We start from the raw sequence: 57,671 nt of genomic DNA, 5'->3' as shown, positions 1-57,671 counted from the left end.
GGCGGTCGGAGAGCTGGAAGCGGGCGTCGAACACCGCCTGGACGACGGTGTCGCCGCGCGCCTCGGTGCGTACGTGGTACGTGGTGCCGTTACGCGCGACGGTGGTGATCTCGGTGGTCCGGTTCGCCGCCACGGTGGCCAGCGTGTCGTGCAACGGGAAGCCCGGTGGCGGCGGGTTCGCGCCGGTGAGCACGGTGGCGCCGTCGTACCGGAAGATCCAACTGCATGCGGGCGGCCCGGCGATCGTCCCGTGTTCCGTGCCCCACGCCAGCTCACGCTGGATCTGCGCCTCCTGGCCGCGGACCAGGACCGCGTAGGAGATGCCGCCGGCCAGCAGGAGCAGGCCGCCGATGGTGAGGCCGACGAGCAGGCCGATCCGTAGCCGGGCCCGTCTGACGATCGCCTTCTCGACCGCCTCCATCAGAGGGTCCCGAGGCGGTAGCCGAGACCGTGCACGGTGCGTACCACCGCGCGGCCGAGCTTGCGCCGCAGGTAGTAGACGTACGTGTCCACTATCGACGCGCCGGCAGCCTCCTCGAAGACCTTACGGCGCAGCACGGCTCGCGGATGGACGGCGTTCGGCCGGGCCGCCAGCACCCGCAGCAGCTCGAACTCGCGGGTGGACAGCGCCACCCGGGTGCCGTCGGGCAGCACCGCCTCGCGCGGTCCCAGGTCGAGTCGCCCGGCGCCGATGCGCAGCACGTCGGTCGGCTCGGGCCGGCGCCGGCACAGCGCCCGGACCCGGGCGCTCAGTTCGTCGAGGTCGAACGGTTTGACCAGGTAGTCGTCGGCACCCGCGTCCAGCCCGGCGATCCGGTCGTCGACGGTGCCGAGGGCGGTGAGCATCAGGGTCCGGGCCGGGACCGCCCGGGCGCGCAGGCGGGTGACCAGGTCGAGGCCGTCGAGCGCCGGCAGCATCCGGTCGATGACCATCACGTCGTACGGGCGGGTCAGCCCGAGATGCAGCCCGCGCTGGCCGTCGAAGGCCTGGTCGACCAGGTAGCCTTCGTGGCCGAGCGTCTCGGTGAGCATCTCGGTCAGATCCGCGTCGTCCTCGACCAGCAACAGCCGGTTCGATGTTCCGCCCCGCATATGTTAACGATCTCATAGATGGTTGACGATGGAAGCGTCAGTACTTGCCTCTTCAACTATCTGAAACCGCCAGCGCGGGCGTCCGTACGCCGTCGGGCTGCCGCGCCTCCCGGCGCTCGATCCAGCTCAGCGCCGGCGTCGTCATCAGCGTGGTGACAAGCGCGACCAGCACCAGCACGGTGAACAGGGCGGGGCTCACGATGCCCGCCTCCAGCCCGACGTTCAGCGCGATGAGCTGCATCAGGCCACGGGCGTTCATCAGCGCGCCGACCCGCATCGCGACGCTCGACGGCTCACCCCGCAGCCGGGCCGCCGCCCAGCAGGCGCCGAACTTGCCGGCGATCGCCGCCGTCACGCAGGCCAGCGCGAACAACAGCACCGGCGGCGAGGCGAGCAGGCCGAACTCCGTACGCAGGCCCGAGTAGGTGAAGAACAACGGCAGGAAGAGCGTCGCGGCGACCGGTGTGAGCGTGTCCACCACCTTGTCGGTGTTGTCGGTGCGCGGCATCACCACGCCGACCGCGAACGCGCCGAAGACCGCGTACAGCCCGATCTCGTCGGTGTACCAGGCGACCAGGAACAGCAGGGCGACGGTGCCGAGCAGCCGGGCGCGGTCGTTGAGGGCCCGGTGGGTCATCAGCGTGGCGGCGGCCGTACGCCCGCCGAACCAGAGCACCAGCCCGAACAGGACCGCTCCGCCCGCGGTGACGATCGCCGGACCGGCCCGGCCGGACGCGACCGCCAGCACGGCGGCCAGCATGATCCAGGCGACCACGTCGTCGATCGCGCCGCTGGCCAGGGCGAGCGTGCCGTGCCGGGTGCCGGCGTGCCCTTTCTCGGTGATGATCCGGGCCAGCATCGGGAACGCGGTGATGGCCAGGGCGACGCCGACGAACGCGGCCGAGACCCCGAGTGACGTCCCGTCGGCCTGGATCGGCACAACGCCCGCCGTCACCAGCACCAGCAGCGCCCCCAGTAGCAGCGGCGCGGTGACCCCGGCCAGCGAGATCACGCCGGCGGTGCCGGCGAGCCCGGTGACCCGATGGCTGCTGAACGCGTACCCGGCCTGGAACATGAACAGCACCAGGCCGACCTGACCCACGATGTAGAGGACCGGGAGCAGGGGGGCCGGGAACAGGGCGTTCTGCACGTCCGGCAGGAGGAGCCCGAGCAGCGACGGGCCGAGCAGTACGCCGGCGAGCATCTCGCTGACCACGGCGGGCTGGCCCGCCTTGCCGAGCAGCCACGCGACCCCTTTGCAGAAGATCAGGATCACCGTGACCGCGATGAAGAACCGTGGCGCCAGCTCCGTTGGTGTCATCGGACAGCCCTCTCGAAGTAGTCGGTGCACAACCGCTGCCGGCGGGCGTCGACCACCATCCAGGTGCCGAACACCAGTTGCCGGATACTGCGGCCCACGTCGGCCCACCGGTCCCGCGACCGCATCGCGGCCAGCCGCAGCCGCCCCGGCGGGGGGCTCCCGACCGGTGTCAGATACGCCGGGCCCCGGCTGGGCAGCGACCGGGTGTGTGAGACGGAGGAGGTCAGCACGTAGCGGCGCAGCACCTCGCGGGTCGCGGCGCGCATCATCACCGGCGCGACGCCGCGGGCCGGGCAGGCGCGGTTCGCGGTGACCCCGTACGGGATGAAGTGCGCGTCGCCGCGCTTGAGCGTCAGCCACCGGTCCGGGTCGAACCGGTCGTCACCGGCGGCCCCACCGCGGTGGAACGCCAGGTAGTTGAAGAGCAGCACCGTTCCGGCCGGCAGCGACACGCCGGTGGGCAGCGTGATCGGCGCCGAGGTGATCCGGTGCGCGACGCCGAAGAGCGGGTGCACCCGCAGCGTCTCGTCGATCACCCGGTCCAGCGCGTCGTCACCGTCGAGTCCGCGCTGCACGTCGGGGTGCGTGGCGAGGGCGAGCAGCACGTGCGCCATCGCCTCGGACATCTGCACCACGGCGGTGTTGAAGAACGCGCCCTGGAGATACCAGGCCGTCTCCTGGGCGGTGAACGGCGGCGGCAGCGTCACCGGGCAGGTGCCCGCCTCGATCCGGTCGCGCAGATACCCGGTCAGCCGCTCGCGCCGCCGCATGTGCCGCAGTCCGGTGCACTTCAGCCCGCTGACCACGTCGTCGGCGTTGGCGACGATCAGCGCCCGCGCGTGCGGCGGGCACGCCTCGCCGAAGACGAGCTCGTAGTAGACCTCGGCCCAGACCGGCATCATCAGGTCGCGCAGCCGGACGTGGCTGGTCCGGTCGGCCGGCAACAGGTCGAGCACCCGCCGGGTGGCGGCGGTGGCGAGAGCGTCGCAGCGCTCGCGGCGTACCGCGACCACCCGCCGGGTCGTGGCGGCGACGGTGCGGTAGCGCTCCCCCGGCTCCAGATGTTCCTGGTGCATGTGCGGTCCGGGCGCCAGCCAGTACCAGAACAGGTCCGACAGCCCGGCCCCGCGGCTGCGTCCGTCCGCCGCCGGATCGGCGTACACCCGCTCGAAGTGCTCCATGCCGACGACGGGGCCCGGCACCGGAACGCCTTCGACACCGTTGACTCTGACGAACACCCACTCCCGCAGCCGGACCACGGTGCGGGGCAGCCAGTACGGCACGGTCCACCCGATCCCGGCCAGGACCAGCAGGACGATCAGGGCGCTCATCCGCACGCCACCGTGGCGACCAGGTCGTCGCGCAGGTCGGCCGGCCCGGTGACGCCGGCCAGCGTCAGCGTCCGGTCGAGGTCGGCGTGGAGCAGGTCGAGCACGTGGCGTACCCCGGCGGCGCCGCCCACCGCGAGCCCCCACAGCACCGGACGGCCGACCAGCACCGCGCTCGCGCCGAGCGCCAGCGCCACCAGGACGTCGGCGCCCCGGCGGACACCGCCGTCGAGCAGCACCGGCAGCCGCCCGCCGACGGCCTCGACCACCGCGGGCAGCGCGTCCAGGGTGGCCAGCGCGCCGTCGAGCTGCCGGCCCCCGTGGTTGGAGACCAGCAGACCGTCGAGACCGTACGAGACGGCCAGCGCCGCGTCCGCCGGATGCAGCACCCCCTTCAGCAGGATCGGCAGCGCGGTGATCTCGCGCAGCCGGGCGATCCGGGCCCAGTCCAGCCCGGCGTCCATCTCGATGTCCCGCACCCGGCCGGTCGCGTCGCGCATGTTCTCGCAGCTCAGCCCGGCCGGCAGGTCGACGAAGCCGTGCCGCAGGTCGCGTTCGCGCCGGCCGAACACGGGCGAGTCGACGGTGACGACCAGAGCGCTGCACCCGGCCGCCTCCGCCCGCCGTACCACCGATGCGGTGAAGTCGAGGTCCGGCTGCGGGTACAGCTGGAACCAGAGCGGCCCGCCGGCGGCGGCGATCTCCTCGACCGGGCGGGTGGCCGCCATGCTGACCACCATGATCGTGCCCGCCTCGGTGGCGGCGCGGGCGGTGGCCACCTCGCCCTCGGGGTGGGCCAGCCGGTGGAACGCGGTCGGCGCGATCAGCACCGGCATCGAGATCCGGCTGCCGAACAGGGAGACCCGCAGGTCGCGCCGGGCGGCGCCGCGCAGGACGCGGGGCACCAGGTAGCGCCGGGCGAAGGCCGCCTCGTTGGCGCGCACCGTACGTTCCTCGCCGGCTCCGCCGGAGAAGAAGTCCCAGTGCACCGGGTCCAGGCGGCCCCGCGCGTCGGCGGCCAGCTCGGCCAGGTTCAGCGCCGGACCGTCCAGCGCCGCGTCGAGCGGGCGCATCTCAGCTCTCGGCACTGCTCAGGCAGCTGTCGACGAACGCGACGAGCGGCGCGACATGGGTCTCCGGCCGGTCCCACCGGTTCTCCAGGTTCTCCGCCAGGTGGTGGGTGGCGACGACCCGGCCCGCCCGGTGATGGCGGACGACCGGATGCAGGTAGGCGGCGTCGTGGGCCTGGCCGGCGACGTCCTGGGCGACCCGGTTGACGGTGACGTCGAACGGGTCCACCTGGTCGTGCTCGGGACCGTACTCCAGGGTGACCACGAAGGCGTGCTCGTAGTCGTGGTCGGGGGTACGCAGGCCGGTGCCGGTGAAGTACTCGACGGGCACCTCCTCGTGGTAGCGCGCGTCGGACCCGGCGACGGTGACCACGTCGGCGAGGAAACCGAACTGCTGCCACAGCGCGGAGGTGCGGTTGACCCGCGCGACGACGGCGTCGGCGATCAGCTCCCCGGTGGCGTCCAGCTTCTCCGCCGGCCACGGCGTGTCCCCGTACCGCCGTTCCAGGATCCGGTGCAGCGCCCGGACGGCGTACCGGAAACCGTGGATGAAGCCGCTCGTCGAGCGTTTGAAGTCCCGCTCCTGGCTGATCGTGCCGGCGAAGTAGAGGCCGGGCACGTTCACCGACTCCCACTCCGCGGTCTGCGCCGGGAAGCGGTCCCGGATGGCGAGTTGCGGACGGCAGGTGTCGTCGAAGATGGACGCGTCGAAGGCGAACCCGGTGCAGGCGAGCACCCGGTCGTACCGCAGCTCCTTGACCACCTCGTCGGCGCGGGAGAACGAGAAGGTCACAGTGAAGCCGTCGCCGTCGCGTTCGATCCGCTTGACGTCGCCGTCGAGGATCGCGTTCGCCGACTTCAGCTGGTAGGTGTCCAGGAAGTTGTTGTTCACCGCGCGCAGGTGTCCCACGTAGTGCGTGCGCCAGGCCATCCGGATCGAACTCGGCCCGGCCACGTGGATCAGCGTGGTGGTCTCCATCAGGTTGTCCGCGGTCTCGAACGCGGAGTTCCCCTTGCCGATGATCAGCACCTTCTGGTCCAGGTAGTCGCGCGGGTCGACGGACATCTCCGCGTACTGCTCGGCGAGTTCCAGGCCCGGGATCTCCGGCCGGTACGGCTGCGAGACGCCGGTGGCGACGACGAGCCGTCGCGCCCGGAACACCTCCTCCCCCGCCCGGACCTCGAACACCCCGTCGACCTTGCCGACCGACGTCACGCGGCAGCCGTACCGGACACGCGCCCCCGTCTTCGCGGCGAAGTCGGCCAGGTAGCGGACCATCACGTCGGCGTCGGGGAAGTACCGCTCGGTGTAGCCGGTGAACCGCAGCGCCGGGTCGTCGCTGAGCAGCGAGTTCCAGTCCAGCCGCAGGTTCAGCTCCGGGTCGTCGGAGCCGGTGTGCGGCTTGTTGATGGAGATCAGTTGCCGGTGGCGGGGGAAGGTGGCGAAGAACGCCCCCGGTATCCCCGCCTGTTCCAGGACCAGATAGTCGCGCTTGCCGTCGGCCTCCAGCAGGGCCGCGAGCTGCAGGCCGGCCGGTCCGGCTCCGACGATCAGGTAGTCAAGCGTCATGTGCGTCCACCTCAGGAGAAGGAAACGGAGAAATCGGCGATCACATCGGCGGCGCGCCGCACGTCGGCGTCCAGCGGCCGGTCCGGGTCGATCGGCGGTACGACAGCGGCCACCGCGGCCAGCGCCTCGGCACAGCCGGGCGCGGTCGGCGCACGCGCGCCGACGTACGCCGCCTGGCGCAGTCCCACCGCGAGCGATCCGACGATCAGGTGCAGCAGCCGGGTCTGGTCCAGCGCCCGCAGCGCGGCCTGGGTGCCGAGCGGGACGACGTCCTGGTTGTGCAGGTTGGTCGGCACGCTCTGCATGCTCGCGGGCATGGTGTCCCGGCGGATCTCGGTGATCAGGGCGGTCGCCGCCAGTTGCACGCCCTGGAGCCCGTGCTGCTGTCCCGGGCCGGCGGCCAGCATCGGCGGCAGGCCGCCGTTGCGGTTCGGGTCGACGAGCAGATCCAGTTGCCGTTCGGCGAGGTTGCCGACCTGCGCCACGACCATCGACAGCACGTCGGCGGCGAACGCGGCCGGCTGCCCGAAGAAGTTGCCGCCGTGCACGACGAGGTCCTCGTCGGGAAAGAACAGCGGGTTGTCGGTCACGCTCGCGAGGTCGGCCCCGACGACGGCGTCGACGTAGCGCAGCGCGTCCTCGGCCGCGCCGAGCAGTTGCGGCGCGCACCTGATGCTGTACGGCTCCTGCAACGGGCGCGCCCCGGACGCGACGATCCCGGCGCCGACCCCCCGCATCCGCGCGCCCACGTCGACCGCGCCCGGATGGCCGTACGCGGCCAGCAGCCGGGCGTCGAGGAACTGCGTGTCGCTGCCCAGCAGATCGGCGAGCAGGCAGGTGAGCACCTGGACCGCCCGGTGCGCGCAGCGGGCCGCGTCCAGCGCCAGCGCCGTCGCCGCGGTGGTCAGCGACGTGCCGTTGACCAGGGCGAGCGCGTCCCGCCCGTCCAGCGGCAGCGGTTCCAGGCCGGCCCGCTGCAGCGCCTCGGCCGCCGGTAGCCGTACCCCGTCCAGGTAGGCGTGCCCACGGCCCCGTAACGCCTGGGCGGCGGCGCCCAGCGGGATCAGGTCACCGCTGGCGCCGACCGAACCCAGCCGGGGCACCGCGGGGACGAACGTGGTCGCGAGCATCGCCGCGAGCGCGTCGATGACGTGCGGCGAGACCCCCGACGCGCCCCGGGCCAGCGACGCGGCCCGCAGCAGCAGAGTCGCGCGGACCACCTCCGGGTCGAGTTCCGGGCCCTGCCCCGCGCCGAGGTGGGCGAGCGTGTTGTCGGCCTGGTCGCGCAGGTCGGCGCGGCCCGCGTACCCGACGAGAGCGCCGAAGCCGGTGGTCGCGCCGTACACCGCGCGGTCGTCGCCGAGCACCGCGGACAGGTAGGTACGGGCGGCCGTGACGCGCTCCCTGGCCTGTGCTCCGACCACGACCTTGACCGGGTCACGGGCGGCACGGAGGTCGGCGATCCGCAGTGGGACATCGAGGTCCACCTCTGTCGTCATGCGATCGCACCCTAGAGACGAATTCTCAGAACGCTCTGAGATCGAGTCGCTACGTTGCGGCGCATGACGGTCGACTATCTGATCATCGGAGCCGGACCGGCCGGGTTGCAGCTCGCTCACCTGCTGGAGCGCGACGGCCGCGACTACCTGGTCCTGGAGGCCGGCCCGGCGCCGGGCACGTTCTTCACCACCTACCCCCGGCACCGGCAACTCATCTCGATCAACAAGGTCTGGACCGGGTCCGACGATCCGGAGTTCAACCTGCGCGCGGACTGGAACTCGCTGCTCACCGACGATCCGGCGCTGCTGTTCAAGAACTACAGCCGCCGGTACTTCCCGGACGCGGCCGACCTGGTGCGCTACCTCGCCGACTTCGCACGCGGCCTCCGGGTCAGGTACGACACCCGGGTCACCCGGATCGCGCGCGACGGCGACCTGTTCACCGTCGACACCGGCGACGACACCCTCACCGCCCGCCGGGTGGTCGTCGCCACCGGCGTGTCCCAGCTGTACGTCCCGCCGATCGAGGGCGCCGCGCTCGCCGAGCGGTACGACACGGTCAGCGTCGACCCGGACGACTTCACGAACCAGCGCGTCCTCATCATCGGCAAGGGCAACTCGGCCTTCGAGACCGCTGACGCCCTGGTCGAGACGGCCGCTGTCATCCACGTCGCCGGCCCGCACTCGATCAAGCTGGCGTGGCAGTCGCACTACGTCGGGCACCTGCGAGCGGTGAACAACAACTTCCTCGACACGTACCAGCTCAAGTCGCAGAACGCGGTCCTCGACGGCGTCGTCGAGCGGATCGCCCGGCGCGACGACGGCGGCTACCGGATCGACTTCCGGTACGCCCGCACGGTCGAGGCGATCCGGCAGATCGACTACGACCGGGTCATCCTCTGCACCGGATTCCGGTTCGACGCGAGCATCTTCGACCCGTCCGCCCGGCCGCGGCTGGTCATCAACGACCGCTTCCCCGAGCAGACCCCGGCGTACGAGTCGGTGAACGTGCCCGGCCTCTACTTCGCCGGCACCCTCACCCAGCAGCGCGACTTCAAGCGCTCGACGAACGGGTTCATCCACGGCTTCCGGTACGGCGTGCGGGCCCTGCACCGCATCCTCGGCGCCCGCCACCACGACACCCCGTGGCCGGCCACGCCGCTGGAACCCACCCCGGAGGCGATCGCCGACGCGGTCATCGCCCGGATCAACCGCACCTCGGCGCTGTGGCAACAGTTCGCGGTCCTCGGCGACGTCGTCGTCGTCGACGGCGACACCGCGCGCTACCACGAGGAGGTGCCCGTCGCGTACGTGCACGACGGCGGCCTGGGCCCGGAGCCGTTCGCGTTCGTGGTCACCCTGGAGTACGGGCCGGACCACGACCAGGTCGACCCGTTCGACGTCACGGTGCCCCGGATCGCCGAGAACGACGCCGCGCACGCGCACGACGCCAGCTACCTGCACCCGGTCGTCCGGGTCCATCGCGGCGGCCGGGTCGTCGCGACGCACCACCTCGCGGAGAACCTCGAGAACCACTGGAATCTGCCGGACGTGCACCACCAGCCGCTCGTGCTCTTCGTCAAGGGCGTGCTCTCCGATGCCGGCTGAGGTCTGGCCGCAGCCCGTGCTGGACCTGCTCGCCACCGGTGACGACCGGCCGGTCTTCGAGGACGGCGACCGGAGGGTCACCACGGCCCAGATGTACCGGCTGGTCCGGCGCATCGCCGCCGGGCTCCGGGCCGCGGGGGCCGGCCCCGGCGTCGGGGTGGCCCTGCGGCTCGGCGTCACCGCGGAGGCGTTCGCGGCGATCATCGCGGCGTTCGCGGTCGGCGCCCGGGTATCCGGAATCCGCCCCGACCTGACACCGGCCCACCGCGCCTGGCAACTCGGCGAGAACACGCTGCTGGTCGACGACGCCCGGGTCGCCGAGTTGGCGGGCACCCCCGACGACGGAAGGCCGCTGATCGCCGCCGGTCGCCCGGACGACGTCGCCCGGATCGTCTGGACCAGCGGCAGCACCGGCAGCCCGAAGGGCTGCGCGCAGACGTACGCGGCGATGAGCGCCGCCTGGGCGCCGTACCCGGACCGGTGGCCCCCGGCGATCGCCGACCTCGCCACCCGGCTCCAGCGTTACCTGGTCTTCGGCTCGCTGAGCAGCCAGGTGATGCTGGAGTACGGCATCCTCACCCTGGCCGCGGGCGGCACCCTCGTCGCGGCCCGGCCCCCGGGCTTCCCCGGCATGATCGCCCGGCACCGGGCGACCGCCAGCGTCATCACCGTGGGCAAGCTGTACCAGCTCGTGCGCGACCAGCGCGCCGATCCGGTCGACCTGAGCAGCCTGCGGGCCCTGCTGGTGTCCGGCTCCCCACTCCCACCGGGCCGGCTGTCCGAGGCGCTCGACGTGCTCGGCCCCGTCGTCTTCCACGGCTACGGCCAGACCGAGACCGGGATGATCACGATGGTGACGCCGGCCGAGATGCTGGCGTCCCCGGCCGCGCTCGCCTCGGTCGGCCGCCCACCGGCGGTGACCGCGCTGTCCATCCGGGACGCCGACGGCCGGCCCGCCACCGAGGGGGAACTGTTCGTGCGGACACCGGCGCAGGCCACCGCCTACTGGGACGACCCGGACGAGACCGCCGACGTGTTCGTCGACGGCTGGGTGCGCACCCGCGACCTGGCCCGGCTGGACGGCGACGGCTACCTGCACCTGCTCGGCCGGATCCGGGACGTCATCATCGTGCACGCCAACCTGGTGTACGCCGGCCCGATCGAGCGGGTCCTCGCCGCCGATCCCACGGTCGCCGAGGCGTACGTCGTCGGCCGTCCCGACGACGTCACCGGGGAGGCGGTGCACGCGTACGTGGTGCCGGCCGCCGGTCACGACATCGATGCCGGGCGGCTGCGTGCTGTGGTGACGGAGTCGCTGGGCGACTCGTCGGCACCGAAGACGATCCAGGCCATCGAGCGGGTTCCGGTGGCGGCGAGCGGCAAGCCGGACAAGCGCGCCCTGGCCTACCCGACACCCACATGACCTTCACCGGTCGTCACCGTCGGCGCGCTCCTGCTCGGGTACGCGCTGATCGTGCCGTGGATCTACGCGGGAGTGCAGGCCTGAGGCCCGGAACGCAAACCATCTAGGTGACGCGGTAGGCGGTGTAGCGCACCCGGTCGGCCTCGCGGATCGCCGACGCCACGAAGACGCACTGCTCCGTTGACCAGGCCAGCTCTCTACTACCAACTGCTAGTAGTTCCCTTAGGATGGCGACCGCATCAGGTCGGAGCGATGGGCGCCGGCTCCACGCCTCCTCGACGAAGGGATCAGCGGTGCCTTTCCCGGGGCGTCATCGGTCACCGGCGCGCGGCGCGGCACGGTGGGTGCTGCTGGTGTGGCTGGCGTGCTGTCCCGCCGTGTTCGTGGTGCTCGGGTTCGCGTCGCCCGCCGCCGCGCACTTCAAGCTGCTCAAGGTCGTACCGGCGGACGGCACGCGCGTGGACGCCGCGGTCGCGGAGATCCGGCTGACGTTCAGCGCCCCCGGCACGCCCACCGCGGCCGGCTTCCGGCTCTCCCGCGAGGGTGCGGCCGTTCCGGTGACCACTCACACCCCCGACGGGGGCCGTACCTGGCTGGTCCACCCCTCCGCCGCGTTGACCGACGGGGAGTTCACGCTGCGCTGGAGCGTGGCCGCCCCGGACGCCCATCCCCTGACCGGCGATGTCACGTTCACCGTGGTCCCGGCCGACGCGCCACCGGGCGCGACGGCCACCCCCCGGCCCACGGCCGGTTCGCACGGGCACACCGGTCACGGTGGACCGGCCGTTCCGTCGGCGTCCCCACCGGCCCATTCCGCTGGGCACGCGGTGGGTCACACGGCTGACGCCGACCAGGGTTCGGTGCGGTTCGTCGGCACGGCGGGGCGGTGGCTGTCCTACGGGGCGATCCTGCTCGGTGTGGGTGGTCTGGTCTTCGCGCTGACCACACTGGTGGGTACGCGCAGCGACATCCGGCTGGTCCAGGTCTGGGTACGCGTCGCCGGGCTGACTGTGGCGGCCGGTGTGGTGCTCGAACTGGCGGCCCTGGCGGCCGTGTTCGGCGGGGGCGGTCTCACCTCGGCGGTCAGCGTACCGGCGCTGACCGCGCTCGGCCGTACGCCGGTGGCCGCCGGGCTGGGCCTGCGGTTCGCCGGTGCGGCCGGGTTACTCGTGGCCGGTTCCCTGGAGGCGGCGCTGATCCGGGGCCGGCACGCGGTCGGGCGGCACGCCGTGGCGACGGTCGCCGCGATCCCGACCGCCCCTCGTCCCCTGGTCGTGCCGCCCGCCGGTGACGTGAGCGGCGGCGAGGCGCAGCGGATACGCGCGCGAGCGGTCCGGCCGGTGCTCCTCGGTGTCACAGTGGCGCTGCTGCTCGGTTCGTTCCTGTTCGACGGGCACACCGTCACCGCGGGACCGCGGATGATCGTCGTGGCGGCGGACGTCGCGCACACGTTCGCCGCGGCGGTGTGGGTCGGCGGGGTTCTGCTCCTGGCGGCGTTGCTGTTCGGGCGTGCGCGTCTCGGTGTGCCGACGGGCGCCGCCGAGATGGCGGTGCGATTCTCCGTTCCGGCCAGCGCCGCCGTGGCGTTGACGGGTGTCGCAGGCGTCGCACTGACAGTGGCGATCCTGGACCGGCCCGGTCACCTGGTGAGCACCGGTTGGGGACGGGTGCTCCTGGTCAAGGTCGCGTTGGTGGCGGTCGTGGCCGTCGTCGGGCTCTACAACAGCAGGCGGGTGGTGCCCCGGCTGGACGACCCCACCCCGGACGGGATGCGTCGCCTGCGCCGCACGGTGCTGGCGGAGGCGGTGTTGATGGTGGCTGTCCTGCTGGCCACCGCGATCCTGGTCAACACCGGCACGTAGGCCGCGACGCCCGGGTGGTCCCGGGGTCTACAGGCAGAACAGGATGCCGGTGACCACACCGGCGCCCAGCGGGGCCGCCAGGGTGGTCGAGGCGAGCACGGCACGGGCGAGCAGGTTACGGCGGTGCGGGCGGCGCCCCTGGAGGCGCTGCAGCCGGATGGCCACATCGGCACCGGCCATCGACAGCGCGGACGGCGGGTGCGGCGCGCCGGCGAAGGTCAGCAGCGCGTCGCGGACGGCGGTCGGGCCGCACTCGCGGACGGCGGCGGCGTCGGCGCGCAGTTCGACGAGCAGGCGCACGGCCGCGGGCGCCTGGCGGGTCAGGGGCAGCCACGGTACGGCGGCGGCGAGCCCATCCACGGCGGCCACCAGGAGGTGGTGACGCTCCCGCAGGTGTGCCCGCTCATGGCTGAGCACCGCGGCGAGCTGCTCGGCCGGCAGGTCACCGGCGGCGCTGGCCAGCACCGTCAGCCCGCCGGATCCGCCGAGGCTGTAGGCCATCGGGGTCGGGTGAGGGATCCACAGCACCGCCGCCTCGCCGCGCTCCGGCGGGTCGCCGGCGAGCGTGAGCAGGTCGGCGTGGGCGCGGCGGGCACGGCGGGCGCGCAGCGCCCGGCGGGTGCAGGTCGCCGTGAACCGGGCGAGCAGGGCCAGCAGGAGCAGCGCGCCGGTCGCCCCGACGATCTCGTCGACGGCGGGCGGCCGGCTGGGTTGCGCCCAGTGCCAGCAGATGCGGGCGAGATCGTGCAGCGCCCACTGCCGGGTGCTGCCCGGCGCGAGGAGCATCACGGTGGCGAGGACGAAGGTGGCGAACACCGCGACGATCAGGCCGAGCCAGCCGAGCAGCATCGCGACGGGGTCGGCGACGTGCCGGAAGCACAGCCGCAACGCGGCGGGGCCACACCAGGCGACCATCGCCGCGCCGGTGACGAGGGCGAGCGCGAGGCTCACTTCCCGGACTCCCGCTCGTCCAGGACCTGCCGCAGGATGTGCAGCTCGCGGTCGGAGGCGGATCGGGCGAAGTGCAGGAGCACCAGGTCGGGGTGGGTGCTCGTCTCGACGACCCGGCGCAGTGTCCGCGCGATGATCTCCTCGCGGGTACCGGCGGCACGGTAGCGGTAGGCCTTGCCGTCCTTCTCCCGTACGGCCCAGCCCTTGCGGTGCAGGTTGTCCAGCACGGTCAGAACCGTCGTGTACGCCAGGACCCGGTCGGTGGTCACCGCGTCGAGGACGTCGCGCACGAGCACGGGCTCGGGCGCACGCCACAGGACGTCCATCACTGCCGATTCGAGTCGGCCCAGTTCCGCCACGCGCTCTCCCTTCGTGCCGGTCAGGGTACGTCAGGTGTCGTGGCGGTGCGGCCGGTCCCGACGCCAGGGCCGGCCGCACCCGGTCGCCTACAGGCGGTCGAGGATCTTCTGCAGGGTCTGCACCTCGGCGGCCTGATCCGAGGCGATCCTGGCGGCCAGCGCCTTGGCCTCGGGGTTGCTCCCGTCGGCCTGTTCGGTCCTGGCCATGTCGATGGCACCCTTGTGGTGGGCGATCATCATCTCGGCGAACATCTTGTCGAAGGCAGCGCCATTCGCCGCGGCGAGGTCCTTCATCTGCTGCTCGGACATCATGCCGGGCATCCCCGAGTCCATCCCCGGCATGCCGTGCCCGGGCGTGGCGCTCATGCCGGGCATGCTGTGGTCGCTGGGCAGGTCCGTGGGCTTGCCCCAGGCCGTGAGCCACCCCTTCATGGTGGCGATCTCCGGATCCTGCGCCGCCTTGATCTTGGCAGCCAGGGCCTTCAGTTCGGGGTCGTTCGCGCGCGTCGGGGCCAGGTCGGCCATCGTCACCGCCTGCTGGTGGTGCGGGATCATCATCTGGGCGAACATCACGTCCGCGTCGTTGACGGTGGCGTCGGCCGAGGGCGAGGCGCCCGCTGCGGAACTGCTGCCGGTGCCGTGCGTCATGCCGCCGGTGTCGTCCGCGCCGCCGCAGGCGGCGGTGCCGAGCAGGGCGGACAGGGCGACGCCCGCGAGGGCGGCGCGGCGCAGGATGGTCGGTTTCATCAGTACGTGGTCCTTGTCGTGAGGTGTTCCGGAACGGAGTCGTCGGGTCCGGGCGAGACGCCGGACCGTGCTCTCCTCACGTCCGCAGGACCGTTACGGCTCGCAGTCGCAGCCCGATGGTCGGGCGGGGTGGGCCCCGGTCCGGGCGGTTCATCCGGGACCAGGGGCCAGTCGGTGTGCCGGCGCCCCGGTGGCGTCGGCGCAACAGGGCCAGGACGCCGAGGACCAGGGCGCCACCCAGCACCGCCAGGCACACGGTGAACGCGTGCGCCCCGTCGCGATGCCCGGGCGAGCCGTCCGGTTCGTGTGCGACGCCGGGCGCGGCGGCGATCTCGTGGGCGGCACCGACGCCGTGGCCGGTGCTCCCGTGTGCGGCGCTCGCGTGGGCGGCGTCGGGTCCGGCCGGATGGCCGAAGGTGTGCATGCCGAACACCCCGAACGCCACGGCGACGAACAACGCCAGCCGCAGCAGGGGGTGAGTGCGTCCCATCCCACCCCCTCCGCAGGCTCGAGCATCTACTACAGGCGCATAGTAGATGGGATAGCACAAGGGCCGGGCACGGGGAGGGCGATCGCGCACAACCCGCCGCCCGGGACCACCTAGGTGACGCGGTAGGCGGTGTAGCGCACCCGGTCGGCCTCGCGGATCGCCGACGCCACGAAGATCGACTGCTCCAGCGCGGCCAGCGCGGGCACCGACGTCTCCAGTCGTACGCCCAGGCGGAAGTAGTACTCGGCGGGGTCGACCGCGTCGCCGCGCAACAACGCCGCGAGGACCTCCGGGCGGCCGCTGCGGACGCCGAACGTCCGGAGGTAGACGTGGCCGCCGTCGGCGGTGCGCGCCGAGTAGCGCGTGTCGATCTCGATCGCGCCGTCGGGGCGGACCAGCTGCCAGTCGGCGCCGCCGGGCAGGATGTCGGCGTCGAACAGGCCGGTGACCCGGCCGCCGACGACCGGCACCACGCGCCGGTGGCCCGCGCGGGTCACCCCGTGGTCCTCCAGCGCGCCGAGCCGCACCTCCACGTCGAACGCGGCCTCCAGTCCGGGCACCGCCGGGGCGCTGACCGCGGGTCGACGCGTACTCATGGGGTGTCCTTGGTGTCCGCGAGCGCGTCGCGCAGGCGCTCCAGCGCGGGCACCGCGGCGGCGAGGGCCGCGCGGTCCGCCGCCGACAGGGTGGCCGCGGCGCGGGCGACCAGGTCTCCGCTCGCGAGGTCGAAGCGGTCGAACAGGTCGAGGGCCTTCGGGGTGGCCAGGACGTCGACGTGGCGGTGGTTGCCGGGACGGGGGCGGCGCTCGACCAGGCCGTTGCCCTCCATCGTGGTGAGCAGGTTGCTGACCGTCGAGCGGCTCAGGCGGAGTCGTTCGGCCAGCTCACCGGGGCCGGACACGGTGCCGCGGGGCAGTGCCCGCACAATCTCGATCTGCGCGTCCGGGATCTCCGGCAGGTGCTCGGCGGCCCGGGCGGCGGCGAGCAGCGTGCGGCGCAGCGGTGAGATGACCGAGGCCAGGCGTGCCGCGTCCAGTTCGGCCGATTCGGGGCCGGTCACGGCAGGACACCGGAGAAGACCGTCGGCGTCAGGGAGGCGCGTTCGTTGAGATCGGCGGGCAGGAAGCCGGCCGCCTTCTTGTAGCCGGTGGCGATCTCGGTGAGCTCCTCCGGCGGGATGACGTCGTGGATGTGCGCGAACCCGTCCGGCGCGCGCTCGCGGGCGAGCACCATCACCTGCTCCGGGCCCTGCCGCCGGTTGCTCAGCACGAGCGCGGTGGTCGCCGGCCGCCGGTCCGCCTCGTAGGCGTCCAGCGCCGCCGGGACCGTCGTCGCGGTGGCGAGGTGGAAGGCGAGGGTACGCGCGTCCAGGATCGCCTGCGACGCCCCGTTGGAGCCGTTCGGGTACATCGGGTGTGCCGCGTCTCCGAGCAGTGTCGTGTTCCCGTGGGTCCACGTGTCGATGGGGTCGCGGTCCACCATGGGGTATTCGAGGATCTCGTCGGCGGCGGCCAGCAGTTCCGGCACGTCGAGCCACGGGAAACGCCAGTCCGCGAAGAGCGCGACGACGGGCGCGGGGTCGACGGTCCGGTTCCAGTCCGCGTTGGGCCCGGCGAAGCCGGGGCCGCGCCGCTCGGCCACGACGTTGATCACGCCGGGACCGATCGGGTACGCGACGAACTTCTGCTCCGCGTCCCCCGCCATGATCATGGTTCGCCCGTCCAGGAATCCGGGTGCCCGGGCCGTCCCCCGCCACAGTGTCAGCCCGTTCCAGATCGGCGGCCCTTCGTCGGGCTGATGTTGCCGGCGCAGCGCGGAGTGGATGCCGTCCGCGCCGACGATCAGGTCGGCCGCGACGCTCACCTCTCCCGCTGCCGCGGCGAAGCGTGCGACGCCGTCGTGGACGCCGACGAGCCGGTGCCCGGTGCGCACCACGTCGGCGCCCAGCCGTTCCCGCACCACGGCGAGCAGTTCCATCTGGAACCGGCCGCGGTGCACGGAAAGCTGCGGCCAGCGATATCCGGCGTCCAGTCCGCGCGGCTCGCTCCAGATCTGCTGACCGTGCCGGTTGTAGTAAGCCAGTGTGCCGGGTGCGGCGCCCAGCCTTTCCACGCGTTCTCCGAGGCCCAATTCGGTCAGCTCTCGGACGGCGTGCGGAAGCAGATTGATCCCGACGCCGAGTGGGCGCAGCGCGTCGGCGCGCTCATAGACGGCGATGTCACGGAAGCCGGCCCGGTGCAGGCTGAGCGCGGTGGTGAGGCCACCGATACCAGCGCCCACGATCACGATCGCCAAGTCGTCGCCCCCTCCGCCACCGCACAGTTTGGTCACAAAATCGTCGTTCGTCAAGACGCATTGTCATCGAGGTCTGACCACTTCGGGCGCAATGCGAGTGGCCTTATCAGAATTCTTGACAATCAATCAACTCTGCACGACGCTGATCGACGCGGTCGGATGGTTCATCTCTGTTCGCCGGCCCCACTCCTCCGGATGCACCAGCGCTTCGCACGGAAGGGCTCGTCCATGAAGAAGGTCACCGCCCTGGCTGTTCTCGCCAGCGTCGCGATCGCCCTGACCGGCTGCACCGACTCCGACGCCACCGATCCGTCCCCCGGGTCGAGCGGCGAGCTGCGCAAGGTCCGCGTGGCGGCGCTGCCCATCAGCGAGACCGCCGCGCTGTGGGGCGGCATCAAGGCGGGCATCTTCCGGGAGCAGGGGCTCGACGTGGAAGTGGTGCCCGCACAGGGCGGGGCCCAGGCCATCCCGGCCCTGATCAACGGCGACATCGACTTCGCCATCGGTCAGCCGTTCGGCCCGTTCCGGGCCGACCTGCAGAACCTCGGCGTGGTGATCATCGGCAACTACGCGTCGTCCTACGCCGACGGTGACGACATCAACGCCGTGCTGGCGTCGGCGAAATCCGGCATCACCCGGCCGTCCCAGCTCGCCGGGCGCAAGGTGTCGGTGAACAGCCTGGGCGCCGCCGGCGACGTCACGATCATGGCGGCGGTCGAGAAGGACGGCGGCGACCCCACCAAGGTCAAGTTCGTCGAGGTGGCCTTCCCGGACGCGCCCGCCCAGCTCGCCGCCGGCAACATCGACGCAGCCTGGGTGACCGAGCCGTTCATCACCCAGATGCGCAAGCGCGGCGACGTCCTCGTGGTCGCTCCGTACCAGGCCACCGTCCCCGGACTCACCACCCTGACGACGATCACGTCGAGCAAGCTGAAGGACTCCGACGCCACGCTCGTCGCGGACTTCTCGGCGGCGATGAAGAAGACGCTCGCCTGGGCCAAGGATCCGGCCAACGAGAAGGATCTGCGCCAGGCCATCAAGGACAACCTCGAACTGCCGGAGGCGGTGGCGGACTCCGTGCGGCTCCCGTCGTTCGGGTGGGAGCTCGACCGGGCCGGCCTGGAGCAACTGGCGACGCTCGCCCAGAAGTACCGCGTGCTCGACCGGCGCCCCGACTTCGACCGCCTCATCCAGCAGCAGCAGTAGCCGGCCGATGCGCAAGATCCTGCTGGGCGCCGTCGGCCTGCTGGGGTTCCTCGTCGTCTGGCAACTGATCCCGGCGCTGGGGCTGGTCGACCCGGACTACCTGCCGTACCCCACCGACGTGTTCGGACGGCTGGCCCAGGAGGTCCGCGACCTGGCGTTCTGGCGTCGGGTCCGGCTCACCATGACGTCGTGGGCGATCGGTCTGACGGTGGCGACGCTCGCGGCGGTCGCGCTGGGCACCGTGGTCGGGATGGTGCCGTTCCTGCGTCGCGCGACCCACACGACAGTCGAGTTCCTGCGACCGGTGCCGTCGGTCGCGCTGATCCCGCTGGCCGTGCTGATGTTCGGCCTGCAGATGCGCGCCGCTCTCGTCATCATCGTCTACGCGGCGTTCTGGCAGGTGTTCGTGCAGGTGATCTACGGCGTCGCCGACGTCGACAGCGTCGCCCGGGACACCGCGCGGAGTTTCGGCCTCACCCGCGCCGAGCGGCTGCGCTACCTCATCCTGCCGACCGCTCTGCCGTACCTGATGACCGGCCTGCGCCTCGGCGCGGCGGTCGCGCTCATCCTGGCCGTCACCGCCGAGATGGTGATCGGCAACCCCGGCCTCGGTCGGATGATCGAGCTGTCCCGCTCCGCCGGTGACGCCGTCGGCCTGTACGGCCTCGTCGTGGTCACCGGGATGCTCGGCCTGCTGGTGAACGTCGTGTTCCGCTTCGTCGAACGCCGCTCGCTGGCCTGGCACCAGTCGGTGCTCGCGGACGAGGCGGCCCGATGACCGCCGTCGGCGCGGCAAAGGCCCGCCCTCGTGACCTGGGCGTCAGGGTCGCCGAGAACCTCCTGTTCGCGGTCGGCCTTCCGGTCCTGGCCGTGGGCCTCTGGGCGGTCTGGTCCACCCGGTCGACGAGCCGGTTCCTCGTCGGCCCCGGCACGCTCCTCGACGCGTTCCGGCAGACCTGGATCGGCCCGGCGTTCGTCGAGGACGTCCTGCCGAGCGTGTACCGGCTCCTGATCGGCCTGTTCGCGTCGATCCTGCTCGGCGTCGCCGCCGGCGTCGTCATCGGCCGGCTCCGCCCGCTACGCGAGATGCTCGAGCCGCTGCTGGAGTTCTTCCGCGCGATTCCGCCGCCGGTGCTGATCCCGGTCGCGATGCTCCTGCTCGGCATCACCGACACCATGAAGGTCGTCGTCATCACCTCCGGCGCGATCTGGCCGATCCTGCTGAACACGATCGAAGGCGTCCGGTCGACCGACAGCGTGATGCTGGAGACCGCCCGCTCGTTCCGGATCTCGCGGTGGGACCGGCTGTGGCTGCTGATCCTCCCGGCGGCGAGTCCGCGCATCATGACCGGCGTACGGCAGGCGCTCTCGGTGGCCCTGATCCTCATGGTCATCTCGGAGATGTTCGCGTCGTCGGCGGGCCTCGGCTACCGGATCGCCTACTTCCAGCGGAACTACCTCATCGCCGAGATGTGGAGCGGCATCCTCCTGCTCGGCCTCATCGGCGTCTTCCTCGCCGTGGCCTTCGGTGTCGTCGAACGCCGCGTCCTGCGCTGGTACCACGGAATGAAGGAGATCACCCGTGCCTGACGGGACCCCCCTGTTGCGGGTCGAGCACCTGCGGAAGGTCTACGCCTCCGGCCGGGGCGAGGTCGAGGCGATCGGGGATCTCAGCTTCACCATGGATCCCGGTGAGCTGCTGTGCGTCGTCGGTCCCTCCGGCTGCGGCAAGACCACGCTCCTGAAATGCCTCGCCGGACTGCTGCGGCCCACCAGCGGCCTGGTCGAGATGGAGGGCTCGCCGGTGACCGGGCCGAGCCCGGCGATGGCCGTGGTCTTCCAGGAGTACGGCCGCAGCCTCTACCCGTGGCTGACCGTCCGCGGCAACGTGGAGCTTCCGCTCCGCCACAAGAAGCTCTCCCGCGCCGAACGCGCCCGGCTGGTCGCCGACGCCCTCGACGCGGTCGGGCTGCCGCAGTCGGCGCGCAGCCACCCGTGGCAGCTCTCCGGCGGAATGCAGCAACGGGTGGCGATCGCCCGCGCCATCGCGTACCAGCCGGACGTGCTGATCATGGACGAGCCGTTCGCCGCGGTGGACGCGCAGACCCGCGCGGACCTGGAGGACCTCGTCCGCGAACTGCACCTGACCCGGGGGATCTCCACCGTCTTCGTGACGCACGACATCGACGAGTCCGTCTACCTGGGCCAGCGCGTGCTCGTCCTGTCGAACTCACCGACCCGGGTCCAGGAGGACCTGGTGATCGACCTCCCGGCGGAACGCGATCAGCTCACCACCCGGGCCCTGCCCCGGTTCACCGAACTGCGGACCCACGTCTACGAGCAGATCCAGCGGGCCAAGCGCGGGCCGGTGGTCCCGTCCTCGCGGGCCCACCGGCCATAGTCGCATCGATCACCGCGGATCTATGTTCGGGGTGACGACCGATGGAGGGCGGAAGCATGATCGGAACCCTGGTGGAGAACGGTCTCACGGCGTTGGCCGCCTACGACTCCTACGGCCAGGAACAGATCGACGGGATCGTGAAGAAGGCGTCGGTGGCGGCGCTCGGCCGGCACGCCGAACTCGCGATGCTGGCGGTCGAGGAGACCGGTCGCGGCGTGTTCGAGGACAAGGCGGTGAAGAACATCTTCGCCTGCGAACACGTCACCAACCACATGGCCGACGTCCGCACGGTCGGGGTGATCGCTCAGGACGACATCACGGGCATCACCCAGATCGCCGAGCCGGTCGGCGTGGTGGCCGCGGTGACGCCCGTGACGAACCCGACCTCGACCACCATCTTCAAGGCGCTGCTGGCCCTCAAGACCCGCAACCCGGTCATCTTCGCCTTCCACCCGGCGGCGCAACGGTGCAGCCAGGAAGCGGCCCGCACGGTCCGCGACGCCGCCGTCGCCGCCGGCGCGCCGGAGCACTGCATCCAGTGGATCGACGAGCCGTCGGTGGCCGCGACGAACGAGCTGATGCGGCATCCCGACGTCTCGGTGGTCCTGGCGACAGGCGGCAACGCCATGGTCCGCGCCGCCTACTCCACCGGCAAACCGGCGCTGGGCGTCGGCGCCGGGAACGTCCCCGCGTACCTGGAGGCGTCGGCCGACGTGGCCCGCGCGGTGAACGACGTGGTGCTGTCCAAGGCGTTCGACAACGGCATGATCTGCGCCTCCGAGCAGGCCGTCATCATCGACGACGCGATCCGGCCGGCCGCCCTCGCCGAGTTCCGGCGACTGCACGCCCACATCGCGACGCCGGAGGAGAAGTCGCTGCTGGAGAAGCTGCTCTTCGGCTCCGGGAAGCTCAACCCGGACGTGGTCGGGCAGCCGGTGACCTGGATCGCCGAACACGCCGGATTCCCGGTCGACCCGGACACCTCGATCATCCTGGTTCCGGTCGACCGGGTCGGCCCGGCCGAGCCGCTGACCCGGGAGAAGCTCTGCCCGGTGCTCGCCCTGCTGCCCGCCACCGGCCACGACCAGGGATTCGAGTACGCCGAGCAGATGGTCGAGTTCGACGGCCTGGGGCACAGCGCCGTCATCCACACGCGCGACGCCGACCTGGCCGAGGCGTACGGCCGCCGGGTCAAGGCCGTCCGGATCATCTGGAACGCGCCGGCCTCGCAGGGCGGCATCGGCGACATGTACAACGCCTTCCTGCCGTCGCTGACGCTGGGCTGCGGAAGCTACGGCCACAACTCGGTGTCGCACAACGTCACAGCGGTCGACCTCATCAACATCAAGCGGGTGGCCCGGCGGACGAACAACCTGCAGTGGTTCAAGGTGCCGCCGAAGATCTACTTCGAGCCGAACGCGATCCGCTACCTCGCCGACATGCCCGGCGTCCGCCGGGTCAGCGTGGTGACCGACCACACCATGACCAGACTGGGGTACGTGGACCGCGTGCTGTCCGTGCTGCACCGCCGCCGCGAGCAGGTCGCCCTGCAGATCATCGACGACGTCGAGCCGGAGCCCAGCGTACAAACGGTCGACCGGGGCGCCGAGTTGATGCGCTCGTTCCGCCCGGACACCATCGTCGCGCTCGGCGGCGGTTCGGCGATGGACGCCGCCAAGGTGATGTGGCTGCGCTACGAGCACCCCGAAGTGGTCTTCGCCGATCTGCGGGAGAAGTTCTTCGACATCCGCAAACGCGCCTTCAAGTTCCCCACCCTCGGCGCGCTGGCCCAACTCGTCTGCGTTCCGACCACCTCCGGCACCGGAGCCGAGGTCACCCCGTTCGCGGTCATCACCGACACCGATTCCGGCAAGAAGTACCCGCTCGCCGACTACGCGCTCACCCCGAGCGTGGCGATCGTCGACCCGGTCCTGGCCGCCGACCTGCCGGCGGTGGTCACCGCGGACAGCGGCTTCGACGCGCTCACCCACGCCATCGAGTCGTACGTGTCGGTCTACGCCAACGACTTCACCGACGGTCTGGCCCTGCACGCCGTCCGGCTCATCTTCGGCAACCTCGCCCGGGCCGTGCACCAGGGCGCCGCGGACCCGGTGGCCCGCGAGAAGATGCACAACGCCGGCACGATCGCCGGCATGGCGTTCGGCAGCGCCTTCCTCGGCATCGTGCACGCCATGTCGCACACCCTGGGTGCCACGTTCCACGTCGCACACGGGCGCACCAACGCGATCCTGCTCCCGCACGTCATCAGGTACAACGGGACCGTGCCGAGCAAGCTCACCGGCTGGCCCAGGTACGAGACGTACCGGGCGCCGCAGCGCTTCGCCGACATCGCCCGTACCCTCGGGCTGCCCGCGGCCACCGACGCCGAAGCGGTCGAAGCCCTGGCCACGGCGATCGAGCGCCTGCGCGACGAGGTCGGCATCGAGCCGTCGTTCGCGGCCGTCGGGGTGGACGAGCGGGCCTTCCTCGCCGCGCTGCCGCAGCAGGCGCTGAACGCGTACGAGGACCAGTGCGCGCCGGCCAATCCGCGGATGCCGATGCTCGGCGACATGCGGGAACTGATGCGCGCCGCGTACTACGGATCGAGAGGGCCGAAGGTCCCGCGGCTTGCGGTCTGCGGCCCCCGGTGAACGAGCCCGGCTGGGCCTAACCTGGGTCCGGACATGACGAGATCAGTGAAAGGAAGCACGGTGACCGCGGTCGAATCCGAAATCCGTACGCTCGCCGAACTCGACGACACCGAACTCGCCCGTCTGGACGCGTGGTGGCGGGCGAACAACTACCTGACCATCGGGCAGATCTACCTGCAGGGCAACCCGCTGCTGCGCGAGCCGCTGTCGACCGAGCACATCAAGCCGCGCCTGCTCGGCCACTGGGGAACCAGCCCCGGCCTGTCGCTGATCTACGCGCATGTCTCCCGGCTGATCCGGCACACCGGTCAGCAGGCGATCTACCTGGCCGGCCCGGGCCACGGCGGGCCGGCGCTGGTGGCCGCCGGCTATCTGGAGGGCACCTACAGCGAGATCTACCCGGACGTCAGCCAGGACGAGGCCGGGATGCTGCGCCTGTTCCGGCAGTTCTCCAGCCCGGGCGGCATCCCGTCGCACGTGTCGGTGACCACCCCGGGCTCCATCCACGAGGGTGGCGAGCTGGGCTACGTCCTGGTCCACGCGTTCGGCGCGGTGATGGACAACCCCGACCTGCTGGCCATCGCGGTGGTGGGCGACGGCGAGGCCGAGACCGGGCCGCTCGAGGGCTCCTGGAAGGGCGTGTCCTTCCTCAACCCCGAACGCGACGGCGCGGTCCTGCCGATCCTGCACCTCAACGACGCCAAGATCTCCGGTCCCACCGTACTCGGGCGCAAGGACCCCGAGGAGGTACGCCACCTGCTGCGGGGCCACGGCTACGACGTCATCGAGGTCGAGGGCTCCGACCTGCCCGGCATGCACCACCGCTTCGCCGCCGCGCTCGCCGCCGCGTGGACGAGGATCCGCGACATCCAGACCGCCGCCCGTGACGGTTCCTGGGACGGCACCCGCCCGACCTGGCCGCTGATCGTCCTGCGGTCGCCGAAGGGCTGGACCGGCCCGGACACCGTCGACGGGACGCCGGTCACCGGCACGTGGCGCTCGCACCAGGTGCCGCTGTCCGGCGTCAAGGACAACCCGGAGCACCTCGCGCTGCTCGAGCGCTGGCTCAGGTCGTACCGTCCGGAGGAGCTGTTCGATTCCACCGGCGCGCCGGTGGCGCTGATCCGGGACCAGGCCCCCGGCGGCGACCTGCGGATGAGCGCCAGCCCGCACGCCAACGGCGGACTGCTGACCCGGGACCTGGACCTGCCGGACTTCCGGTCGTACGCGATCGAGGTGCCCCGGCCGGCGCAGCAGCGGGCCGAGTCGACGCGCAAGCTGGGCGAGATGATCCGCGACATCTACACGCGCAACGCCGACCGGTTCCGGTTGTTCTGTCCGGACGAGACCAACAGCAACCGCCTCGGCAGCGTCTTCGACGTCTCCGACCGTGCCTTCATGGAGCGGGTGACACCGGAGGACGTGGCGATCGGCCGCGACGGCCGGGTGATGGAGGTGCTGAGCGAGCACAACTGCCACGGCTGGCTGGAAGGCTACAACCTGACCGGCCGGCACGGCATGTTCGCCACCTACGAGGCGTTCGCGATGGTCAGCGCCTCGCAGACCGTGCAGCACGGCAAGTGGTTGCAGGAGGCCAAGCACCTGCCCTGGCGGGCGAAGGTGCCGAGCCTCAACGTGCTGCTCACCTCGACGGCGTGGCGCAACGACCACAACGGCTTCTCCCACCAGGGGCCGGGCCTGATCCAGGTGGTGCTCACCCAGCGGGGCGACGTCGCCCGGGTCTACCTGCCGCCGGACGCCAACACCCTGCTGTCGGTGGCCGACCACTGCTTCCGGTCGCGGTCGTACATCAACCTGATCGTCATCGACAAGCAGCCGCAGCTGCAGTACCTGTCCATGGACGAGGCGATCGAACACTGCGCCCGCGGCGCGGGGATCTGGGAGTGGGCCGGCACCGACGACGGCACCAGCGATCCCGACATCGTCCTGGCCTGCGCCGGCGACGTCGTCACCATGGAGACGGTCGCGGCGGCGCAGATCCTGCGCGAGCGGCTGCCCGGGCTCAAGGTCCGCGTGGTCAACGTGGTCAACCTGATGACCCTGGTCCGGCCCAAGGACCACCCGCACGGCATGAGCGAGACCCTGTTCACCGAGCTGTTCACCGACGACGTCGACGTGATCTTCTCCTTCCACGGCTACCCCGGCGCGATCCACCAGCTCGTCCACGGCCGCCCGGACGCGGACCGGTTCCGCGTGCGTGGCTTCATCGAGCAGGGCACGACCACCACCCCGTTCGACATGACGGTGCGCAACAAGGCGTCGCGGTACCACCTCGTGATGGACGCCATCAACAACGCCAAGCGCCTCCCACGCGGCGCCGCCGACCTCAAGGCGTGGTGCCGCAGCCAGCTCGACCGCCACGAGACGTACGTGGTGGAGCACCTGGAGGACATGCCCGAGGTGCGCGACTGGGCCCTCGGCGACTGGGCCGCGCGCGGCTGAGGCAGACGGAGACGGTGACGCCGCCCGGCGTCACCGTCTCCGTTCGCGTACGGGCGGGTCCGCCGTCAGAGGACGCGCGTGCGGCGCGACCCGGACGCGAGGCCCGCGATCGGGCCGACGGCGCCGTTGCGTCCCGGTTGCCGGGGTTCCCCGACCAGGTCGACGCCCATGACGGCCGGGCTGCCGTCCGGCTCCTCGAAATCCGCGTCGGCGCACCGGACCCGTTCCAGATCCCGGCCGGTGACCACACCGACACGGGCCTCGTCGAACGTCTCGGGCAGATCGGTGACGAGCCAGACCGCGTCGCCCTCGGCGACGACCGTCACCGTCGCGGCGCCCAGCACCCACGGCTCACGCTCGCCCGCGAACGGCCGGGCGCCCGCGGCGTAGGCGTTCGCCCGGGCGTACACCGGCTGTTTCACGTCGAGGTACTTCTTCTGGTCGCTGGGCGGCTGCTCGTCCAGGCGGGCCAGGTACTCCGCGAACGACGCGGGATGGCCGTCGTATCCGGCGGTGCCGCCCAGCGGCGTCCCCCGACCCTCCGCACCCGTCGCGTAGGCCGCGCCCGGATCGCCGCCCAGGAAGAGGTTGCCCACGTACCTGTCGTCCCCACCGTAGATCACCGCGTACCCGGCGACCTGCGTGCTGTGCGGCAGGTGGTACGGGGTGGCGCGGTCCAGCACCGGCTCCAGCCGTACCGTGCCGCAGATCAGGTTGTTGACGAAGGCACCGCCCTGGCTGAACAGCTCCAACGCGGCGGGTGAGCCGAAGATGTTGTGTTCGACCAGGTAGGGGCCGTGGCTGACCTCGACGAAGAGGTCCCGGCAGTTGTCGTGGTAGACGTTGCGGGAGACCCGGGTGCCCTGCGCCTGCCAGTCCAGCCAGGTGCCGAGCGAGCAGTCGTGAATCCGGTTGTGCCGGATCACCACGTCGATGGCGGCGTGCAGCTTGATGCCGGCGATCTCGTACCCGTAGAACTCGCGTTTCAGGCCGATGCGGTGGATGTGGTTGTCCTCGATGGTGGAGAACGCACACCCGAGGTGACCCACTATCGCGTTCTGGCCGCAGTCGTAGATCGTGTTGCGGCGGATCACGTGCGAGCCGATGTGCTCCCGGTCCCACCCGATCCGACGGGCCGCGAAGACCGACTCCAGCTGGTACTGGTAGCCCGGCTTGTCGCCGCGCAGAGCGGAGAAGTTCTGCCCGGTGGAGCCCTCCTTCCCGATCGAGATCGCCGAGCACTTGGCGTCGTGGATCACGTTGTCCTCGATGACCCAGCCCTTCGCCCAGCCGGGTCCGATCAGGCCCGGCTGGTCGGCGGTCGGTGGCGCCCACGGGCTGGCCGCGTGCGCCAACTCGAAGCCACGGACGGTGATGTAGTCCAGGTGCGGCTGTTCCGGGTAGAAGACGCTGCGGCGTACGTTGATCTCGACGAGTTCCGTGTTCGGGTCGGCGCCCTGGAAGTTGGCCCAGATCGTCGTCTGTTCACCGACCTCGGCGTACCAGACGAGCCGGGTCTGGTCGGGATCGCCGACCGGACGGGTCACCCCGGTCCAGTCGTCGACGACCTCGGTACGCCGGGGCGGGTCCTCGACCTCCGCGCGGCTCCCCACCTCGAAGAAGCTCAGGCCGTTCAGGTAGACCTCGCCGAGGTGCTTGGGTGGCGTGCCGGTGCGGTGGACGATCCAGTCGCCTGTCACCTCCTCGGCGAACGGATTGAACGAGCCGAACAGCGCGTTGTCGACTCGTGCCCGCCACACCGTCCCGCCGAGCGGCTCCCAGCCGGTGACGCGCTCCGATCCCTTGATCACCACGTGCTCGCCGGGCGCGGCCTCGTAGGTGATGCGGCGGGAGTCGCTGAGACCGCCGTGGCGTGGCTTCACCCACTCGCGGTACTCCCCCGCGTGCACCACCACCGTGTCACCGGGCTGGGCGACGCCGGCCGCCCGGTTGATCGTCCGAAACGGCCGCTCGGCGCAGCCGTCGGCGCGATCGGAACCGCTTGTCGCCACATGGAATACGGATGCCATCCGGGGGTCCCTTCTGGAGATGTCTGTTCAGGTCCATACCGGCAGGTCGATCCGGGACGGGTGGTCGCCGCCGTGGGAGATCTCCTGCTCCGCCCGTACCGTTTTGGCCGCGGTGGCGGCCGGCTCGCCGGTGCCGGGATTGCGGGCGTAGCGCGGATGCGCTCCGGAACTGACCTGCACGGCGACGCGGTGGCCGGCGGCGAAGCGGTGGAACGCCGGCCACAGCGGCACCTCCAGCTCGACGAACCCGTCCTCGTCCGGTTGCGGGTCGGTAGCCGCGGTACCGACGCCGCCGACGCGGCGGATCCCGTCGCACACGCTCATCGAGCGGCCGTCGGGGTGCACGTCGCAGATCCGCACGAACACGTCCGCGCTGGCCGCCGTCGAACGGAACCGGACATGGGCGGTCGGCTCCCCGGCGAGTACGAGCGCGTGCGCCAGCGGTGGACTGCGGAAGACGGCCACGTCCGCGCGGCGTTCGTGGGCGCTGTTGTCGACCGGCCCCGGGGACGGGCCCATGCCGGGGCCGCCGAGCGCGGGCGTGGGCCGGTCGGGATCGTAGGTGTAGCGGGTGCTGCCCGCGCCGGGGACGGCCGGGTCGAGCAGCCCCGACGGGTGCAGGTGCCACCGCTGCGCCACGGTGCCCGGCGGTGGCCACGCGGGCAGATCGTGCCACTGCTCCGCGCCGGTGAGGAAGGCGCGCACCGGTGCCGGCCGGGTCGTGGGCGCGCCGGCGAAGTGTTCCTTGAGGAACGCGATGGACTCGGTGAGGAACGGGCTCTGCGCGCTGCTGTGGCCCCACGGGCCGATGGTCAGCCGGGGCGGGCGGCCGGCCGCGGCGAGTTGGGCGTAGTTGCGCAGCTGCCAGGGCAGGAAGATGTCGTACCAGCCGGTGGCCATGTACACGGGCGCGGTGACGTCGGGCACCGACGCGGTGTGCGACTGCCGGGTCCAGTAGTCGTCGGTGAGCTTCTCGTGGGCCAGCCAGTCCTGGTACCAGCTGATCGGGTGGCCCGCCACCGCGGTGTCGCCACCGGACAGCGGCAGCACGTCGAAGGCCGCGGCCAGCTTCCGGTCCGGCCGCCGCGCGAGCCACGCCCGGACCAGGGCGCCGCGCAGGCCCCGCAGGTCCATCCGGCGCGACCAGCCGAGCGAGCCCTCCAGCGAGAACGCGCCGTTGGTCCAGGTGATCGGGCCGAAGTCGGCCATCGTGACGTTCAGGCACAGCGCGTCCGGGGCGTTGCCGGGGTCGTCACGGCACATCCGTCCGGCCACCGCCCACTGGGTGTAGCCGAGGTAGCTCTCCCCGTACGTCGCGACGGTGCCGGCGCACCACTGCTGGCGGCGTACCCACCGGTGGGTGGCGATGCCGTCGCGCTGCTCGTCGAGCTGGGGCCGGAAACTGCCACCGGAGCCACCGGTGCCGCGGCAGCTCTGCACCAGCACCGTGAACCCCGCGCGGGCCAGCGCCGGCGCGTGGGTCAGCGAGCCGTGCCGGCCGTACGGGGAGCGGACGACGATCGTGGGCAACGGCGGTTCCACCACGCCGACCGGCTGGTAGAGGTCGGCGACCAGCTCGACGCCGTCGTCCATCGGCACGCGCAGCCCGCGCCGCACGGTGAAGGTGTACGGGAACTCCGTGGCCGCGTCGCGACGGGGGCGCCGGGACAGGAGGCGGCCGAGAACTGTCATCGCCCACTCGCGGGTTGTCCGATACGGTTCGCGACATCGACACTCGTGGAGGCGTCGTGCCCGTACGAGAAGGAGCGGAAATGGAACCGGAGCCTGCGGACGACGGCTACCGCAACCCGATCCTCCCGGGCTTCTGGCCCGATCCGAGCATCTGCCGCGCCGGTGACGACTACTACCTCGTGTGTTCGAGCTTCGAGTACGCGCCCGGTGTGCCGATCTTCCACAGTCGTGACCTGGTCAGCTGGCAGCAGATCGGCAACGTGCTGGACCGCGCCGATCAGCTCCGTTTGCCGGCCGACACGCTCGCCTCGCGGGGCATCTACGCGCCGACGATCCGCCACCACGACGGCCGGTTCTGGGTCGTCACGACGAACGTCACGCTCGACCGGCACCTGATCGTCACGGCTACCGATCCCGCCGGCCCGTGGTCGGATCCGGTCTACCTGGATCTGCCCCACGTGGACCCGTCGCTGGCGTGGGACGACGACGGCACCTGCTGGATGACGGTGTCCGGGGTCGAGTCGTACCGGATCGACCCGCGTACCGGAGAGGTCCTGGAAGGACCGGTGGCGATGTGGTCGGGGACGGGCGGCCAGTACCCGGAGGCGCCGCATCTGTACCGGGTCGGCGACTGGTGGTACCTGCTCGTCTCGGAGGGCGGCACCCACACCGGCCACGCGGTGAGTGTCGCTCGCGCCCGCTCGCCACGCGGGCCGTTCCAGCCCGGGCCGGCCAATCCGATCCTGACGCATCGCGGCACCGACCGGCCGGTGCAGGCGACCGGGCACGCCGACATGGTCGACGCGGCCGACGGCAGCTGGTGGATGGTTCTGCTGGGGATCCGGCCGAAGGGCCAGTGGCCGCCCTACCACGTCCTGGGACGGGAGACGTTCCTGGCGCCGGTGCGCTGGGTAGACGGGTGGCCGGTGGTCGACCCGGTCTCGATCGTCACCGGCCCGGATGGGACGAGCCGGTGGGCCGAGCGGGACGACTTCGAGGACGAGCGGCTCGGTCCACAGTGGATTTCGCCCCGTAGCCGGCCCGACTCGGCGTGGTCGTTGACCGACCGGCCCGGCTGGCTGACGCTGCACGCGACCGGCGACAGCCTCGACCGCAGTGGCGCCACCGTCGTCGGCCGCCGCCAGCAGCACCACGACTGCCGGGTCAGCGCCCGCATCGATCCCGGCTCCGGCCGGTCCGGCCTGACGATCAGGATCGACGAGGCCCACCACTACGACCTGGAGCTCGCCCGGGGGCAGGCCCGGGTCGTCGGCCGGGTCGGACCGTTTCGGCAGGTGTTCGGGGAGTGCCCGGTGCCCGCGGGGGCGGTGACCGTGGCGCTGGCCATCCGGACCACCGGCGTGCTGCCCCCGACGGTCACCTCGTCCGGCGACCTGGCGCGGGCGGGCCTCGTCGGCGTCACGGCGGCCGGCAGTGACACGATCAGCTTCGAGGTCGAGACCGGCGACGGCTGGTCGTGCCTGGCGGAGCTCGACGGGCGCTACCTGTCCACCGAGGTCGCCTCCGGGTTCACCGGCCGGGTCATCGGCATGTACGTCACCGAGGGAAGCGCCGGTTTCGACTGGTTCGACTACCGGCCGGCCGGCTGACGGGACCGAGACGGACCTCACCCCTTGAATGCGCCTTCCATGATTCCCTGCACCAGACGGCGTCCGACGAACACGAACAGCACCAGCAGCGGAATGGTGGCCAGGAACGAGCCGGACATGGCCAGCCCCAGGTCGATGTCCCGGTTCTGCTGCAGCGCCTTGATGGCGATCTGGACGGTGTAGTTCTCCGGCGACTTCAGGACGATGAACGGCCACAGGAAATCGTTCCACGCGTAGACGAACGTGAACAGCCCCAGCACGTACGCCGCCGGGCGGACCAGCGGGAACGCGATCCGCCAGAAGATCTGCCAGGTGGTGGCGCCGTCGACACGCGCCGCGGCCATCAGCTCGTCGTCGATGGTGCTGCCGATGTGCTGACGCATCCAGAAGATGCCGAACGCGCTGACCAGACCGGGAACGATCACCGCCTGCAGGGTGTCGACCCACTCCAGCTGGGACATGATCAGGTACTGCGGCACCACCGCCAGCTGCGCCGGCACCGTCATAGTCAGCACGACGATGAGGAACAGCGTGTTGCGGCCGGGGAAGGACAGCTTGGCGAAGGCGAACCCGGCCAGCGCGCAGAGCACCGCCTGGCCCACGGCGATCGTGCCGGCGACGATGACGCTGTTGAGCAGGGACTGCACGAACGGCACGATGGTGAAGACCAGCTCCGCCAGGTGCAGGAAGTTGCCGCCGGGTGTGATCGTCGGCGGGAGGGTCGTCGCGGTGGCGGAGTCCGTCGTCGCCACCACGAACATCCAGTAGAGCGGGAAGACGCTGGCGAGCGCCACGAGCGTGAGCAGCGCGTACACCGCGATCGAGACGCGGTTGGCCGAGCGCCGCCGGGTCCGTACGGGCGCGGCGGTCAAGGGTGCGGGCTTCATGGGCGCTCCGAGCGGACGCGGGTGGCCAGCAGATAGTTGAGTCCGGAGAAGGCGACCACGATGACGAAGAGCGCGACGCCGACCGCCGCGCCGTAGCCGAAGTGGAACTGCCCGAAGGACTGCTCGTAGAGGTAGAGGGTGACGGTCTGGCACTGCCGTGCCGCCCCGCACGTGAGCCCACCCACCGGGTTGGCCAGCAGCGGCTCGGTGAAGACCTGCAACCCGCCGATGGTCGACGTCACGACGGTGAACGCGATGATCGGCCGCAACGACGGGATGCTGATGTGCAGGAACTGTTTCCAGCCGTTCGCGCCGTCGGCGGCGGCGGCCTCGTACAGCTCCCGGGGTACCGACTGCAGCGCGGCGAGGTACAGCAGCGTGTTGTACCCGGTCCAGCGCCAGGCGATCATCGTGGCGATCATGACGTGGCTGCCCCAGAGCGAGGCTGTGAAGTCGATGTGGTCGAAGCCCAGCAGCCCGAGGAACCAGTTGATCATGCCGTAGTCGCGGTCGAACATCTGCGCGAAGACGATGGTCGTGGCCGCGACCGAGGTGACGTAGGGGACGAGCACCGACATCCGGAACAACGCGGCCAGCCGCAGCCGCGCGTGGTTGAGCAGATGCGCCAGGCCGAGCGCCAGGAGCAACTGCGGCACCGTCGACATCACCCAGATGCTGAACGTGTTCCGCAACGCGCCCCAGAAGCGCGGGTCGTGCAGGAGTTCGGTGAAGTTGTCCAGCCCCACGAAACGGTGCTCACCGATGGGATCCCAGTCGAACAGGGAGATGTAGAAGGTGAACAGCAGCGGGAAGAGACCGAAGATCAGGAAGAGCACGAAGAACGGCGCGATGTACGCGTACGGCGCCAGGAACTCCCGTACGCCCTGCTGGATCCGCCGTCTGCGATGGGGGCGCCGGAGGTCCGGCGGGGCCGTGGCCGGGCTGAGCATGGTGGTCAAAGCGTCACCTCCGCGATGGGCGGTAGCCGGGCGGTGCCCGGCTGCCGCACGTCAGCCCTCGGTCATTCGCGTACGGCGTTCTTGACGTTTGTCAGCGCGGTGTCCCAGGCCTTCGCCGGGCTCACCTTGCCCTGTTCGACGCTGGTGAGCGTGTTGAGGAACTCGGTGCCGATCGGGCCGTCCTGCGGGCCGAAGTAGAACGGCTTGATCCCCAGCACCGACTGGGTGTAGATCTTGCCGATCGGCGCGTTGCTGAAGAACGGGTCGGTCTTTCCGACCAGCTGCGGATCCGTGTAGACCGACGGCGTGGTGGGCAGCGACCCCTGCATCAGGAAGTGCTCGAGCTGACCCTTCGGCGACTGCATCTCGGAGATGTAGTTCCACGCCGCTTTCGCGTTCTTGGCGCGCTTGGGGATGGCGAGGAAGCTGCCGCCCCAGTTCCCCGAACCCCCGGGAATCGTGGCGATGTCCCACTTGCCGTTCGTCTCGGGGGCGTTCGTCTTCATCTGGCTGAGCATCCAGGACGGTGAGCACACCACCGCGTAGTCGCCCTTCTTCATGGCCGCGGTCCAGCCGGAGGAGAACGACCCCTGCTTGGCGGAGATGCCCGCCTCGAAGGCCTTCAGCGTCACGTCGAACGCCGCCTTGACCTGCTCGTTGTCGTAGTCGAGCTTGCGGTCGGCGCTGTAGTAGCGCTGGCTGCCCTGGTTGACCGCCTGGAAGAAGACGCTGGTCGGCGTGTTGTCCACGAACGGTTTCCCGGTCTTCTGGACGTACTGCTTACCGACGTTGATGAACTCGTCCCACGTCGGCCAGAGCTTGGCGACCTCGTCCCGGTCGGTGGGCAGGCCGGCCGCCTTGAACAGATCGGTACGGTAGGCGACCGCCAGCCCGCCGACGTCGGTCGGCACCCCGATGATCTTGTTGTCCTTGGTCGTCGCCTGCGACATCACCCAGTCGAGGTAGTTCCCCTTGATGTCGCCGGCGCCCAGCGTGGTGAGGTCGACGAAGTTGTCCGGCGACTGCATGAACTTCGGCAGGTCGTCGGCCTGGATGAGCACCAGGTCGGGCACCTTGCCACCGGCCAGCGCGGCGGTGAGCGCCTGCGCGGTCTCGGTGGTGCTGCCGACCTCGGTGAGCTTGATGCGCACATCGGGGTGCGCCTTGGTGTAGACGTCGACGTCGGCCTTCTGGTTGATGTTGGCAAACGACCAGAACTCGAAGGTCTTCGAGTCGGATTCGCCGTCTGATCCGCCACATCCGCCGAGGAGGAGCGCGGCGGTGGCGATGATGGCTACGGTGCTCCGGACGCGTTTCAACGGCCCTCCATGCGGTAATCGTGCGCGGCGGTGGTCGGGTGACCGCGGCGAATCAGCGCGACGGTCCCTCCGGCGGTGGGCACCGCAGGCGAGGTCGTCGTCTCCGAAACTTATCGAGATATTTACATGCCAGGATTGTGTGCGCTGAGGCTACTAAGTGCCCCGCCATCCGTCAACGACCCCGCTGCCTGCGGTAGCACCGAGCAAGAGGCAGACGTTCCGACCGACACAGCACCGAAAATTATCGGACCGAGCAGCGCGCCACTGGGCGAACTCGATCGACCGAGGTCACTGGCAATTTCCTGGCCCCAGGCGCCGGAGTGAGGAGAGGAACGCAGGCGTCACCAGACCGCTGTCGTCACGCGGCCGTGCGCGGAGCCGTGTGTCCGGCGGTCAGGCGAGGTCGAGCGCCACCGTGACGTACGCGTGCGGCGGCAGTTCGACCTCCAGGCCACGCGGGTGGTCCGTGACCCCGGCGTGCTCGCGGGGCGCGACGCCCGTGGTCGACGGCGTGTTGTGCGCGTCGAGCGCGTCGGCGGTCAGGATCGTGGCCCGGTGGGCGGTGACGTCCCGTCCGCGCAGGTCGAGGACGACGGTCACCGGACGCCGCGCGTCGAGGTTCGACAGCGAGACCAGCGCCGTGTCGCCGCGCGTCGAGGCGGACGCCGAGAGCGTCGCCAGGTGATCCCCCGCCACCTCGCGCACCGGGACCTCGCCCTTGAAGGTCACCGCGAGCGACGCCGCGTCGTGGTGGGCCCGGTTCATCGCGAACACGTGGTACGAGGGCGTGAGCACCAGCGCGCCCGTCTCCGGGTCGGTGAGAATCATGGCCTGGAGCACGTTCACCGTCTGCGCGATGTTCGCCATCACGACGCGCGCCGCGTGGCGGTGGAACGTGTCGAGGTGCACCGCGGCCACCAGCGCGTCGCGCAGCGTGTTCTGCTGGTAGAGGAAGCCGGGGTTGGTGCCCGGCTCCACGTCCCACCAGGTGCCCCACTCGTCCACGACGAGGCCGACCTTGCGCTGCGGGTCCCAGCGGTCCATGACCGCCTCGTGGCGTGAGACCAGCTCCTCGATCCGGGTCGCGTTCCGCAGCGCGAGGTACCACTCCTCCTCGTCGAAGCCGGTCGCCGCGCCCTTCGACGACCAGCCCCGGGTCATCGTGTAGTAGTGCAGCGAGACGGCCTGGAACGGCCAGGCGCGGGAGTCCGGCGCTGCCAGGTCGTCGAAGGAGCGCATCAACGTCTCGGTCCAGTGGTAGTCGTCGCTGTTCGCGCCCGCGGCGATCCGGTAGACGGTGTTGTCGCCGTGGTCGCGGACGTAGGTGGCGTACTGGCGGGCCAGCGAGGCGAACTGCTCGACGCGCAGGTTGCCGCCGCAGCCCCACGCCTCGTTGCCCAGTCCCCAGAACGGGACCCGCCAGGGCTCGTCGCGCCCGTTCTCCCGCCGCAGGGCGGCCATCGGAGAGTCGTCGCCGCGGGTCAGGTACTCGACCCACTCGGACATCTCCCGCACGCTGCCCGAGCCGACGTTGCCGGACACGTACGGATCCGCGCCCAGCAGCTCGCACAGCGCCATGAACTCGTGCGTGCCGAAGGAGTTGTCCTCGACCACGTCGCCCCAGTGCGAGTTGACCATGCGGGGCCGCAGCTCGCGCGGGCCGATCCCGTCGCGCCAGTGGTAGTCGTCGGCGAAGCAGCCGCCCGGCCAGCGCAGGTTCGGGATGCCGATGCGGCGCAGCGCCTCCACCACGTCGAGGCGGATCCCGCCCTCGTTCGGGGTCGCGGAGCCCTCCCCCACCCAGAAGCCGCCGTAGACGCAGCGTCCCAGGTGCTCCGCGAAGTGGCCGTAGACGTGGCGGGAGATGGTGGGGCCGGTCAGGTCGAGGTCAATGACGGCGGTGACGGTGGAGGCGGTCATGGTCGTCCTTGGTGGAAGCGGCCTGCGGGATGCGGCGTCGGCAACGATACAGCCATCGGCGATCATGTCGATCCCCCAGCCGCGGCCAACCCGCCCTTCTTGACCGCCCACCTGCTGCTTTACTACGGTACTAGTAAAGCAGCGAAGGGACACCGTGTTCGTCTTCCGGCTCGACACCCACTCCGGCGTGCCGCCGTACCTGCAACTCGTCCAGCAGGTTCGCCAGGCGGTGCTGCTGGGCTTCCTCCAACCCGGCGACCGCCTCCCGCTCATCCGCGAGGTGGTCGAGGACCTGGCCATCAACCCGAACACCGTGGCCAAGGCGTACCGGCAGATGGAGCAGGAGAACCTGGTCACCGGCCGGCCCGGCCAGGGCACGTTCGTCACCGAGCAGCAGTCGGCCGCGATGTCGCCGTCGACGTACACGTCGCTGCGCCGCGGCCTGGCGACGTGGCTGCGCCGCGCCTACGAGGCCGGCCTCGACGAGCAGGCGGTCGACGCGCTCTTCACCTCCGTCCACCAGCAGACGAGAAACGAGGACGTGGCGTGACAGACACCGAGATCGCGCTGCGCACCGACGGCGTGGGCAAGCGGTACCGGAAGGGCTGGGCGCTGCGCGACTGCACCCTGACCCTGCCGGCGGGCGGCGTGATCGCCCTGGTCGGGCCGAACGGCGCGGGCAAGACCACGCTGCTGCGCCTGATCGTCGGACTGCTGGCGCCGAGCACCGGCACCGTCGAGGTCCTCGGCCACGACGTCACCGCCAGCACCCCGCAGACCCTGTCCCGGATCGGGTTCCTGGCCCAGGACCACCCGCTGTACAAGCGCTTCACCGTCGCCGAGATGCTCCGCTTCGGCCGGGCCTGCAACCTCCGCTTCGACCAGGGGCTGGCCGAGCGCCGGCTGGCGAAGCTGGGCATCCCGCTGGACCGCCGGGCCGGCTCGCTCTCCGGCGGGCAGCAGGCCCAGGTCGCGTTGGCCCTGGCCCTGGCGAAACGGCCGGACCTGCTCGTCCTCGACGAGCCGGTGGCCAGCCTCGACCCGCTGGCCCGGCGCGAATTCCTGCAGGTCCTCATGGGCGCGGTGGCCGACGGCGGGGTGACGGTCCTGTTCTCCTCCCACGTCGTGCACGAGCTGGAACGTGTCTGCGACCACCTGGTCGTGCTCAACCACGGCCGGGTCACGCTCACCGGTGACATCGACACCCTCCTCGCCGAGCACCGGCTGCTCGTCGGCCCGCGCACGGCCACCGACCTCGACCGGGCCGGCGCCGTCGTGGACGCCGTCCACAGCGACCGGCACACCACCCTGCTGGTACGCGACGGCGGCATCCCGGCCGCGCCGGGCTGGCAGGCCCAGCCGGTCGGGCTGGAGGACCTGGTGCTGGCGTACCTGCGCCGGCCGTCCGAGCCGGGCGCCGCGGTCCCGTCGGAGGTGGCGGCATGACGTGGTTGATCTGGCGCCAGCACCGCACCGAGGTCTGTGTCCTCGGTCTGCTTCTCGGCGTGTTCGGCATCGCCCTGCTCGTGCTCGGGACGCAGGCCCACGACCTGTTCCCCGGCGGCCCCGCCCGGTGCGCGGGAACAGCAGGCGCCGGCGAGACGTGCACGGCCGCCTTCCGCCGGCTCGACGAGGAGTACGGATACGTCGAGAACCTCCTCGCGGCCTTCTACCTGGTGCCCGTCGTCATCGGCGCGTTCCTCGGCGCGCCGCTGCTCGCCCGCGAACTGGAGGACGGCACCTGGCAGCTCGCCTGGACCCAGGCCGTGCCGCGGATGCGCTGGCTGGCGGCCAAGCTCGCCGCGCTGGCCGGCGTCACAGTCGCGCTCACCGGCATGTTCACCGCCGTGCTCACCTGGTTCCGGCAGCCGTTCGATGCCTGGGAAGGGCGGTTCCAGTACGACGCCTTCGACCTGGAAGGGCTCGTTCCGCTGGCGTACGCGCTGTTCGCGTTCGGCGTCGCCACCGCCGCGGGGGCGATCCTGCGGCGCAGCCTGCCCGCGTTCGGCGTCGCGTTCGGGGCGTTCCTCGCCGCCCGGATGTCGGTGGCGCTGCTGGCCCGTCCCGCGTACGCCACGCCGCTCACCACCATGGAGCCGGTCCCCGCCGGCGGCACGAAGGGTCAGGCCGGAGCCGGCGTCGCCGACTGGGTGATCGAACGCGGCTACGCGGACGCCGCCGGGCGCAGGCTGAGCTCGACGGAGTACTACGAACTGGAGGACGCGGCCAACCAGGCCGGCACGAACCTCAGCCAGTTCCTGCACGAACGCGGCATCCAGCGGTTCGGGGTCTACCACCCTGCCGACCGGTTCTGGACGTTCCAGCTCATCGAGGCGGCGGTGTTCGTCGCGGTCGCGGCGATCCTGATCGGCGTGGTGGTGTGGCGGGTACGGCGCCGTTTGATCTAGCCGAGGTCGGCTCAGCACCGCCTGGTCCGCAGGCCATTGCGGAGTTGCCGGCCTTCATGCCCGCCAGGTTGCCTGACCAAAGCCTCCGAGATCAACGAGCCTTTTCCAAAATCATGTTGCAGCTCAGGACGGGTGCGGCAGGCCCGATGATCGACGGGTGCGAGGCTCCAGGTAGGACAGCTGTCGACCAAGACTAGAAGCCCCAACCGGGAGCCTCGCCCTGCTCTCCTACCCTGCCACGATTCCGTTGTCCAGCCGCACCCTGAACCACCCCGCAGACCGCATGCGCGGCCACCGCAAGCAGCGCCGATCACGGTGACGGTGCCTCGAACCCGGCCGGCAGGCGCTGCTCGCTCTGGCCCATCTGCGTAACGGCGACACCTTCACCCGACTCGCGGCCGGCTTCAAGGTCGGCGTCGCCACCGCCTGGCGCTACGTGCAGGAAGCCATATCCCTGCTCGCGACGGCCGCCGATGACCTGGCCACCGCCATGGAACGGATCCGCCGGCTGGCGTACGCGATCTTGGACGGCACCCTGATTCCCATCGACCGGGTCGCTGACCAGAAGCCGTACTACTCAGGGAAACACAAGCACCACGATGTGAACGTGCACGTCATCGCCGATGCCGCTGGCCGGCTCGTCTAGGCCTTAGCGCTGCCCGGCTCAGTCCATGACCTGACCGCAGCCCGAACCCACGGCATCATCGAGGCGCTGACCACGGCAGACGTGATGACCTTCACCCATTAGGGCTATCAGGGCGCCGGCGGAAGCGTGCGCACGCCGTTCAAGCGCCACCGATACCGACCGAAGCTGTCCCGCCGCCAGCGGGCCGTCAACCGTGGTCATGCCCGGCTCCGCGCCCGCGGCGAACGAGCCATCGCCACGCTGAAGACCTGGAAGATCCTGACCAAGCTGCGTTGCTGTCCCCGCCGCGCTACGGCGATCGTGCAGGCCATCCTCGTCCTGCACCGCGTCGAGACCAGCCGCTACTCAGGATGAAAACGGCTCACTGTCGTGGCCGGCCGAGTCATGCCCGTCCTCTTGGAACCCTCAACATGCGCAGCAGAAGAACCAATTTCGCGGCCACTTCAAGGATGCGTCGTACGCCCAGAGACGGATGAGCTGCTCGATGTAAGCTTGGCTCGGTTGGTCACAGCATTCCGAGCAGCCTTCTAGCTATGGAGTTGACTCGGCCGATTGGCCGATGCGCGCCTCAGGCGTGGCGCGTAGGCTCAGACGTCGCATCTAGGCAAGATGCGCGTTGCAAGCAGGGCGGGGTCTGAGTTGTCGACGTGGCGAGAAGATATTCCAACAAGTGGCTCGGTAAGCCTGCCGCCTGACCCGCATGCGCTTGACGGCCTTGGACGCAATCATCGAATAGAGACCGCTCTAGCGGATCTCGTGGACAACGCTATTGACGCCGAAGCAAGCGAAGTAGTCATCAGATTCGTGCAGCGCCACGGTCGCCTGCGCTCCCTGTACGTCGCCGATAATGGCCACGGCATCTCCTCCGATCTCATCGACTCGGCCATGACCGTCGGTGGACGTCGTGAATACAAGACCGGCAGCCTGGGTAAGTTCGGTCTCGGAATGAAGGCTGCATCGTTTAGTCAAGCCCGTCGACTCTCAGTGTTCAGCCGCTCCGCGGTCAGCGAAATCAACGGTCGCCGATGGTCACTAGATGACGTCTCGAATTTCCGATGCGACATCGTACCGTCCGATTTCGTCAACGAGGAGCTGGGTCAAGACTGGGGCTTCAAGACAGCCGGCGGAGGGGGTCGTACCGTTATTCGTTGGGATGACATCACTGGATTCACCGTGACGGACGATCCGGACCGCGTGCAAGCGTTCTTAAGCGCGACGATATCGAAGATCCTTGACCACCTTGGGCTGGTGCTTCACCGCTTCCTGGACCGGGGGGCCCTACGAATCGCCGTCGACGTCGCCGACGCCGATCGTTCCGTGGTCGGCGCCCAGTTCGAAGTCGAGCCGATCGACCCGTTCGCTTACCACCACACCGGCCATCCGGACTACCCGAAGACCCTTGTGGCGGAACGCAACAGCCAGAGGATTGAGTTCACTTGCCACGTCTGGCCCGGCCGCTCCAAGTCCCCGAACTTCCGCCTGCCAGGCGGTGCCATAGAGCGGCAGGGCCTGTACTTCTACCGAGCCGACCGGTTGTTGCAGGCTGGCGGCTGGGATGGCCTCACCGCCGTCGATCCGCGGCTGCAGCTCGCCCGCGTCGCGATCGACATCAACGATGACATCGCGGGGCTCTTCTCCATGAACCCCGAGAAGTCACGAGTGACGGTCGGGCCCGACTTCGCCCACCTCGCCGAAGCCGCTCGCGACGCCGACGGCGCTCGTATGGCCTCCTACCTTCGGGATGCCGAAGGCACCTACAAACGATCACGGGAACGCCGCCGAGACCGACGCAAGATGATTCCTCCCGGCAAAGGATTCGACCCTCTCACCAGGAGGGCGATCAGCGAGGAGGTCCCGTTCATGCCCGGCGAAGACCCGATCGACATCAGGTGGCACCGGTTCCAGAGCCTTGAGTTTTTCGCTGTGGATCGCGAGAACCGCACCTTGTGGCTGAACGATCGCTACCGCCCGGCTGTGGTGGGGAGTGGGCGCGGTGGGCTGAATGATGCTCCGCTGGTAAAGGCGCTGCTCTACCTCCTGGTCGAGGACGTGTTCGAAGGTGAGTATCTCGGGGCCAAAGACAAGGACAACATCGCCATGTGGCAGGAGATCCTGACAAGCGCAGCCCGGTCCCAGCACGCCCGCGGCACGACCGCATGACCCGACAGCACCTCAGCATCGCTGGCTTCCGCGAGTACCTCGCTGCCGGCGTTCCGATGGCGCTTCCGATGGGCAAAGAACCTTCGCTGACCCTCACCATTGATCCAGGGCGTCCTTCCATCACCCTGCAGGGGCCCCTTGCTGATCGTGAGGCCGTTCCACGGTTTCGCCTCGAACATCTCAGCGTGCGGCCAGCACCCCGTGATCCCGGCTTCCTCCAGGTCGTGATCACAGACCCGTCACTCTTCGTGGATGCCTACCCCATACTTTGCGCAGTAGCCGACCGAGCCCGACTGGATGGCAAAGGATTCGGAGGCGCCGTCACGGAGACACTTCGGCTACTCACACGTCTGATGGGGCGGGGCCGCTCGATCTCCCGGGAGCGTGAGTTAGGCCTCTGCGGCGAGCTACTGACGTTAATTGGAGCATCCAAACGGCTCGGACCGCAGGTTGCTGTCTCGGCCTGGCGCGGACCACACGGCGAAGAACACGACTTCGCCATCGAGGACTTCGACGTCGAGGTCAAGACCACCGCGTCGGAGAGCCGGACGCACTGGATCGGCTCGCTCACGCAGTTGCAGGCGACACTATCGGCGCCGCTGTGGCTCGTCTCCCATCAGCTGACCGAAGCCGGCCCGGGACAGGGGTGGAGGTTGAGCGAACTCGTAGCCGCTGCCCGGGACAGCGCCGCCGGCTCAGCCGCCGGCGTCGAACTCGACGCCAAACTCGCAGCGGCAGGCTGGGCAGAACCCTTTGATGAGCTCTGCACCACGCGCTGGCGGCGACGAACTCCTTCACGCGCCTTTCTCGTTGCCGAAGACTTCCCGAGACTTACCGCACAGCAACTCGCCTACACGGGATTCGACTACAGCCACGTCACCGACGTCAGATACCGCATCGATTTGACACACCAAGAAGCAGGCGCCCCCGTCCCCGAGCCACTCGCCGACATCATCGCCACTGAGGTGCACCCATGACCGAACCCTTCGCGACCAGCTACCGAGAAGCGCTCAAGGCCATGGACCTGCGCGGACCCCGCCGCCTACATGCGTTGGCGTCTGCCCTCACGGACGACCCTGCCATGTGCACCGACGACAACCTCTGTGCCTACCTCACTGCGGTAGACCCCAACGACAGCCTCCGCATAGACCTCGCCGTACGACTTGCCACCTGGGACGCCGCCGAAGACGTCGCCTGGACTGATGGCACCCGCAATAACACCCCCGAACGGCGGTCCCGGATAACCTCGCTGCTGGGCCTCGACGACAAAGCATCTACGCTGCTGCTTGAACTAGTGCCCATCGCGTCGACCGAGAGCACCGTCATCGATGGCGATTGGACACCTTGGTACACCGAGAGCATCCGCCGCGAGCGTAATTTCTACTGGGACCACTACCGGAACCACCTCCTACACGCGCGCGGTTTCGACCCCAAAGCAGTGGCCGCGCTCGACGCGTCCACGACAAAGGTCGTGGAGCGCCTAGCGGACCCCACCGGCGCCAAACGCCACCAGGCGAAGGGCCTTGTCGTCGGCTACGTTCAGAGTGGCAAGACAGCGAACTTCACCGGAGTCATCGCCAAGGCCATCGACGCTGGCTACCGGCTCTTCATCGTTCTCAGCGGCAGCGCGAACCTGCTACGAACCCAGACACAGCGCCGACTCGACATGGAGCTTGTCGGCCGTGAGAACCTGCTGCGGGGCATCAGCGAGCACGACACCGAAGCGTTTGACTACCACGCCGACCGAGATTGGCGTGACGGCAAGTTTGTCCGGCATGGCGTCCTACCTAGTGACGTCGGCCAACCCGACATCGTCCGCCTCACCACGCGAGACTTCGATTACCGGAGCCTGCAACAAGGCATCAGCGCCCTTGACTTCGAGCGGCCTGACCGCACCAGGCCCTTGTATGACGACGTCAATCTTCGGGGCAGCCATGCGCGCCTGGTCGTGGTGAAGAAGAACAACCTCGTGCTGACCAAGCTGGTCAAAGACCTACGCAAGATCACCACACGTCTCGCCGACATCCCGGTCGTGATCATCGACGACGAGTCCGACCAAGCGTCTCCGAACACCAGCAACCCAAAGAAGTGGGAGAAGGACCAAAAAGAGCGGACCAGCATCAACCAGCGCATCAGCGAGCTGCTGACACTGCTGCCGCGTGCTCAGTACGTCGGCTACACCGCGACACCGTTCGCCAACGTCTTCGTCGACCCCAGCGACACGGAAGACATCTTTCCGAGCAACTTCATCATCTCCCTTGACCGGCCACCGGGATACATGGGAGCCGCGGACTTCCATGACCTCGACGCCGACCTCGACGACACCGAACACGACTTCGCAAGCTCTAAGGAGAAGGCGCACGTACGTCCGCTACCGGACGATCCGGATGACGAATCCCACCTCCGGGAGGCCATCGACGCCTTCGTGTTGACGGGGGCGCTCAAGCTCTATCGACAGGACCGAGGCGAGGGAGTCTTCCGACACCACACCATGCTGGTGCATCACGCCATGCAACGCGCCGTTCACAGCGACAAAGCGGCGGAAGTTCGCAAATTGTGGGAGACCGGCGGGTACTTCGCGCCGGCCAGCGCTGACCGGCTACGCACGCTCTACGACGAAGACATCCGCCCGGTCAGTCAAGCGTTTGCATATGAAGACAGCATCCCCGACACCTACGAAGAGCTGACGCCGTACGTCGCTCAGGCGGTCCGCGACATCGGCCAGGGGGGTGACCCGGTCATCGTTGTCAACAGCGAGAAAAGCCTTGAGAACGAGCAGATTGACTTCGACCAACGGGGAGTCTGGAAGATCCTCGTCGGCGGAAACAGCCTCGCTCGTGGCTTCACTGTCGAAGGGCTCACCATCTCGTACTACCGGCGCCTGACCAAGCAGCAAGACACCCTCATGCAGATGGGCCGGTGGTTCGGCTTCCGACCCCACTACCGTGACCTCATCCGCCTCTACATCACCCCGTCCCTGCACACAGCCTTCGAAGCAAGCTGCCGCGACGAGGAACACTTCCGAGCCGAGCTCCGCCGGTACGCCACACCTGTGGACGGTAAATCCCAACTCACGCCGGCTCAGGTGCCACCTCTCGTTGCCCAGCACCTCGATTGGCTCAAGCCCACGGCAGCCAACAAGATGTACAACGCCGACCTCGCCGAACGACGATCGCCAGGCATCGCCGTCGAGCCGAGGCGGTGGCCGTCCAACCCTAAGCTGATCGAGTCCAACACCAGGGCTTTCCAGCCGCTACTCGACGCCGCGAAAACCTACGCCCACCTCTATGGGGAGCTGCCCAACGCTGCGAAGCCTGACAGTGCCGAGTCAGAGAAAACACCCGAAAGCTGGAACTACCACGCCTGGATCGGCAGGGTCAGCCATCCGGTCCTGCTCAGCGTCATGCAATCACTTCGCCTCGCAACCGACGACGCGCTGACCCCTGATCTACGGTGGCTCAGCTCGCTCACCCCGGAGCAAATCAGTGGCTGGGTCGTCATCCTGCCGCAGCATAAGGGCTCAACGGCCAACCGACGGATTCTGGGACACGAGCCAATCAGCGTCCACACCAGAACTCGGCAGAAGCCCGATTACTACGGCGGCATCAGCAAGCTTGAACACCGAGGCCCCGGGGAAGTCATCAAACGCGTACTGGCAGCCGGTGGCAAAGGTTGGAACGATGCGGCGATCGGTGACGAACATGCGAGGCAGCATGTCGAGCCCCGGTCAGGTTCGATTCTGATCTACCCAATTGTTGACCGGGCAAAGGAAGGCCAGTCATCTATCACCGGCCAGGAGAATGATGAACTCCAGCCTCACCAGGTGACTTTGGCGTTTCGTCTGGTCGCGCCCGAATCGGCCGTCGGCGGCGACAAGCGTCTTGTCTTGTTCGAGGCCAAGGTGACCTCTCAGCGAAACGCTGCGATCGTCGACAAGCAAAACTAGGAGTAAGTGACAGTGCGAGAGACGTCCTTTCCCGCCGACATTGAAAGCTGCGCCCGAGGTGGGGCGCGCTTGCAGCGATCGATAGGTTACGCCGCATGACTACCCTCTACTCGATACCATTCCCGCCGAGTCTGTAATTAGCAACCTGAGAGCCTCCTTTGAGGACAACGGACCTCGCCTGCACAGCGGGCGTAGGTTAGATTCTCTCGGTGGAGGCGGCGACCGTGCCAAATACGCAGGACCTGATTGGCGCGAACGACCTCGTTGCAGTGCAGATGCTGTCGGTAAAATGGTTCCGGCCGAAGCCGCCATTAGACTTCTCGAGGGAGAACTGGGCAGGCGTATCGGTGAGTTGCTCGCCGTAATACCCACCAATGTCGAGTTGGGTGCAGACAATTCCGCTACGCTTGTCGCAGACGGGCGGGCTACTGATCGGGCGTGGCACCTACTCGACGAACAACCCGGGATCGACTACGTCATCTCCGGCAATCTCATGGTCCGCAAACGTCCCCACCTCATCCCCGCCTACGACCAGGTCATCGCTTGTCTGTTCGGTAGACCCGACCATGTCTGGCTGCGGCTACGCTGCCGCCCTTCCGCAGAGCAGGGCCTATTGCGCAAAGAACTAGCTCGCCTGCGCATCCGCGCCGCCCTCCCGGCCACTGTCAGCCTCTTGCGAATTCTGGACGTGGCGCTTTGGATACACCACCTTCCGCATCATCAGCGCACCAGATCCTGCCCGGGTTCGGCACCGTCGCTTGGGTCAACTGTGACCAGGCTTGCCCCCCAGCCCAGGTGGCGCAAACCTGATCTCACCCCCAGCAGGGAGCTGGCCGGGCAACGTTGTCTCACGGCCTGCCAGGTCATTCTTCGAACCTGATCTCCGACATCAGCCGGCGGAGGATGCTGCCGCCAACACCGACCCTGTCGGTGGTCACCGGAGGAGACGCCAATACCAAGTGACACCTCGGACGTCCGGCGGGTCCGTCAGCCGGCCGCCGTCCCGGCGGAACCGATCACCGCGTCCAGCCAGCGCAGCTGCCGCCGGACGTGGACGGCCTCCCCGCCCTCGTGGCCGTTGAACGGGTACGTGTGCATCTCCCGTAGCGGCGCCGCCGATCCGCTCGCGGCGGCGTACTGGTTGTAGGCGGCGAAGCCGGTGCTCGGTGGGCAGACCTCGTCGCGCAGACCGATCCCGAAGTGCGCCGGGGCGGTGGCGCGCCGGGCGAAGCTGACGCCGTCGACGTAGGACAGCGTGCGCCGGACCGGCTCCTCGGCCTCGCGGTGCACCGCGAGGTAGCGGGCGATCTCGCCGTAGGGGGACGCCTCGGTCACTTCGATGGCGCGCTGGATGTCGCACAGGAACGGGGCGGTGACCAGGAGCGCGGCGAGGCCGTCGGCGAGGCCCGCCGCCGCGAGCGCGAGTCCACCACCTTGGCTGTTGCCCACCGCGGCGACGCGGGCCGGGTCCACCCCGGGCAGTACGCGGACGGCGTCGATCGCGCGGACCGCGTCGGTGATCAGGCGGCGGTAGTGGTAGTCGTCCGGGGACAGGATTCCCCTCGTGGCGGGGCTGGGCCCGCCGGGAGCGTCGTGCGGGTCCGGGGTGTCACCGCGGCTGTACAGGCCGGCCTGTCCCCGGTTGTCCACCAGCAGGTGGGCGTAACCCGCCACCGGCCAGGTGAGCCGCTCCCCCGGCAGGCCCCGGCCGCGCCCGTAGCCGGGGTACTCCACGACTGCCGGCAGCGGCGTGGCTACGCCCGCGGGACGGGTGTACCAGGCCCGCACCGGTTCGCCGGCGAACCCGGCGAACGTCACGTCCCACACGTCGAGCAGCCGCAGGTCGGTGGGTTCGGGGCGGACGTCGACGAGCACCGGGCTGGCCGCGGCGGCGGTGAGGGTGGCCCGCCAGAACCGGTCGAAGTCGGCGGGCTCGACGACAGCCGGCGTGTAGCGGCGGAGCTGGCCGAGGGAGATATCAATCGACGCTCTTGACACGAAGATAACGATACCCATAAATTTCCGAAAGGCTTACGACGTATTACCGGAAACGTTCCGGCCGACGGTCAGGGGGAGGACGAGCTTGGCAGCCCCGACCCCGCGCAGTCGCCGTACGCCCTGGCGGCGGGCCCTGCGCCGGGACTGGCAGCTCTACTCGCTCGCAGTCCTGCCGCTGCTGTTCTTCCTGACGTTCCGCTACCTGCCGATGCTCGGCAACGTGATCGCGTTCCGGCGCTTCCAGCCGGGCGGCAGCCTCTTCGGCGAGTACTGGACCGGGCTGCGGTACTTCCGGTTGTTCTTCACCGACCCGACCTTCTGGAGCGTGTTCACAAACACGCTGGTGCTGGGCGCGCTGACGCTGGTGTTCTGCTTCCCGCTGCCGATCGTGCTCGCGCTGCTGCTCAACGAGGTGCGCAACCGCGCGCTCAAGCGGTTCGTCCAGTCGGTGTCCTACCTGCCGCACTTCCTGTCGATAGTGATCGTGGCCGCCATGGTCCTCCAGTTGCTGTCGGTGGACGGCACGGTGAACCAGATGGTGCGTGCCGTGGGCGGCGAGCCGGTGGCGTTCATGCAGCAGGCCGGATGGTTCCGGACGATCTACGTCTCCTCCGAGGTCTGGCAGACCGTCGGCTGGGGCACCATCCTCTACCTCGCCGCGCTCACCACCGTCGACGGCGACCTGTACGAGGCGGCCCGCATCGACGGCGCCAACAGGTGGCGGCAGACCTGGCACGTGACGCTGCCGGGGATCCGGCCGACGATGGTGACGCTGCTGATCCTCAACATCGGCACCTTCATGGCCGTCGGCTTCGAGAAGATCCTGCTGCTGTACAACCCGCTCACCTACCCGACGGCGGACGTGATCTCGACCTACCTGTACCGGGTGGGCATCGTCTCCGGGAACCTCAGCTACGCCGCCGCCATCGGCCTGTTCGAGTCCGTGATCGGGCTGACGCTGGTGCTGTCGGCGAACGCGATCTCCCGGCGCACGGTGGGGACGAGCCTGTGGTGAGCACGCAGGCCCGCGCCCAGGCCCATACACGGAAACCGGCGGCCCGGCCGCGTGGCCCCCGGCCCACCCGCGGCTACCGGGTCTTCCAGGTGGTGAACGCCCTCGTGCTGACCGGCGTCGTGGTGGTGACCCTGTATCCGTTCCTCACCATCGTGGCCCGCTCGCTCAGCGACAACGCGTACATCGTCGCGGGCGAGGTGAACCTCGTGCCGCGGGGGTTCAACCTGACCGCGTACCGGGTGGTGACGTCGGACCCGACGTTCTGGGTCAGCTACCGCAACACCGTCTTCTACACGGTGGTCGCCACGCTCGTCTCCGTCGTGCTGACCACCTGCTACGCGTACGTGCTGTCGAAGCGGCACCTGCGGGGCCGGACCGCGCTGGTCGGGATCGCCGTGTTCACCATGTTCTTCACCGGCGGCCTGATCCCCAACTACGTCCTGGTCACCAGCCTCGGGCTGAAGAACACGGTGTGGGCGATCGCCCTGCCCAACGCGATAAACGTGTTCAACCTGCTGGTGATGAAGGCGTTCTTCGAGAGCCTGCCGGTCGAGCTGGAGGAGGCGGCCGCCGTCGACGGGCTGAACACGTACGGCACGCTGCTGCGGATCGTCCTGCCGCTGTCGAAGGCGATGGTCGCCACGATGGTGCTGTTCTACGCCGTCTCGTTCTGGAACTCGTGGTTCGCCGCGTTCCTCTACATGGACCGGCAGGACCTGCTCCCGGTGACCGTCTATCTGCGCAACCTCATCGCGGGCGCGACCGACGCCACGCAGACCGGCGGCGGCCTCGGCAGCGCCGGCGACGTCGTCCAGTCCGCCGCCACCATCCAGTCCGTGACGATCGTGCTGACGATCCTGCCGATCCTCGCGGTCTATCCCTTCATCCAGCGCTATTTCGTCTCCGGAATCATGCTCGGCGCCGTGAAGGGATAGCCGCCGCCCGCACCACCACCCCACCACCGGAAGGAAGAACCCATGGCCCAGCTGTCCCGGCGCCAGGTACTGCTCGCCAGCGGCGCGGCCGCCGTCGTCGCCCTGGCGGGTTGCGGCGACGACACCCCGGACAAGAAGGACCTCGACCGCAACCGTACGGGCGCGATGGACAAGTACGGCATCGGCGACCAGTTCAAGGCCACCGAGCCGGTCACGTTCTCGATCCTCTACAACAACCACCCGAACTACCCGCTCAAGCCGGAGTGGCTGTTCTGGACCGAGCTGGCCGGGCGGACGAACGTCAAGCTGGACCCGGTCGCCGTCCCGCTGAGCGACTACGAGCAGAAGCGCAGCGTGCTGGTCGGCTCCGGTGACGCCCCGATGATCATCCCGAAGACCTACCACCCGCAGGAGAACTCGTACGTCTCCTCCGGCGCCATCCTGCCGGTCAGCGACTACCTCGACCTGATGCCGCACTTCAAGGACAAGATCGAGAAGTGGAAGCTCCAGCCGGAGATGGACACGCTCCGGCAGGAGGACGGCAAGTTCTACCTGCTGCCCGGCCTGCACGAGAAGCCCTGGCAGGACTACACGCTCGCGGTCCGCACCGACGTGCTGGAGCAGCTGAAGATCCCGTCCCCGACCACCTGGGACGAGGTGTACGCCATGCTCAAGGCGATGAAGGCGGCCCACCCGGACGTCATCCCGTTCTCCGACCGGTTCGGCAAGCCCAACCCGGCCGGCAACCTGCTGAACATGCTGGCCCTCGCGCACGGCCTGCCCGGCGCCGGCTGGAACTACCAGCCGACGAGCTGGGACTCCGGGGCCGGGAAGTACGTCTTCACCGGCGCCTCGGACGGCTACCGGCAGGTGGTGGAGTATCTCCACAAGCTGGTCGCCGAGGGGCTGCTCGACCCGGAGACGTTCACCCAGACCGACGACCAGGCCCGGCAGAAGCTCGCCAGCGGCAAGTCCTTCGTGATCAGCACGAACGCGCAGACCCTGGTGAACGACTACCGCCCGGACATCGCGAAGATCAACCCGAACGCCCGGCTCGGCAAGATCCTCTTCCCGGTCGGGCCGGCCGGAGCGGTCAACCCGGCGACCCGGCTGGAGAACGGCGTGATGATCTCCAGCAAGGCGCGCGACGGCAAGAACTTCGTGGCCATGATGCAGTTCGTCGACTGGCTCTGGTACTCCGACGCCGGCCAGGAGTTCGCCAAGTGGGGCGTCGAGGGAACCACGTACACCAAGGACGGCTCGGGCAAGCGCACCCTCGCCCCGGACGTCAACGTCATCGGCCTCAACCCCAAGGGCACCAAGCACCTGCAGAAGGACTTCGGCTTCTACAACGGCGTCTTCGCCTACGGGGGCAAGCTCGACCTGGTGCAGTCGTTCTTCTCGCCCGAGGAACTAGAGTTCCAGAAGGAGATGAACGCCCGCAAGGCCGCGCCCTGGGTGACTCCGCCACCGGCGCCGCTCAGCGACTCCGAGCGGGAGCAGACGACGCTGTGGGCGACCGCGCTGAAGGACCACGTCACCCAGAACACGCTGAAGTTCGCCCTCGGCCAGCGGCCGCTGAGCGAGTGGGACGCCTACGTCTCGGAGCTGAAGGGCAAGAACGCGCAGGCCTACATCGACCTGGTCAACAAGGCGTACGACCGGTACCGCAAGAACCACGGATGACGCGGCTCCTCGTCCCCGACCGGCCTGCCGGCCGGCTGACCGACGCCTGGCGTACCTGCGTCGGCACCGGCCGGTTCGACCTGGCTCTGCGACGTGACTATCAGGACTCGCTGGCGCTGGTGCAGCGGGACATCGGCTTCCGGCACATCCGCGGCCACGGGCTGCTCAGCGACGGCGTCGGCGTGCACCGCCCGTACGAATACCGGGGCGAGCGCCGGGTGCGGCACGCCTTCACCTACGTGGACCAGGTCGTCGACGCGTACCTCGCGCTGGGCATCCGGCCCTTCGTGGAGCTGGGGTTCATGCCCTCGGCGCTCGCCTCCGGCGACCAGACCGTGTTCTGGTGGCGGGGAAACGTGACGCCGCCCCGGTCGTACACCGAATGGGGTGACCTGGTGCGCGCGACGGTGGCCCACCTGGTCGACAGGTACGGGCTCGACGAGGTGCGCGGCTGGCCGATCGAGGTGTGGAACGAGCCCAACCTGCCGGCGTTCTGGGCGCGCGCCGACCAGGACGCCTACCACCGCCTGTACGAGGTCTCGGCGCACGCCGTCAAGGACGTCGACGCGGCGCTCCAGGTCGGCGGCCCGGCCCTGTCCCCCGGCGCCGACGAGTGGCTGAAGCCGTTCGCCGAGTTCGTCACCGACCGCGACGTGCCTGTCGACTTCGTCAGCCGGCACGCCTACACCTCCGGCCCGGCGCGGCACCTGCCGTTCGGCACCCGGCAGACCCTGGCTCCGGCCACGGAGCTGCTGGAACAGTTCGCCGCGCCCCGCCGGCACCTGGCCGGCACCGCGCTGGCCGACCACCCGGTGCACATCACCGAGTTCAACTCCTCCTACCGGCCGGACAACCCGATCCACGACACGCCCTTCCACGCCGCCTACCTCGCTCCGGTGCTGGCCGGCGGCGGGGATCTGGTCGACTCCTTCTCCTACTGGACCTTCAGCGACGTGTTCGAGGAGGAGGGGGTGCCGACCGCGCCGCTGCACGGCGGCTTCGGCCTGCTCACCCACCGGCAGATCAAGAAACCCACCTACCATCTGTACGCGTTCATGGCCCGGCTCGGCGACGAGGTGCTCGCGCGCGGGCCGGACCATCTCGTCACCCGGCACCCCGACGGCCGGGTCGCGGTCCTGGCCTGGGCCCCGGTGGACGTCACCGGCCGCGAGCCGGTACCCGAGCGGCACACCCTGTCGCTGTCGGTTCCGATCGGCCCGCCGGGCACCGCGTCGGCGTTCCTGCTCCGCTCGGCAGTGAGTGAGGACGCCGGCAACGCCTTCGCGGCCTGGCGGGAGATGGGCAGCCCGCACTCACCCCGGCCACGGCAGCTCGACGCGTTGCGGGAGGCCGCCGAGCCGGCCCGTACCCATCGCGCAGTGCCGGTCGCGGGCGGGCGGGCGGACCTCGACCTCGTCCTCGCCCGGCACGAGGTGACTCTCGCCGAGCTGACCCCGGTAGTGGACGAGACGCCGCCGTGGTGGGACGACAGGTTGCTCGACCCGCACGAGGACCGACGGTGACCGGCGCGACCGGCGGGCTGCGGGAGTTCGGCGACGGGCCGTTGTCGCGGGCCGCCGCGACGGTCCACACCCTGCTCGTGGTCGAACTGCTGCTCCTGGTGAGCACGCTGCCCGGTCTGGCCGTGCTCGTGCTGCTCGACCGCGACAGCAGCAACCTTCCGCTGGTCGCCGCCGCCGCGCTGCCGGTCGGTCCGGCCGTCTCGGCCGCGCTGCACACGCTGCGGCACCAGCGCCCCGACCTGACCGATCTCCGTCCCGCCGCCGCGTTCCGCCGGGCCTACCGGGCCAACCTGGCGGGCGTGCTGCGCGTCTGGGCGCCGACGCTGCTGTGGCTCGCAGTCATCGCGGTCAACCTGGCGAACCTGCCCGCCGCCGCCGTCCCCGGCTGGTGGGCCGTGCCGCTCGTCGTGGTCGGGGCGGGGGTGATCCTGGTCGGGGTCAACGCGCTGGTGATCGTTTCGCTGTTCACCTTCCGCACCCGCGACGTGCTCCGGCTCGCCGTGTACTACGTGGCGCGCAAGCCCAGCGTCACAATCGGCAACGTCGCGCTGCTGGTCGCCGCCGCCGGCGTCACCGCGGTGTTCTCCGAGGCGGTGCTCGCCCTGCTCGCCGCGCTCCTGGTGCTGGCGCTGCTGCGGATCGGTGCTCCCATGATCGACGACATCCGGGCGGAGTTCACCGCGTGAGCGTCCCGGTCACCGGCCGCTTGTCGGCCGACAGCGGCGAGTCGGCCTGGCATGCCGCCTGGCTACCGACTGCGGCGTTCCGTGAGCTCGGTTCCCGGCCGGTGCTGGTGCACGGCGACGGGCTCCTGGTCGACACCGTCCTCGGCGAGGTGAGCCGGGCCTGCGCCCGCTACGGCGGACGGCTCTGGCACGGGCCACCGTGGCCTGTCGACGCCGACCTGGTGCTGGCCCTGCGCGGCGCCGGCCCGGTGCCGAACGCGGCGGCGGAGACGGTCCGGCTCGGCGCGACACCGGCGGTGAACGGCACCGGCGACGGCGCCCTCGGCGACGAGGGGTACCTGCTGACGCGGGCCAGCGGCGTGACAGTGGTCCTCGCCGACGCGCCGGCCGGCCTGCTGTACGGGATGTTCCACGTGATCCGGCTCGGCGCGGCGGCCTTCCACGACGACCTTCCGGCGCGGCGGCACCGGCCGGCACTGGACCGGCGGATGCTCGACCACTGGGACAACGTGGCCCTGCACCCGGTGTCGGGCCAGGTCGAGCGGGGCTACGCCGGCGGCTCCCTGTTCTGGCGCGACGGCGCCGCCCGGCACGAGCCCGCCCGGCTCCGCGACTACGCCCGCCTGCTCGCCGCCTGCGGCGTCAACGCGATCTGCGTGAACAACGTCAACGTGCACGACACCGAGGCACTGCTGCTGACCGACCGGCTCGGTGACGTCGCGGAGATCGCCGAGGTGTTCCGCCCGTACGGCATCCGGGTGCATCTGGCGGTGACCTTCGCCGCCCCGGTGGCCCTCGGCGGCCTGCCCACCGCCGATCCGCTGGACGAGCGCGTACGGGACTGGTGGGCCGCCGCCACCCGGCGGGTCTACCAGCGGATCCCCGACTTCGGCGGCTACCTGGTGAAGGCCGACTCCGAGGGCCGGCCCGGCCCCTTCGCGTACGGGCGCGACCACGCCGACGGCGCGAACCTGCTCGCCGAGGCGCTCGCGCCACACGGAGGCGTGGTGCGCTGGCGGGCGTTCGTCTACGACCACCACCAGGACTGGCGGGACCGGTCGACCGACCGGGCCCGGGCCGCCCACGACCACTTCGCGCCGCTGGACGGACGATTCGCCGACAACGTGATCGTCCAGGTGAAGTTCGGCCCGATCGACTTCCAGCCACGCGAACCGGTGTCCCCGGTGCTCGCCGCGATGCCTGCTACCCGGCTGGCGGTGGAGGTGCAGGCGACGCAGGAGTACACCGGCCAGCAGCGGCACGTCTGCTACCTCGGACCCTGGTGGAGCGAGGTGCTGCGGTTCCGGCCCCGGGGCGCGGCCGGCGACACGATCGCCGACATTGCGGCCGGACGGGCGGGCGCCGGTGGCGGCCTGGTCGCCGTGTCCAACGTGGGCGACGACCCGTTCTGGACCGGGCACCCGCTGGCTCAGGCGAACCTGTACGCCTTCGGCCGGCTCGCCTGGGATCCGCTGCTGGATCCCGGCGCGATCCTCGACGAGTGGATCGACCTGACGTGGCTGCCGGTGACCTCCGGCGACCCGGAAGCGCTGCGGCGCACGATGCACGCGATCATGGACGATTCCTGGCGCACCTACGAGCGCTACACCGCCCCGCTCGGCGTCGGGTTCATGGTGCGGCCCGGCCACCACTACGGCCCGGACGTGGACGGCTACGAGTACACAGCGTGGGGCACCTACCACTTCGCCGACCGCGACGGCGTCGGGGTGGACCGGACCCGGGCGACCGGGACCGGCTTCACCGGCCAGTACCCGCCGCCGTGGTCCGAGGTGTACGAGTCACGCGAGCGCTGCCCCGACGAACTGCTGCTGTTCTTCCATCACGTGCCCTACCGGCACGTGCTGCACAACGGCCGTACCGTGATCCAGCACATCTACGACACGCACTTCGCCGGGGTCGAGGAGGTGATGGCGATGCGGGCACGGTGGCGGCTCGTCGCCGGGGCGGTCGACCCGGCCGTCCACGACCGGGTGGCGGAACGCCTCGACGAGCAGCTCCGCAGCGCCGTCGAGTGGCGGGACCAGATCAACACGTACTTCTTCCGCAAGTCCGGGATCCCGGACGCGCACGGTCGCCGCATCCACTGAGCCGGCGCGCTCACCAGGGGTGCACGGTGCCGTCCGTCAGCCGGTTCACCGGCAGGTAGGCCGGCGCGTACGGGTAGCGGGCCGCGGCCTGCTCGTCGATGTCCACGCCGAGCCCCGGAGTCTCGGCCGGATGCAGGTAGCCGCCGTCGTAGTGGTAGCCGTGCGGGAACACCTCGTCCGTCGCCTCGGTGTGCCGCATGTACTCCTGCAGACCGAAGTTGGGGATGGCGATGTCCAGGTGCAGCGCGGCGGCCATGCAGACCGGGGAGAGATCGGTGGCGCCGTGCGACCCGCTGCGGACGTGGTGCAGCGCGGCGAGGTCGAAGATGCGCCGCAGGTGGGTGATCCCGCCGGCGTGTACCACAGTGGTACGGACGTAGTCGATGAGCTGTTCCCGGATGAGCTGGGCGGCGTCCCAGATGCTGCTGAAGACCTCGCCGACGGCGATCGGCGTGGTGGTGTGCGAGCGGATGAGCCGGAAGCCCTCCTGCAGGTCCGCCGGGACCGGATCCTCCATCCAGGTCAGCGCGTACGGCTCCAGGCTCTTGCCGAGCCGCGCCGCCTCGATCGGGGTGAGCCGGTGGTGCACGTCGTGCAGCAGCCGGAGGGTGGGCCCGAACTCCTCGCGGACCCGGGCGAACACGCTCGGCACGTGGGCCAGGTACGCCTCCGTCGACCAGGTGGTCTCGGTCGGCAGCGCGGCGTCGGCGGGCTCGTAGAACATCTTGTCGGCGCTGACGCCGTACGTCCGGGGCAGGCCGGGCACGCCGCACTGCACCCGCACCGCGCGGTAGCCGAGGTCGACGAAACGGGCGACCTCGGTCAGCACCTCGTCGACCGTCTCGCCGTTGGCGTGCCCGTACACGGTCACGCCCTCGCGGGACCGGCCGCCGAGCAGCTGGTAGACCGGCAGCCCGGCGACCTTGCCCTTGATGTCCCACAGCGCGGTGTCCACGGCGGCGACGGCGCTCATCGTGACCGGCCCGCGCCGCCAGTACGACCCCTGGTAGAGGTACTGCCAGGTGTCCTCGATCCGGGCCGGGTCACGCCCGATCAGCAGCGGCACGACGTGGTCGCGCAGGTAGGACGCGACGGCCAGTTCCCGGCCGTTGAGGGTGGCATCACCGACGCCGGTGACGCCGGCGTCGGTCACGACCTTCAGGGTCACGAAGTTCCGGCCGGGGCAGGTCACGATCACCCGGGCGTCGACGATTCTCATCCGGTCTCCCCTGCGGTCCGCGCGCCGGTCACCGCAAGATTATCCACCATCGTCGATTTATCGCACCCCGGCGCCGGGCCGGTCAGGCCGGTTCGGGTACGCCCCCGGGCTCCCCGTCGTCGGGCATCGGCTCGACCGGCGCCTCGGGCAGTTCGCCGGGCGTGTCCGGGAGGAGTTCGCCGGGATCGTCCGGCACGTCCTCACGCGGGTCGATCGGCGGGTACACCTCGGGATCGAGGTCGGGGTTGGTCATCGACCCAGTATCCGACGCCTGAGCCGGGACCGCCCGCCGAGCACGCCAGCCCCTTTGCCGCCCCCTGTCACGACCCCTCATCGTCGCCGGTCGACGGCGCGGACGGCCGGTCCGCCGGCTTGCGCCACCACAGCCACACCCCTGCCAGCAGGCACGCCGCGCCCCCGATCGCGACCGCCGACTCGGCCGGTTCGGAGAGTTCGTCGAGGAACAGAAAGGTGCAAGAAGCCCGATCAGCAACAGGAGGCCGGCGGCGATCCGCTGGGGAACCATGCGCGTCAATGGATCACGACGTCGACCCGAGCCCGCAGGCGCATGACGCCGACATCGCTGAG

Annotated in this window: 45 protein-coding genes and 1 pseudogene (1 of these 46 cut by a window edge); 23 read left to right on the top strand and 23 right to left on the bottom strand. The window is 70.1% G+C overall.

All coding sequences use genetic code 11. The features are described 5' to 3' along the window. The 7 genes in view from O7542_RS06615 to O7542_RS06585 are tightly spaced (at most 52 nt apart) and all read right to left on the bottom strand, a layout consistent with a single transcriptional unit that may run on beyond the window. Positions 1-421, bottom strand: the beginning of a protein-coding gene (locus O7542_RS06615; RefSeq protein ID WP_247660479.1) for a HAMP domain-containing sensor histidine kinase. It extends 860 nt beyond the left edge of the window; the window shows 421 of its 1,281 coding nt (coding positions 1-421); it begins with the start codon at positions 419-421; its stop codon lies off the left edge, out of view. Next, the gene (locus tag O7542_RS06610; RefSeq protein ID WP_104112254.1) at positions 421-1,092 is read right to left on the bottom strand and encodes a response regulator transcription factor; all 672 of its coding nucleotides are present in this window, start codon (positions 1,090-1,092) and stop codon (positions 421-423) included. The genes O7542_RS06615 and O7542_RS06610 overlap by 1 nt, the downstream gene beginning before the upstream one ends. Positions 1,093-1,144: 52 nt before the next feature. After that, the gene (locus tag O7542_RS06605; protein ID WP_064445490.1) at positions 1,145-2,413 is read right to left on the bottom strand and encodes a cation:proton antiporter; all 1,269 of its coding nucleotides are present in this window, start codon (positions 2,411-2,413) and stop codon (positions 1,145-1,147) included. Then, positions 2,410-3,744: a cytochrome P450 gene (locus tag O7542_RS06600; protein WP_210882257.1), complete on the bottom strand. Its 1,335-nt coding sequence runs from the start codon at positions 3,742-3,744 to the stop codon at positions 2,410-2,412. The genes O7542_RS06605 and O7542_RS06600 overlap by 4 nt, the downstream gene beginning before the upstream one ends. After that, positions 3,741-4,814, bottom strand: coding sequence for an alpha-hydroxy acid oxidase (locus O7542_RS06595; protein ID WP_064445489.1), 1,074 nt, complete (start codon positions 4,812-4,814; stop codon positions 3,741-3,743). The genes O7542_RS06600 and O7542_RS06595 overlap by 4 nt, the downstream gene beginning before the upstream one ends. A gap of 1 nt (position 4,815) precedes the next feature. Next, a complete protein-coding gene (locus O7542_RS06590) occupies positions 4,816-6,381 on the bottom strand; it encodes an NAD(P)-binding domain-containing protein (RefSeq protein WP_043322965.1) in 1,566 nt (521 codons plus the stop codon). Positions 6,382-6,392: 11 nt separating this feature from the next. Then, the gene (locus O7542_RS06585) at positions 6,393-7,880 is read right to left on the bottom strand and encodes an aromatic amino acid ammonia-lyase (RefSeq protein WP_281605872.1); all 1,488 of its coding nucleotides are present in this window, start codon (positions 7,878-7,880) and stop codon (positions 6,393-6,395) included. Between the two features lie 63 nt (positions 7,881-7,943). Between O7542_RS06585 and O7542_RS06580 the strand changes: the two genes are divergently transcribed. The 3 genes from O7542_RS06580 (at position 7,944) to O7542_RS06570 (ending at position 12,773) form a co-directional block, all read left to right on the top strand. After that, entirely contained in the window at positions 7,944-9,488 is a 1,545-nt protein-coding gene (locus O7542_RS06580) for an NAD(P)-binding domain-containing protein (RefSeq protein ID WP_043322960.1), read from the top strand. Then, positions 9,478-10,911, top strand: a complete 1,434-nt coding sequence (locus tag O7542_RS06575) for a fatty acid--CoA ligase family protein (RefSeq protein WP_281605871.1) — start codon at positions 9,478-9,480, stop codon at positions 10,909-10,911. Before O7542_RS06580 ends, O7542_RS06575 begins: the two co-directional genes overlap by 11 nt. 293 nt (positions 10,912-11,204) lie before the next feature. Continuing rightward, a complete protein-coding gene (locus O7542_RS06570) occupies positions 11,205-12,773 on the top strand; it encodes a CopD family protein (RefSeq protein WP_069088326.1) in 1,569 nt (522 codons plus the stop codon). A 27-nt stretch (positions 12,774-12,800) separates the two neighbouring features. Here O7542_RS06570 and O7542_RS06565 read toward each other — a convergent pair whose 3' ends face one another. The 7 genes from O7542_RS06565 to O7542_RS06535 form a co-directional block, all read right to left on the bottom strand. Next, complete coding sequence (locus O7542_RS06565; protein WP_069088325.1) at positions 12,801-13,724, bottom strand: M56 family metallopeptidase; 924 nt, start codon at positions 13,722-13,724, stop codon at positions 12,801-12,803. After that, positions 13,721-14,083 (bottom strand): BlaI/MecI/CopY family transcriptional regulator, encoded by a 363-nt coding sequence (locus O7542_RS06560; protein ID WP_082930889.1) that lies wholly within the window; start codon positions 14,081-14,083, stop codon positions 13,721-13,723. The genes O7542_RS06565 and O7542_RS06560 overlap by 4 nt, the downstream gene beginning before the upstream one ends. Positions 14,084-14,170: 87 nt before the next feature. Further along, a complete protein-coding gene (locus O7542_RS06555) occupies positions 14,171-14,830 on the bottom strand; it encodes a DUF305 domain-containing protein (protein ID WP_064445482.1) in 660 nt (219 codons plus the stop codon). A gap of 76 nt (positions 14,831-14,906) precedes the next feature. Then, on the bottom strand, positions 14,907-15,320 hold the full coding sequence (locus O7542_RS06550; protein ID WP_064445481.1) for a DUF6153 family protein: 414 nt from the start codon (positions 15,318-15,320) through the stop codon (positions 14,907-14,909). Positions 15,321-15,430: 110 nt separating this feature from the next. Next, entirely contained in the window at positions 15,431-15,916 is a 486-nt protein-coding gene (locus O7542_RS06545; protein ID WP_281605870.1) for a DUF3237 domain-containing protein, read from the bottom strand. After that, positions 15,913-16,380 carry a MarR family transcriptional regulator gene (locus O7542_RS06540; RefSeq protein WP_198033248.1) on the bottom strand — a complete coding sequence of 156 codons (468 nt, stop codon included), beginning with the start codon at positions 16,378-16,380 and terminating at the stop codon, positions 15,913-15,915. The genes O7542_RS06545 and O7542_RS06540 overlap by 4 nt, the downstream gene beginning before the upstream one ends. Next, a complete protein-coding gene (locus O7542_RS06535) occupies positions 16,377-17,606 on the bottom strand; it encodes a flavin-dependent oxidoreductase (protein ID WP_244205984.1) in 1,230 nt (409 codons plus the stop codon). The genes O7542_RS06540 and O7542_RS06535 overlap by 4 nt, the downstream gene beginning before the upstream one ends. A 237-nt stretch (positions 17,607-17,843) precedes the next feature. On the opposite strand from O7542_RS06535, the gene O7542_RS06530 reads away from it, so the two are divergent. From O7542_RS06530 to O7542_RS06505, 6 genes are read left to right on the top strand one after another with little or no spacing between them, the layout of a single operon-like run. After that, positions 17,844-18,821, top strand: a complete 978-nt coding sequence (locus O7542_RS06530) for an ABC transporter substrate-binding protein (RefSeq protein ID WP_113973117.1) — start codon at positions 17,844-17,846, stop codon at positions 18,819-18,821. Positions 18,822-18,828: 7 nt separating this feature from the next. Beyond that, a complete protein-coding gene (locus O7542_RS06525; protein WP_043322952.1) occupies positions 18,829-19,599 on the top strand; it encodes an ABC transporter permease in 771 nt (256 codons plus the stop codon). Next, the gene (locus O7542_RS06520; RefSeq protein ID WP_064445478.1) at positions 19,596-20,411 is read left to right on the top strand and encodes an ABC transporter permease; all 816 of its coding nucleotides are present in this window, start codon (positions 19,596-19,598) and stop codon (positions 20,409-20,411) included. The genes O7542_RS06525 and O7542_RS06520 overlap by 4 nt, the downstream gene beginning before the upstream one ends. Next, on the top strand, positions 20,404-21,222 hold the full coding sequence (locus O7542_RS06515) for an ABC transporter ATP-binding protein (protein ID WP_043322950.1): 819 nt from the start codon (positions 20,404-20,406) through the stop codon (positions 21,220-21,222). Before O7542_RS06520 ends, O7542_RS06515 begins: the two co-directional genes overlap by 8 nt. Before the next feature lie 56 nt (positions 21,223-21,278). Then, positions 21,279-23,873 (top strand): bifunctional acetaldehyde-CoA/alcohol dehydrogenase, encoded by a 2,595-nt coding sequence (gene adhE / locus O7542_RS06510; protein WP_281605869.1) that lies wholly within the window; start codon positions 21,279-21,281, stop codon positions 23,871-23,873. Positions 23,874-23,933: 60 nt separating this feature from the next. After that, positions 23,934-26,336 (top strand): phosphoketolase family protein, encoded by a 2,403-nt coding sequence (locus O7542_RS06505; RefSeq protein WP_281605868.1) that lies wholly within the window; start codon positions 23,934-23,936, stop codon positions 26,334-26,336. A 65-nt stretch (positions 26,337-26,401) separates the two neighbouring features. Here O7542_RS06505 and O7542_RS06500 read toward each other — a convergent pair whose 3' ends face one another. Together O7542_RS06500 and O7542_RS06495 are read right to left on the bottom strand one after the other, a co-directional pair. Beyond that, on the bottom strand, positions 26,402-28,366 hold the full coding sequence (locus O7542_RS06500) for a right-handed parallel beta-helix repeat-containing protein (protein WP_069088319.1): 1,965 nt from the start codon (positions 28,364-28,366) through the stop codon (positions 26,402-26,404). A gap of 27 nt (positions 28,367-28,393) precedes the next feature. Then, positions 28,394-30,058, bottom strand: coding sequence for a CocE/NonD family hydrolase (locus O7542_RS06495; protein WP_281605867.1), 1,665 nt, complete (start codon positions 30,056-30,058; stop codon positions 28,394-28,396). A gap of 80 nt (positions 30,059-30,138) precedes the next feature. On the opposite strand from O7542_RS06495, the gene O7542_RS06490 reads away from it, so the two are divergent. After that, positions 30,139-31,668 (top strand): glycoside hydrolase family 43 protein, encoded by a 1,530-nt coding sequence (locus tag O7542_RS06490; protein ID WP_281605866.1) that lies wholly within the window; start codon positions 30,139-30,141, stop codon positions 31,666-31,668. 17 nt (positions 31,669-31,685) lie between these two features. Here the strand turns inward: O7542_RS06490 and O7542_RS06485 are convergent, their stop codons facing one another. The 4 genes from O7542_RS06485 to O7542_RS06470 all read right to left on the bottom strand — a co-directional run bounded on the left by O7542_RS06485 (position 31,686) and on the right by O7542_RS06470 (position 36,753). Continuing rightward, complete coding sequence (locus tag O7542_RS06485; protein ID WP_281605865.1) at positions 31,686-32,555, bottom strand: carbohydrate ABC transporter permease; 870 nt, start codon at positions 32,553-32,555, stop codon at positions 31,686-31,688. Further along, positions 32,552-33,505 carry a sugar ABC transporter permease gene (locus O7542_RS06480; protein WP_051611455.1) on the bottom strand — a complete coding sequence of 318 codons (954 nt, stop codon included), beginning with the start codon at positions 33,503-33,505 and terminating at the stop codon, positions 32,552-32,554. The genes O7542_RS06485 and O7542_RS06480 overlap by 4 nt, the downstream gene beginning before the upstream one ends. A gap of 71 nt (positions 33,506-33,576) precedes the next feature. Next, entirely contained in the window at positions 33,577-34,833 is a 1,257-nt protein-coding gene (locus O7542_RS06475) for an ABC transporter substrate-binding protein (protein ID WP_043322939.1), read from the bottom strand. A 393-nt stretch (positions 34,834-35,226) separates the two neighbouring features. Then, positions 35,227-36,753 (bottom strand): alpha-L-arabinofuranosidase C-terminal domain-containing protein, encoded by a 1,527-nt coding sequence (locus tag O7542_RS06470; RefSeq protein ID WP_069088315.1) that lies wholly within the window; start codon positions 36,751-36,753, stop codon positions 35,227-35,229. 154 nt (positions 36,754-36,907) lie between these two features. Here O7542_RS06470 and O7542_RS06465 point away from each other — a divergent pair, with 154 nt between their 5' ends. The 7 genes and pseudogenes from O7542_RS06465 to O7542_RS06435 all read left to right on the top strand — a co-directional run bounded on the left by O7542_RS06465 (position 36,908) and on the right by O7542_RS06435 (position 45,913). Continuing rightward, on the top strand, positions 36,908-37,303 hold the full coding sequence (locus tag O7542_RS06465; RefSeq protein ID WP_043322934.1) for a GntR family transcriptional regulator: 396 nt from the start codon (positions 36,908-36,910) through the stop codon (positions 37,301-37,303). Next, positions 37,300-38,199 carry an ABC transporter ATP-binding protein gene (locus O7542_RS06460; RefSeq protein ID WP_064445472.1) on the top strand — a complete coding sequence of 300 codons (900 nt, stop codon included), beginning with the start codon at positions 37,300-37,302 and terminating at the stop codon, positions 38,197-38,199. Before O7542_RS06465 ends, O7542_RS06460 begins: the two co-directional genes overlap by 4 nt. Further along, on the top strand, positions 38,196-39,161 hold the full coding sequence (locus tag O7542_RS06455) for an ABC transporter permease subunit (protein WP_281605864.1): 966 nt from the start codon (positions 38,196-38,198) through the stop codon (positions 39,159-39,161). Before O7542_RS06460 ends, O7542_RS06455 begins: the two co-directional genes overlap by 4 nt. Before the next feature lie 220 nt (positions 39,162-39,381). Further along, a pseudogene (locus O7542_RS06450) lies at positions 39,382-40,161 on the top strand (transposase family protein). Positions 40,162-40,416: 255 nt separating this feature from the next. Continuing rightward, positions 40,417-41,967: an ATP-binding protein gene (locus O7542_RS06445; protein ID WP_281605863.1), complete on the top strand. Its 1,551-nt coding sequence runs from the start codon at positions 40,417-40,419 to the stop codon at positions 41,965-41,967. Further along, on the top strand, positions 41,964-42,944 hold the full coding sequence (locus tag O7542_RS06440) for a PD-(D/E)XK motif protein (protein WP_281605862.1): 981 nt from the start codon (positions 41,964-41,966) through the stop codon (positions 42,942-42,944). The genes O7542_RS06445 and O7542_RS06440 overlap by 4 nt, the downstream gene beginning before the upstream one ends. After that, positions 42,941-45,913, top strand: a complete 2,973-nt coding sequence (locus tag O7542_RS06435; RefSeq protein ID WP_281605861.1) for a Z1 domain-containing protein — start codon at positions 42,941-42,943, stop codon at positions 45,911-45,913. Before O7542_RS06440 ends, O7542_RS06435 begins: the two co-directional genes overlap by 4 nt. Before the next feature lie 987 nt (positions 45,914-46,900). Here O7542_RS06435 and O7542_RS06430 read toward each other — a convergent pair. Then, positions 46,901-47,929 carry an acetylxylan esterase gene (locus O7542_RS06430; protein ID WP_281605860.1) on the bottom strand — a complete coding sequence of 343 codons (1,029 nt, stop codon included), beginning with the start codon at positions 47,927-47,929 and terminating at the stop codon, positions 46,901-46,903. Between the two features lie 67 nt (positions 47,930-47,996). Between O7542_RS06430 and O7542_RS06425 the strand changes: the two genes are divergently transcribed. From O7542_RS06425 to O7542_RS06400, 6 genes are read left to right on the top strand one after another with little or no spacing between them, the layout of a single operon-like run. Then, the gene (locus O7542_RS06425) at positions 47,997-48,926 is read left to right on the top strand and encodes an ABC transporter permease subunit (RefSeq protein WP_064445469.1); all 930 of its coding nucleotides are present in this window, start codon (positions 47,997-47,999) and stop codon (positions 48,924-48,926) included. Continuing rightward, entirely contained in the window at positions 48,923-49,861 is a 939-nt protein-coding gene (locus tag O7542_RS06420) for a carbohydrate ABC transporter permease (RefSeq protein WP_281605859.1), read from the top strand. The genes O7542_RS06425 and O7542_RS06420 overlap by 4 nt, the downstream gene beginning before the upstream one ends. Before the next feature lie 42 nt (positions 49,862-49,903). Beyond that, a complete protein-coding gene (locus tag O7542_RS06415) occupies positions 49,904-51,547 on the top strand; it encodes an extracellular solute-binding protein (protein ID WP_069088313.1) in 1,644 nt (547 codons plus the stop codon). Further along, the gene (locus O7542_RS06410) at positions 51,544-53,070 is read left to right on the top strand and encodes a xylan 1,4-beta-xylosidase (protein ID WP_281605858.1); all 1,527 of its coding nucleotides are present in this window, start codon (positions 51,544-51,546) and stop codon (positions 53,068-53,070) included. The genes O7542_RS06415 and O7542_RS06410 overlap by 4 nt, the downstream gene beginning before the upstream one ends. Continuing rightward, positions 53,067-53,756, top strand: a complete 690-nt coding sequence (locus O7542_RS06405) for a hypothetical protein (RefSeq protein ID WP_281605857.1) — start codon at positions 53,067-53,069, stop codon at positions 53,754-53,756. The genes O7542_RS06410 and O7542_RS06405 overlap by 4 nt, the downstream gene beginning before the upstream one ends. Next, on the top strand, positions 53,753-55,864 hold the full coding sequence (locus O7542_RS06400) for an alpha-glucuronidase (protein WP_281605856.1): 2,112 nt from the start codon (positions 53,753-53,755) through the stop codon (positions 55,862-55,864). The genes O7542_RS06405 and O7542_RS06400 overlap by 4 nt, the downstream gene beginning before the upstream one ends. A gap of 10 nt (positions 55,865-55,874) precedes the next feature. On the opposite strand, the gene manD is transcribed toward O7542_RS06400, so the two are convergent. Both manD and O7542_RS06390 read right to left on the bottom strand, forming a co-directional pair. Beyond that, on the bottom strand, positions 55,875-57,083 hold the full coding sequence (manD, locus tag O7542_RS06395) for a D-mannonate dehydratase ManD (protein WP_281605855.1): 1,209 nt from the start codon (positions 57,081-57,083) through the stop codon (positions 55,875-55,877). Positions 57,084-57,165: 82 nt separating this feature from the next. After that, positions 57,166-57,336, bottom strand: coding sequence for a hypothetical protein (locus O7542_RS06390; protein ID WP_013287071.1), 171 nt, complete (start codon positions 57,334-57,336; stop codon positions 57,166-57,168). Positions 57,337-57,671: the final 335 nt, after the last annotated feature.

Origin of the sequence: Micromonospora sp. WMMC264 (assembly GCF_027497275.1) — a bacterium.
Classification (GTDB): domain Bacteria; phylum Actinomycetota; class Actinomycetes; order Mycobacteriales; family Micromonosporaceae; genus Micromonospora; species Micromonospora chalcea.
Note: the sequence above shows the minus strand (reverse complement) of the source record. Positions and strands in the feature narration are given on the sequence as shown.

What these genes read in the sequence shown, in the direction of transcription:
- O7542_RS06610 (WP_104112254.1), bottom strand. Translation starts at nt 1,092, where the DNA reads ATGCGGGGCGGAACATCGAACCGGCTGTTGCTGGTCGAGGACGACGCG.
- O7542_RS06605 (WP_064445490.1), bottom strand. Translation starts at nt 2,413, where the DNA reads ATGACACCAACGGAGCTGGCGCCACGGTTCTTCATCGCGGTCACGGTG.
- O7542_RS06600 (WP_210882257.1), bottom strand. Translation starts at nt 3,744, where the DNA reads ATGAGCGCCCTGATCGTCCTGCTGGTCCTGGCCGGGATCGGGTGGACC.
- O7542_RS06595 (WP_064445489.1), bottom strand. Translation starts at nt 4,814, where the DNA reads ATGCGCCCGCTCGACGCGGCGCTGGACGGTCCGGCGCTGAACCTGGCC.
- O7542_RS06590 (WP_043322965.1), bottom strand. Translation starts at nt 6,381, where the DNA reads ATGACGCTTGACTACCTGATCGTCGGAGCCGGACCGGCCGGCCTGCAG.
- O7542_RS06585 (WP_281605872.1), bottom strand. Translation starts at nt 7,880, where the DNA reads ATGACGACAGAGGTGGACCTCGATGTCCCACTGCGGATCGCCGACCTC.
- O7542_RS06580 (WP_043322960.1), top strand. Translation starts at nt 7,944, where the DNA reads ATGACGGTCGACTATCTGATCATCGGAGCCGGACCGGCCGGGTTGCAG.
- O7542_RS06575 (WP_281605871.1), top strand. Translation starts at nt 9,478, where the DNA reads ATGCCGGCTGAGGTCTGGCCGCAGCCCGTGCTGGACCTGCTCGCCACC.
- O7542_RS06555 (WP_064445482.1), bottom strand. Translation starts at nt 14,830, where the DNA reads ATGAAACCGACCATCCTGCGCCGCGCCGCCCTCGCGGGCGTCGCCCTG.
- O7542_RS06550 (WP_064445481.1), bottom strand. Translation starts at nt 15,320, where the DNA reads ATGGGACGCACTCACCCCCTGCTGCGGCTGGCGTTGTTCGTCGCCGTG.
- O7542_RS06545 (WP_281605870.1), bottom strand. Translation starts at nt 15,916, where the DNA reads ATGAGTACGCGTCGACCCGCGGTCAGCGCCCCGGCGGTGCCCGGACTG.
- O7542_RS06530 (WP_113973117.1), top strand. Translation starts at nt 17,844, where the DNA reads ATGAAGAAGGTCACCGCCCTGGCTGTTCTCGCCAGCGTCGCGATCGCC.
- O7542_RS06525 (WP_043322952.1), top strand. Translation starts at nt 18,829, where the DNA reads ATGCGCAAGATCCTGCTGGGCGCCGTCGGCCTGCTGGGGTTCCTCGTC.
- O7542_RS06520 (WP_064445478.1), top strand. Translation starts at nt 19,596, where the DNA reads ATGACCGCCGTCGGCGCGGCAAAGGCCCGCCCTCGTGACCTGGGCGTC.
- adhE (WP_281605869.1), top strand. Translation starts at nt 21,279, where the DNA reads ATGATCGGAACCCTGGTGGAGAACGGTCTCACGGCGTTGGCCGCCTAC.
- O7542_RS06500 (WP_069088319.1), bottom strand. Translation starts at nt 28,366, where the DNA reads ATGGCATCCGTATTCCATGTGGCGACAAGCGGTTCCGATCGCGCCGAC.
- O7542_RS06495 (WP_281605867.1), bottom strand. Translation starts at nt 30,058, where the DNA reads ATGACAGTTCTCGGCCGCCTCCTGTCCCGGCGCCCCCGTCGCGACGCG.
- O7542_RS06490 (WP_281605866.1), top strand. Translation starts at nt 30,139, where the DNA reads ATGGAACCGGAGCCTGCGGACGACGGCTACCGCAACCCGATCCTCCCG.
- O7542_RS06485 (WP_281605865.1), bottom strand. Translation starts at nt 32,555, where the DNA reads ATGAAGCCCGCACCCTTGACCGCCGCGCCCGTACGGACCCGGCGGCGC.
- O7542_RS06480 (WP_051611455.1), bottom strand. Translation starts at nt 33,505, where the DNA reads ATGCTCAGCCCGGCCACGGCCCCGCCGGACCTCCGGCGCCCCCATCGC.
- O7542_RS06470 (WP_069088315.1), bottom strand. Translation starts at nt 36,753, where the DNA reads ATGACCGCCTCCACCGTCACCGCCGTCATTGACCTCGACCTGACCGGC.
- O7542_RS06455 (WP_281605864.1), top strand. Translation starts at nt 38,196, where the DNA reads ATGACGTGGTTGATCTGGCGCCAGCACCGCACCGAGGTCTGTGTCCTC.
- O7542_RS06445 (WP_281605863.1), top strand. Translation starts at nt 40,417, where the DNA reads ATGCGCGTTGCAAGCAGGGCGGGGTCTGAGTTGTCGACGTGGCGAGAA.
- O7542_RS06440 (WP_281605862.1), top strand. Translation starts at nt 41,964, where the DNA reads ATGACCCGACAGCACCTCAGCATCGCTGGCTTCCGCGAGTACCTCGCT.
- O7542_RS06435 (WP_281605861.1), top strand. Translation starts at nt 42,941, where the DNA reads ATGACCGAACCCTTCGCGACCAGCTACCGAGAAGCGCTCAAGGCCATG.
- O7542_RS06430 (WP_281605860.1), bottom strand. Translation starts at nt 47,929, where the DNA reads ATGGGTATCGTTATCTTCGTGTCAAGAGCGTCGATTGATATCTCCCTC.
- O7542_RS06415 (WP_069088313.1), top strand. Translation starts at nt 49,904, where the DNA reads ATGGCCCAGCTGTCCCGGCGCCAGGTACTGCTCGCCAGCGGCGCGGCC.
- O7542_RS06410 (WP_281605858.1), top strand. Translation starts at nt 51,544, where the DNA reads ATGACGCGGCTCCTCGTCCCCGACCGGCCTGCCGGCCGGCTGACCGAC.
- manD (WP_281605855.1), bottom strand. Translation starts at nt 57,083, where the DNA reads ATGAGAATCGTCGACGCCCGGGTGATCGTGACCTGCCCCGGCCGGAAC.
- O7542_RS06390 (WP_013287071.1), bottom strand. Translation starts at nt 57,336, where the DNA reads ATGACCAACCCCGACCTCGATCCCGAGGTGTACCCGCCGATCGACCCG.